59 protein-coding genes (1 of these 59 running past the window's edge) are annotated in these 57,671 nt (G+C 48.0%); 21 read left to right on the plus strand and 38 right to left on the minus strand.

Annotated features, from left to right (window positions below):
• A partial coding sequence (locus BLU57_RS09270) for an integrase core domain-containing protein (RefSeq protein WP_143026948.1) occupies nt 1-399 on the plus strand: 399 nt, incomplete at its 5' end.
• A 74-nt stretch (nt 400-473) separates the two neighbouring features.
• Here BLU57_RS09270 and BLU57_RS09275 read toward each other — a convergent pair.
• Together BLU57_RS09275 and BLU57_RS09280 are read right to left on the minus strand one after the other, a co-directional pair.
• A complete protein-coding gene (locus tag BLU57_RS09275) occupies nt 474-695 on the minus strand; it encodes a DUF2798 domain-containing protein (RefSeq protein ID WP_090319640.1) in 222 nt (73 codons plus the stop codon).
• Between the two features lie 86 nt (nt 696-781).
• Nucleotides 782-1,378, minus strand: a complete 597-nt coding sequence (locus BLU57_RS09280; RefSeq protein ID WP_090319644.1) for a nucleoside deaminase — start codon at nt 1,376-1,378, stop codon at nt 782-784.
• Nucleotides 1,379-1,628: 250 nt separating this feature from the next.
• Here BLU57_RS09280 and BLU57_RS09285 point away from each other — a divergent pair, with 250 nt between their 5' ends.
• The 3 genes from BLU57_RS09285 to BLU57_RS09295 all read left to right on the plus strand — a co-directional run bounded on the left by BLU57_RS09285 (nt 1,629) and on the right by BLU57_RS09295 (nt 5,611).
• Complete coding sequence (locus BLU57_RS09285; protein ID WP_256206224.1) at nt 1,629-3,512, plus strand: hypothetical protein; 1,884 nt, start codon at nt 1,629-1,631, stop codon at nt 3,510-3,512.
• A 20-nt stretch (nt 3,513-3,532) separates the two neighbouring features.
• Nucleotides 3,533-5,242: a cation:proton antiporter domain-containing protein gene (gene ybaL / locus BLU57_RS09290; protein WP_090319650.1), complete on the plus strand. Its 1,710-nt coding sequence runs from the start codon at nt 3,533-3,535 to the stop codon at nt 5,240-5,242.
• 66 nt (nt 5,243-5,308) lie between these two features.
• On the plus strand, nt 5,309-5,611 hold the full coding sequence (locus BLU57_RS09295) for a hypothetical protein (RefSeq protein WP_090319653.1): 303 nt from the start codon (nt 5,309-5,311) through the stop codon (nt 5,609-5,611).
• Here the strand turns inward: BLU57_RS09295 and BLU57_RS09300 are convergent.
• Nucleotides 5,608-6,012 carry a hypothetical protein gene (locus BLU57_RS09300; RefSeq protein WP_090319656.1) on the minus strand — a complete coding sequence of 135 codons (405 nt, stop codon included), beginning with the start codon at nt 6,010-6,012 and terminating at the stop codon, nt 5,608-5,610. The genes BLU57_RS09295 and BLU57_RS09300 overlap by 4 nt on opposite strands.
• A 182-nt stretch (nt 6,013-6,194) precedes the next feature.
• On the opposite strand from BLU57_RS09300, the gene BLU57_RS09305 reads away from it, so the two are divergent.
• The 4 genes from BLU57_RS09305 to BLU57_RS09320 all read left to right on the plus strand — a co-directional run bounded on the left by BLU57_RS09305 (nt 6,195) and on the right by BLU57_RS09320 (nt 10,828).
• On the plus strand, nt 6,195-8,009 hold the full coding sequence (locus tag BLU57_RS09305; protein WP_090319659.1) for an ABCB family ABC transporter ATP-binding protein/permease: 1,815 nt from the start codon (nt 6,195-6,197) through the stop codon (nt 8,007-8,009).
• 234 nt (nt 8,010-8,243) lie between these two features.
• Nucleotides 8,244-9,104, plus strand: coding sequence for a flagellar motor stator protein MotA (gene motA, locus BLU57_RS09310; RefSeq protein ID WP_090319663.1), 861 nt, complete (start codon nt 8,244-8,246; stop codon nt 9,102-9,104).
• Between the two features lie 41 nt (nt 9,105-9,145).
• The gene (gene motB, locus BLU57_RS09315; RefSeq protein ID WP_090319666.1) at nt 9,146-10,057 is read left to right on the plus strand and encodes a flagellar motor protein MotB; all 912 of its coding nucleotides are present in this window, start codon (nt 9,146-9,148) and stop codon (nt 10,055-10,057) included.
• Between the two features lie 18 nt (nt 10,058-10,075).
• Nucleotides 10,076-10,828 carry a class I SAM-dependent methyltransferase gene (locus BLU57_RS09320; RefSeq protein WP_090319669.1) on the plus strand — a complete coding sequence of 251 codons (753 nt, stop codon included), beginning with the start codon at nt 10,076-10,078 and terminating at the stop codon, nt 10,826-10,828.
• 19 nt (nt 10,829-10,847) lie between these two features.
• On the opposite strand, the gene cysS is transcribed toward BLU57_RS09320, so the two are convergent.
• Complete coding sequence (gene cysS, locus BLU57_RS09325) at nt 10,848-12,230, minus strand: cysteine--tRNA ligase (protein ID WP_090319672.1); 1,383 nt, start codon at nt 12,228-12,230, stop codon at nt 10,848-10,850.
• A 142-nt stretch (nt 12,231-12,372) separates the two neighbouring features.
• Here cysS and BLU57_RS09330 point away from each other — a divergent pair, with 142 nt between their 5' ends.
• Together BLU57_RS09330 and BLU57_RS09335 are read left to right on the plus strand one after the other, a co-directional pair.
• On the plus strand, nt 12,373-12,963 hold the full coding sequence (locus BLU57_RS09330; RefSeq protein ID WP_090319675.1) for a peptidylprolyl isomerase: 591 nt from the start codon (nt 12,373-12,375) through the stop codon (nt 12,961-12,963).
• A gap of 29 nt (nt 12,964-12,992) precedes the next feature.
• Nucleotides 12,993-13,484, plus strand: a complete 492-nt coding sequence (locus tag BLU57_RS09335; protein ID WP_090319678.1) for a peptidylprolyl isomerase — start codon at nt 12,993-12,995, stop codon at nt 13,482-13,484.
• A gap of 40 nt (nt 13,485-13,524) precedes the next feature.
• Here BLU57_RS09335 and BLU57_RS09340 read toward each other — a convergent pair whose 3' ends face one another.
• The 16 genes from BLU57_RS09340 to BLU57_RS09415 all read right to left on the minus strand — a co-directional run bounded on the left by BLU57_RS09340 (nt 13,525) and on the right by BLU57_RS09415 (nt 31,887).
• Nucleotides 13,525-14,700, minus strand: coding sequence for an O-succinylhomoserine sulfhydrylase (locus tag BLU57_RS09340; protein WP_090319681.1), 1,176 nt, complete (start codon nt 14,698-14,700; stop codon nt 13,525-13,527).
• Between the two features lie 126 nt (nt 14,701-14,826).
• The gene (purF, locus tag BLU57_RS09345) at nt 14,827-16,347 is read right to left on the minus strand and encodes an amidophosphoribosyltransferase (RefSeq protein WP_090319684.1); all 1,521 of its coding nucleotides are present in this window, start codon (nt 16,345-16,347) and stop codon (nt 14,827-14,829) included.
• 37 nt (nt 16,348-16,384) lie between these two features.
• Nucleotides 16,385-16,891: a CvpA family protein gene (locus tag BLU57_RS09350; protein WP_090319687.1), complete on the minus strand. Its 507-nt coding sequence runs from the start codon at nt 16,889-16,891 to the stop codon at nt 16,385-16,387.
• Between the two features lie 65 nt (nt 16,892-16,956).
• On the minus strand, nt 16,957-17,697 hold the full coding sequence (locus BLU57_RS09355; protein ID WP_090319690.1) for an SPOR domain-containing protein: 741 nt from the start codon (nt 17,695-17,697) through the stop codon (nt 16,957-16,959).
• Nucleotides 17,698-17,713: 16 nt separating this feature from the next.
• Entirely contained in the window at nt 17,714-19,003 is a 1,290-nt protein-coding gene (gene folC, locus BLU57_RS09360) for a bifunctional tetrahydrofolate synthase/dihydrofolate synthase (protein WP_090319693.1), read from the minus strand.
• A 45-nt stretch (nt 19,004-19,048) separates the two neighbouring features.
• On the minus strand, nt 19,049-19,918 hold the full coding sequence (accD, locus tag BLU57_RS09365) for an acetyl-CoA carboxylase, carboxyltransferase subunit beta (RefSeq protein ID WP_090319696.1): 870 nt from the start codon (nt 19,916-19,918) through the stop codon (nt 19,049-19,051).
• Between the two features lie 36 nt (nt 19,919-19,954).
• Entirely contained in the window at nt 19,955-20,755 is an 801-nt protein-coding gene (gene trpA, locus BLU57_RS09370; protein WP_090319818.1) for a tryptophan synthase subunit alpha, read from the minus strand.
• 113 nt (nt 20,756-20,868) lie between these two features.
• A complete protein-coding gene (gene trpB, locus BLU57_RS09375; protein WP_090319699.1) occupies nt 20,869-22,068 on the minus strand; it encodes a tryptophan synthase subunit beta in 1,200 nt (399 codons plus the stop codon).
• Complete coding sequence (locus tag BLU57_RS09380; RefSeq protein ID WP_090319702.1) at nt 22,065-22,682, minus strand: phosphoribosylanthranilate isomerase; 618 nt, start codon at nt 22,680-22,682, stop codon at nt 22,065-22,067. Before BLU57_RS09380 ends, trpB begins: the two co-directional genes overlap by 4 nt.
• Before the next feature lie 27 nt (nt 22,683-22,709).
• Nucleotides 22,710-23,507, minus strand: a complete 798-nt coding sequence (gene truA, locus BLU57_RS09385) for a tRNA pseudouridine(38-40) synthase TruA (RefSeq protein ID WP_090319705.1) — start codon at nt 23,505-23,507, stop codon at nt 22,710-22,712.
• A 52-nt stretch (nt 23,508-23,559) separates the two neighbouring features.
• Nucleotides 23,560-26,031 carry a FimV/HubP family polar landmark protein gene (locus BLU57_RS09390; RefSeq protein ID WP_256206225.1) on the minus strand — a complete coding sequence of 824 codons (2,472 nt, stop codon included), beginning with the start codon at nt 26,029-26,031 and terminating at the stop codon, nt 23,560-23,562.
• Between the two features lie 184 nt (nt 26,032-26,215).
• Entirely contained in the window at nt 26,216-27,328 is a 1,113-nt protein-coding gene (gene asd / locus BLU57_RS09395; protein ID WP_090319711.1) for an aspartate-semialdehyde dehydrogenase, read from the minus strand.
• A gap of 152 nt (nt 27,329-27,480) precedes the next feature.
• A complete protein-coding gene (leuB, locus tag BLU57_RS09400) occupies nt 27,481-28,542 on the minus strand; it encodes a 3-isopropylmalate dehydrogenase (protein WP_090319821.1) in 1,062 nt (353 codons plus the stop codon).
• Between the two features lie 26 nt (nt 28,543-28,568).
• Nucleotides 28,569-29,207 carry a 3-isopropylmalate dehydratase small subunit gene (leuD, locus tag BLU57_RS09405; protein ID WP_090319714.1) on the minus strand — a complete coding sequence of 213 codons (639 nt, stop codon included), beginning with the start codon at nt 29,205-29,207 and terminating at the stop codon, nt 28,569-28,571.
• A gap of 34 nt (nt 29,208-29,241) precedes the next feature.
• Nucleotides 29,242-30,654 (minus strand): 3-isopropylmalate dehydratase large subunit, encoded by a 1,413-nt coding sequence (leuC, locus tag BLU57_RS09410; protein ID WP_090319717.1) that lies wholly within the window; start codon nt 30,652-30,654, stop codon nt 29,242-29,244.
• An 87-nt stretch (nt 30,655-30,741) separates the two neighbouring features.
• Nucleotides 30,742-31,887 (minus strand): MFS transporter, encoded by a 1,146-nt coding sequence (locus BLU57_RS09415; RefSeq protein WP_090319720.1) that lies wholly within the window; start codon nt 31,885-31,887, stop codon nt 30,742-30,744.
• 425 nt (nt 31,888-32,312) lie between these two features.
• Between BLU57_RS09415 and BLU57_RS09420 the strand changes: the two genes are divergently transcribed.
• From BLU57_RS09420 to BLU57_RS09435, 4 genes are all read left to right on the plus strand, one after another.
• Nucleotides 32,313-32,732, plus strand: coding sequence for a rubrerythrin family protein (locus tag BLU57_RS09420; protein WP_090319722.1), 420 nt, complete (start codon nt 32,313-32,315; stop codon nt 32,730-32,732).
• A 118-nt stretch (nt 32,733-32,850) separates the two neighbouring features.
• Nucleotides 32,851-34,842 carry a DUF3501 family protein gene (locus BLU57_RS16840; RefSeq protein WP_090319724.1) on the plus strand — a complete coding sequence of 664 codons (1,992 nt, stop codon included), beginning with the start codon at nt 32,851-32,853 and terminating at the stop codon, nt 34,840-34,842.
• Nucleotides 34,839-35,351, plus strand: coding sequence for a CNP1-like family protein (locus tag BLU57_RS09430; protein WP_090319727.1), 513 nt, complete (start codon nt 34,839-34,841; stop codon nt 35,349-35,351). The genes BLU57_RS16840 and BLU57_RS09430 overlap by 4 nt, the downstream gene beginning before the upstream one ends.
• Before the next feature lie 225 nt (nt 35,352-35,576).
• Nucleotides 35,577-36,953 carry an ammonium transporter gene (locus BLU57_RS09435; RefSeq protein ID WP_090319730.1) on the plus strand — a complete coding sequence of 459 codons (1,377 nt, stop codon included), beginning with the start codon at nt 35,577-35,579 and terminating at the stop codon, nt 36,951-36,953.
• Between the two features lie 73 nt (nt 36,954-37,026).
• Here BLU57_RS09435 and BLU57_RS09440 read toward each other — a convergent pair whose 3' ends face one another.
• Nucleotides 37,027-37,416 carry a winged helix-turn-helix transcriptional regulator gene (locus tag BLU57_RS09440; protein WP_090319733.1) on the minus strand — a complete coding sequence of 130 codons (390 nt, stop codon included), beginning with the start codon at nt 37,414-37,416 and terminating at the stop codon, nt 37,027-37,029.
• 132 nt (nt 37,417-37,548) lie between these two features.
• On the opposite strand from BLU57_RS09440, the gene BLU57_RS09445 reads away from it, so the two are divergent.
• Nucleotides 37,549-38,259 (plus strand): glutathione S-transferase family protein, encoded by a 711-nt coding sequence (locus BLU57_RS09445; RefSeq protein ID WP_090319736.1) that lies wholly within the window; start codon nt 37,549-37,551, stop codon nt 38,257-38,259.
• Nucleotides 38,260-38,770: 511 nt separating this feature from the next.
• Nucleotides 38,771-39,166, plus strand: a complete 396-nt coding sequence (locus tag BLU57_RS09450; protein WP_090319740.1) for a hypothetical protein — start codon at nt 38,771-38,773, stop codon at nt 39,164-39,166.
• Nucleotides 39,167-39,268: 102 nt separating this feature from the next.
• On the opposite strand, the gene hrpA is transcribed toward BLU57_RS09450, so the two are convergent.
• On the minus strand, nt 39,269-43,024 hold the full coding sequence (gene hrpA, locus BLU57_RS09455; RefSeq protein ID WP_090319743.1) for an ATP-dependent RNA helicase HrpA: 3,756 nt from the start codon (nt 43,022-43,024) through the stop codon (nt 39,269-39,271).
• Nucleotides 43,025-43,339: 315 nt separating this feature from the next.
• Here hrpA and BLU57_RS09460 point away from each other — a divergent pair, with 315 nt between their 5' ends.
• Nucleotides 43,340-43,903, plus strand: a complete 564-nt coding sequence (locus BLU57_RS09460; protein ID WP_143026956.1) for a hypothetical protein — start codon at nt 43,340-43,342, stop codon at nt 43,901-43,903.
• A gap of 146 nt (nt 43,904-44,049) precedes the next feature.
• Nucleotides 44,050-44,394: a DUF3024 domain-containing protein gene (locus BLU57_RS09465; RefSeq protein ID WP_090319748.1), complete on the plus strand. Its 345-nt coding sequence runs from the start codon at nt 44,050-44,052 to the stop codon at nt 44,392-44,394.
• A gap of 425 nt (nt 44,395-44,819) precedes the next feature.
• On the opposite strand, the gene BLU57_RS09475 is transcribed toward BLU57_RS09465, so the two are convergent.
• Complete coding sequence (locus BLU57_RS09475) at nt 44,820-45,233, minus strand: transporter family protein (protein ID WP_176776405.1); 414 nt, start codon at nt 45,231-45,233, stop codon at nt 44,820-44,822.
• Nucleotides 45,234-45,396: 163 nt separating this feature from the next.
• Here BLU57_RS09475 and BLU57_RS09480 point away from each other — a divergent pair, with 163 nt between their 5' ends.
• Nucleotides 45,397-46,293, plus strand: a complete 897-nt coding sequence (locus tag BLU57_RS09480) for a universal stress protein (protein WP_090319754.1) — start codon at nt 45,397-45,399, stop codon at nt 46,291-46,293.
• A 32-nt stretch (nt 46,294-46,325) separates the two neighbouring features.
• On the opposite strand, the gene BLU57_RS16560 is transcribed toward BLU57_RS09480, so the two are convergent.
• From BLU57_RS16560 to BLU57_RS09490, 4 genes are all read right to left on the minus strand, one after another.
• On the minus strand, nt 46,326-46,637 hold the full coding sequence (locus tag BLU57_RS16560) for a cation transporting ATPase C-terminal domain-containing protein (RefSeq protein WP_371113159.1): 312 nt from the start codon (nt 46,635-46,637) through the stop codon (nt 46,326-46,328).
• A 2-nt stretch (nt 46,638-46,639) separates the two neighbouring features.
• On the minus strand, nt 46,640-47,029 hold the full coding sequence (locus BLU57_RS16565; RefSeq protein ID WP_256206227.1) for a cation transporting ATPase C-terminal domain-containing protein: 390 nt from the start codon (nt 47,027-47,029) through the stop codon (nt 46,640-46,642).
• A complete protein-coding gene (locus tag BLU57_RS09485) occupies nt 47,016-48,554 on the minus strand; it encodes a cation-translocating P-type ATPase (protein ID WP_256206228.1) in 1,539 nt (512 codons plus the stop codon). Before BLU57_RS09485 ends, BLU57_RS16565 begins: the two co-directional genes overlap by 14 nt.
• A 99-nt stretch (nt 48,555-48,653) precedes the next feature.
• The gene (locus BLU57_RS09490) at nt 48,654-49,088 is read right to left on the minus strand and encodes a universal stress protein (RefSeq protein ID WP_090319757.1); all 435 of its coding nucleotides are present in this window, start codon (nt 49,086-49,088) and stop codon (nt 48,654-48,656) included.
• A 360-nt stretch (nt 49,089-49,448) separates the two neighbouring features.
• On the opposite strand from BLU57_RS09490, the gene BLU57_RS09495 reads away from it, so the two are divergent.
• Nucleotides 49,449-49,646, plus strand: a complete 198-nt coding sequence (locus BLU57_RS09495; protein WP_090319760.1) for a hypothetical protein — start codon at nt 49,449-49,451, stop codon at nt 49,644-49,646.
• A gap of 71 nt (nt 49,647-49,717) precedes the next feature.
• Here BLU57_RS09495 and BLU57_RS09500 read toward each other — a convergent pair whose 3' ends face one another.
• From BLU57_RS09500 to BLU57_RS09545, 10 genes are all read right to left on the minus strand, one after another.
• Entirely contained in the window at nt 49,718-50,359 is a 642-nt protein-coding gene (locus BLU57_RS09500) for a glutathione S-transferase (RefSeq protein WP_090319762.1), read from the minus strand.
• Nucleotides 50,360-50,382: 23 nt separating this feature from the next.
• Complete coding sequence (djlA, locus tag BLU57_RS09505; RefSeq protein ID WP_090319824.1) at nt 50,383-51,171, minus strand: co-chaperone DjlA; 789 nt, start codon at nt 51,169-51,171, stop codon at nt 50,383-50,385.
• A 107-nt stretch (nt 51,172-51,278) separates the two neighbouring features.
• Nucleotides 51,279-51,521 carry a BolA family protein gene (locus BLU57_RS09510; protein WP_090319765.1) on the minus strand — a complete coding sequence of 81 codons (243 nt, stop codon included), beginning with the start codon at nt 51,519-51,521 and terminating at the stop codon, nt 51,279-51,281.
• Between the two features lie 52 nt (nt 51,522-51,573).
• Nucleotides 51,574-52,329: an ABC transporter permease gene (locus BLU57_RS09515; protein WP_090319768.1), complete on the minus strand. Its 756-nt coding sequence runs from the start codon at nt 52,327-52,329 to the stop codon at nt 51,574-51,576.
• Between the two features lie 5 nt (nt 52,330-52,334).
• Nucleotides 52,335-53,243, minus strand: coding sequence for an ABC transporter ATP-binding protein (locus BLU57_RS09520; RefSeq protein ID WP_090319770.1), 909 nt, complete (start codon nt 53,241-53,243; stop codon nt 52,335-52,337).
• Between the two features lie 61 nt (nt 53,244-53,304).
• Complete coding sequence (locus tag BLU57_RS09525; protein ID WP_256206229.1) at nt 53,305-53,634, minus strand: STAS domain-containing protein; 330 nt, start codon at nt 53,632-53,634, stop codon at nt 53,305-53,307.
• 17 nt (nt 53,635-53,651) lie between these two features.
• A complete protein-coding gene (locus BLU57_RS09530) occupies nt 53,652-54,275 on the minus strand; it encodes an MlaC/ttg2D family ABC transporter substrate-binding protein (RefSeq protein WP_371113160.1) in 624 nt (207 codons plus the stop codon).
• A gap of 74 nt (nt 54,276-54,349) precedes the next feature.
• Nucleotides 54,350-54,817, minus strand: a complete 468-nt coding sequence (mlaD, locus tag BLU57_RS09535) for an outer membrane lipid asymmetry maintenance protein MlaD (protein ID WP_090319776.1) — start codon at nt 54,815-54,817, stop codon at nt 54,350-54,352.
• Entirely contained in the window at nt 54,817-55,614 is a 798-nt protein-coding gene (gene mlaE / locus BLU57_RS09540; RefSeq protein ID WP_090319779.1) for a lipid asymmetry maintenance ABC transporter permease subunit MlaE, read from the minus strand. The genes mlaD and mlaE overlap by 1 nt, the downstream gene beginning before the upstream one ends.
• Nucleotides 55,607-56,419 (minus strand): ABC transporter ATP-binding protein, encoded by an 813-nt coding sequence (locus BLU57_RS09545; protein WP_090319782.1) that lies wholly within the window; start codon nt 56,417-56,419, stop codon nt 55,607-55,609. The genes mlaE and BLU57_RS09545 overlap by 8 nt, the downstream gene beginning before the upstream one ends.
• 316 nt (nt 56,420-56,735) lie before the next feature.
• Here BLU57_RS09545 and BLU57_RS09550 point away from each other — a divergent pair, with 316 nt between their 5' ends.
• The gene (locus tag BLU57_RS09550) at nt 56,736-57,569 is read left to right on the plus strand and encodes a thermonuclease family protein (RefSeq protein WP_090319785.1); all 834 of its coding nucleotides are present in this window, start codon (nt 56,736-56,738) and stop codon (nt 57,567-57,569) included.
• Nucleotides 57,570-57,585: 16 nt separating this feature from the next.
• Here the strand turns inward: BLU57_RS09550 and sdhA are convergent, their stop codons facing one another.
• On the minus strand, nt 57,586-57,671 hold the 3' end of the coding sequence (gene sdhA, locus BLU57_RS09555) for a succinate dehydrogenase flavoprotein subunit (RefSeq protein ID WP_090319788.1). Its footprint extends 1,678 nt past the window's final position; only the last 86 of its 1,764 coding nucleotides appear in the window; the start codon falls outside the window, past its right edge — the gene reads right to left on this strand; its stop codon occupies nt 57,586-57,588.

Consider the following 57,671-nt stretch of genomic DNA (forward strand, 5'->3'; position numbering starts at 1 on the left):
CTTCCCGATAAAACCCAGCATAGTGCAGCTTGCTTTCTCACAAGCACTGTTGCTCAATGTCCTTATCAGATCGACTATGCTTATTCTGACAACGGTAAAGAATTTAAAGGAACTGACAGCCATGCTTTCGTCAAAGCTTGCAGGCAGCACGGTATCGGTCAGAAGTTTACCCGCATCAATCGTCCGCAAACCAACGGTAAAGCTGAGCGGGTTATCCGCACCCTGATGGATATGTGGCACAGCAAGATTCACTTTAAAGACTGCGCCGATCGGCACATTCAGCTTCTCCGTTTCATTAACTTCTACAATACCGTTAAGCCTCATAAGAGTTTGAATAATGCCACCCCTTATGAAATACTCACCGCTTATTTCAATCAACCTATCTGTAAACAACTCTGAGGTTTCTTACAAATAAGGGAAACCTTTAGATCTTGATGCGGCAAAATATGATCACATTAATCATAATGCGAAGATCAATGCAGTATTGACTCCACTACACGCCGATACACAGGTGAAAGCAGCAACAAAAGCGCAAAGCCGATTGGAAAAGCAATACCCCATGAATACAGCCACTCTTCAACAAAAGCCCCGGAAAAACCAAGATTCACTGCGGTGACAGTAGCCGAAACACAGCCGGTCATTGTCGCCGACATAATGAAACAATACAAACAATGTGCAAGAAATTTTTGTTTCATGTCAGTTTTATCAATTCATACGGAATGCTCGGCGTTACGCTTTGCTGCAAAGCCTGGTCTGTAAAATCACGTAAAAATTTCATAATTTAATCGCTATGGTTCTGCCGGGCACGTAAATGACTGTTATAAATTTCCCCGCTGTAACTTTGTAACACTTCAATTGCCTCCGGCCGCATCACCTCCCGCGTCACGCGAATGCCATTTTGCCGCAATTCCGTTTCCCAGTTCGACGAGCGTGGTCCTTCGTTAAAACCGATCGCTTGCGCATCTTCGGAATGCGCGCCGCAGACAAGCGCAGCAACACCGCTCCATAACAACACACCTAAACACTGACAACACGGCTCCACGCTGGTTACCAGTTCAAACGAGCCTTGACCGGCTAACTCATAGCTACCCAGCAGTTGTTCCGCTAAAGCGAGGGCCATAACCTCCGCATGCAGCAATGAAGACTTTCCCGGAACAACCCAATTGACACCGGGCGCAATAAGTTCGTCCGTGCGTTGATCAAAAACAGCGGCAGCAAACGGCCCTCCACCATGCTGCACGTTGGTGCGCGCCAGATCAATAACCAGCGCCATTCGCTGGTTTATTTCAGGAAAAGTCTGCGGAATACCGGTAGCCCAAGTATTGAGCCAATCCGGTATTGGCAGTTCGATAGTAGTCCAGTGTTTCACAACGCGCATTCAATAAAAACGCCTAGACTAGCAGATACAATTTGTTAGTCCATAGTTCAAGCAAAATTTAACCGGCTTTTACTTAAAGCATGAAACTTTACAAAGCAACGAATCACAGCTTGACAGTCCCTGACCGGATCAAGTCTACTATCAACTAGCTATTAAATTTATTAATCCACCCTGCTGCGAAACATTTATCCCCAGTTGTCAATCATGAAGGAATCACGTGGTGTTCTCTGCACTTAAAAGCTTTAGTTTTGTGAGGTTTATCGGTTATCTGGCTTTTGCCGCAAGCTGGCTGGCATTTGCGCATTTCTTGGGCCGCTTGATCCCGGACCGGCAGCTGTGGTTCGCTTTATTAGTGACACTGTTTTTTGGTTTGCCGATTTACGTTGCGGCAATTTACGCGGTGACGATTGAAAGAATTTATTTGTCCAGTCAATTTAAAAAACTGGGCATCCTGCATTGGTTTTTTACCCGGCGGATTCTGTCGTATATCGGGTGGTTATTGTGGTCAGTTATCTTCTCCTTTTTACTGTTGTTTTATCTCGGCTCCGCTGAAAAACAGGAATGGGTTGTATTCTTTGCCGCCATTCCGGTTTTTGCCGTCATTTATGCGTTTTTCTATCCCATCGCAGCACGTGAGTACAAACCCTACATTGCTGTGCATAAATCGCTGGCTTGGGCGCGCTGGGCAGCTGCATTAACCATGGCGGTATTTTTTGTCCTATTTGCCGATCCTAGTGATGTGAACCGCCAATATGCATCGTTAACGGAAGCTATTGCACAGGAAAGCCAGCGGCTCGATGGCACCACAAACAGCATCTTGATTCTTGAAACCAACCGGCTGCTGGGTTTCATCGAAGGCTTGAAGCGTTACGCGCTGGGCAGTCTGCATTCATTGAACGACCCGCTTTATCTCGGCGCTGTTTTCCTCGGCAGTTTGCTGTTTTTTTATAATGTGGCGCTGGGGATTTCCAGTTTCATGGTGCCCCTATCGGAATACCGTCGTGTATTCGCACCGCTGCAGGATAGTGATGAACCGCCCGCCGTTTCACCGTGGGCTTGGGCAATCACCTCGGCATTTGCCACTTTCTTTGTTTTCTTTATCTATGTTCCGTCGACGGTTTATGTCGATGCCTGGTTGCGTTCCAACCCTGAGACTATCGAAGAGATTCACGCTTCAAGGCAAATTGTCGTGCAAAAAGTGGAAATGATCGGTGATGAATACTATAAGCCCGGAACCGCAGCGCAGATTGAACAAGCCTACCTCGATAGCCTCAGCAAGATGGAAGCATCACTGGGAAAACTGCGCGAAACCACCGGTACCGGTTTTCAGCAAATGACCGACAACGTCGATGCCTATCTCGATTGGTATTACAGCCTGCCGGGTGAATATGAGCGGATTGTGGCATTGGCAACCGGTGTGCTGGAAAATTGGATGGCTGAGAAACTGCAAAATTATCTGATGAAAGGCAATGTGTTCGGTCCGGTGCAACAATCCATCGAGGAAGTTTTGCAGAGTAATCAGCAGTTACGTACCGAGCACATGCAGAAAGTGGAGCAGATTCTGGCTGAGAATCGCGTTGAGCATCTCGATAATTCCCAGCTTGAAGTCGTCCGGCACGCTTCATTAAGCGCGCTCAAGGAACCACCGGCACATAGCGTGATCGTCAATCTGGAAAACCGCATGCTGATTTCCGGCGGTATTGGCACTGCCGGTGCGATTACTGGCGCCATCGCCGGTAAAATTACCGCCAAAGTGGCTGGAAAAGGCATTATCAAGCTCGGCGCGCAAGCCCTGATCAAAGTAACCGCCGGTAAAGCGGTCAGCGCTTTGGGCGGTGCTGCGGCGGGCGCTGCAACGGGAGCCGCATTGGGATCATTCATCCCCGGCATCGGCACAGCCATCGGCGCGGCTATCGGTGGTATCATTGGCGGTATTACCATTGGTTTGACCGTAGAGAAACTCCTGCTGATGCTGGAAGAAGCATTTTCACGCGAAGAATTTAAACTTCAAATCCTGGAAGCGATCGAAGAAGAACGCATCGAATTTGAAAAATTCTTGAACACACCGGCTTTGTCGGATAAAACTCCCGGCAACACCGTTACAATAGAAACACCCTCAAGTTCAAGCCAATAAACCATAACCTTGGGATTTGAATGGAACATAACGTTGCCCTGATCACGACGATTGCAGCCGGCTTTGGCTTAGCTTTGATTTTTGGTTTCATTGCCGAAAAGCTTAAAACGCCCGCATTGGTTGGTTACCTCCTGGCCGGGATTGCCATCAGTCCGACCACACCGGGATTTGTCGCGGATGTCGAGATTGCCTCGCAATTGTCGGAAATCGGTGTCATGTTATTGATGTTCGGCGTCGGATTACACTTCTCGCTGGATGACTTACTGTCGGTCAAGCGCATCGCAGTACCCGGTGCGATCGTGCAAATGGCCGTTGCAACCGGTCTGGGTATGGCTTTGGCGTCCTGGTGGGATTGGAGTCTGGGCGCCGGATTGGTGTTGGGTTTGTCGCTATCTTGTGCCAGCACGGTCGTGCTGCTCAAAGCACTCGAGTCGCGCGGTCTTTTGGAAACAATGAACGGCCGTATTGCCGTCGGCTGGCTGATCGTCGAAGATCTGGTTACCGTTATGATTCTGGTATTGTTACCGTCGTTTGCGACTATGCTGGGCGGCACGAATGAAAGCGGAAGCCCAGCCGATCCGCTATGGCGCACCATCGGCATCACATTATTGCTGGTTTCCGCGTTTATCGCTTTGATGCTGATCGTGGGCCGCCGCTTCCTGCCTTGGCTGCTATGGCAGGTCGCCCGCACCGGCTCACGTGAAATGTTCACCCTAGCCGTCGTCGCGGTCGCCATTTGTATCGCTTACGGTGCCGCAGCGCTATTTAATGTGTCGTTTGCGCTGGGCGCTTTCTTTGCCGGTATGGTCATGCGCGAATCCAAATTCAGTCAGCGTGCCGCCGAAGAATCCCTACCGTTGCGCGATGCGTTTGCCGTGCTGTTTTTTGTCTCCGTCGGCATGCTGTTTGATCCGGCTGTGCTGATCGAAGAACCGATACGGGTTTTAGCGGTAGTCGCCATTATTATCGTCGGCAAATCGATGGCAGCCATGCTGTTAGTTCTTATTTTGCGTTATCCGCTCAATACTTCGCTGACCGTTGCCGCCAGCCTGGGGCAAATTGGTGAATTCTCTTTTATTCTCGCCGGATTGGGCTTATCGCTTGGATTGATGCCAGCGGAAGGAATGAGCTTGGTGCTGGCTGGCGCGTTAATTTCCATCGCATTCAACCCGATTGCATTTGCCGCGGTTACGCCGTTCAGAAACTTGATATTGAAGCATTCCACTGTGGCACGAAAATACGAAAATCGCGACGATCCCTACGCGGAACTGCCGATGAGCACGGAACGTAAGTTTCTTAAGGGTCAAGTGGTACTGGTGGGTTACGGGCATGTCGGTCAAAGTATCGCCCTGGCGTTGAACGAAAAAAATATTCCCTATATTGTTGCGGAGCAAAATCGCGAGCTGGTGCAAGATTTGCGTAAAAAAGGCACTACCGCGGTATCCGGCGATGCCACGGAACCTTCCGTGCTGATCCAAGCGCATATCAAGGATGCTGCCATGCTGGTCATTGCCACGGCGGATCCGCTGAATGTGCGGCAAATGATTGATACCGCGCGTACGTTGAATCCGGATATCGAGATTGTGTTACGCAGCCGCAGCGAAGACGAGACCGCATTGCTGCGGAAAGATCAGATCGGCATGGTATTTTTTGCCGAGGAAGAGCTTGCCAACAGCATGTCGTATCACATCCTGAACCGGTTCAACAAAAAATCGGAACCGGCGTCGTAGCATCAGGTTCGATTATTAAGTATTAAACAGCTTCCCGTGAATTGAAATTTTTATGAGATTATTGCAATGACAAATCAGCGATATGCCGGTATCAATCAAGATGCAAATGAAGGACTCACGCACTTAGGCCGCATCGTGCGTGACGCCTGGGTGTTTGGTATTCTGCCGGAAACGGAAACCTGCGTGGGCTGGAGCGCTTCACAGATGCAGACTTTGTACGAAAAAGTCCATGCGGCATGGGAACCCTACGCACACTTACCCAGCCGCTTGCCGGATGACTTACGTGAGCGTCACATGCGGCTGTATTCCGAAGCGATAACAAGCGCCAAGGCGAAAGGCTGGGATGCCGAGTTGAAAGAAGACGATTAATGTCTCGCCGGGAAATGAATAATCCGCGCCGGACCTTCAAGCACGGTTTTATTGACCAGCATCTGCAACGCCGCGGGAAATTCACTTTGTAAGCGCTTCATCACAGCTGCCATGTTCTCGCGGTAATACACGGCATCGTACGCAACCGGTTGATCCAATGCATCACGCGCTTGCCGTTTAAAATTCCGCCACGCGATATCGACCCAGCATTTACGTTCGCCATCGATAAATACAAATTCTTCATGGTCGACGATTGCCATGTACTGCATGCTGCGGATGGGAACAAACAAATGCCGTGTCGGACAACGCGACAATAAGGTAATCGCCAGGTTGTAAGTACTTGCGGGCAAGTGACGCGCTTCCTGGTTGATTTCAAGATCTCGATAACAAGTAATTTCCATAATGAATGCGACACAACCTATTAAATTTCACCGAAATGATGCATTGTTCATACTCAACCCAATAGCGGAAAAGCAGAATAATCGTACTTATGTTACCTTAATGCCGTAGCGCAAAGAAACCCCATTTGCACAACTCCTTTATTTTCAATTATTTCCATACTTTACATCGTTGATCGCTTCTAATGCGCCCCACCCGTCTTGAAAAACCTGCCGCCACGCGCAATAACCTGAAAACCATCGCCGCACTATTACCCTATTTGTGGGAATTCAAAGTGCGGGTGATCCTGGCGCTCAGCTTGCTGGTATTGGCCAAACTGGCCAATGTCTCGGTACCGCTGGTTCTGAAGGAAATCGTCGATGCTCTGGATCAGCCGCGCGCGGAACTGGTGCTACCGGTTTTTTTGTTGATCGGATATGGCGTTCTGCGTTTGTGCAGCACTTTGTTTGGTGAGCTACGCGACGCAATTTTCGCCAAAGTGACGCAACGGGCGATCCGGCGAGTAGCGAACAGAGTATTCAGCCATCTGCATTCGCTGTCGCTGCGATTTCATCTGGAGCGCCAGACTGGCGGTGTTTCGCGCGACATTGAACGCGGCACGCGCGGCATTTCCTTTTTGCTAAATTTCATGCTGTTCAATATTCTGCCGACGCTACTGGAAATCGGTTTGGTACTGGCCATTCTGATCAAGCAATACGATATCCGGTTTTCCATTATCATTTCCCTCACGCTGCTGGCTTATATCGCACTGACCTTGATCGTCACCGAATGGCGCATGATTTTCCGCCGCACCATGAACAATATGGACTCCAAAGCCAATACCCAGGCGATCGACAGCTTATTGAATTACGAAACGGTAAAATATTTTGGCAACGAAGCCTGGGAAGCGCGACGCTACGATGAGCATTTGCAATCGTGGGAAAAAGCCGCTGTCCGCAATCAAACCTCACTGGCCACGCTGAACGCCGGACAAAGCGCAATCATCGCAGTCGGTGTTACCTTACTGATGCTGCTGGCGGCTGATCAAGTCATCGACGGCATCATGACATTGGGCGATTTGGTACTGATCAATGCTTTTATGCTGCAACTGTACATGCCACTGCATTTTCTCGGTTTTGTTTACCGCGAAATCAAGCATTCGCTGGCCGATATGGAACGCATGTTCACATTATTGGATGAAAACCGGGAAATCCAGGATCAACCGGATGCCAAAGTTCTCGCTGCCGATCAGGCAACCATCCGCTTTCATCATGTCGATTTCAGCTATGAAACTAACCGCCAGATACTGTTCGACGTCAGTTTCGATATCCCCGCCGGGCAAAACATTGCCGTCGTCGGTCACAGCGGTTCTGGTAAATCGACGCTGGCACGCTTGCTGTTCCGTTTTTATGATGTGCGATCAGGATGCATTCAAATCAATGACCAGGATATTCGCACGGTGACCCAGCAAAGCCTGCGCGCCGCGATGGGCATCGTGCCGCAGGACACCGTGCTGTTCAACGACAGTATTTATTACAACATCGCATACGGACGGCCGGAGGCCACGCAAGTGGAAGTGTATACTGCCGCTCGTGCTGCCCATATCCATGATTTCATTGAAAGCCTGCCGGAAAAATATGCCACGATTGTGGGCGAGCGCGGTTTGAAGCTATCCGGCGGTGAAAAACAACGCGTCGCCATCGCCCGTACCATTCTGAAGAATCCGGTTATTCTGATTTTTGATGAAGCAACATCGGCGCTCGATTCCAATTCCGAAAAGCGTATTCAGGCGGAATTGAAGCGCATCGCTCAAAACCGCACCACACTGACCATCGCGCACCGGCTGTCCACGATCGCCGATGCCGATCAGATTCTGGTGATGGATCATGGCCGTATCATCGAACGCGGCACGCATCAACAATTGCTGGCAAGCGGCGGCACGTATGCGCAGATGTGGGAATTACAACAGCAGGAAGAAATCGATCAACACCAGCAAGAAAGCACTATTTCCGCATCATAATCAATCGTTATTCATGCGAAAGTTATCTTTTTCATGAAGAAATCATAGCATCTTCTTGAACAATCTTACTTGTTGTTTCCATGAAATAAATTCTTAAGTAATACAAAAAATCCGGAAATACCGGGAAAAAACCAACTTTATCCCCAAGAATGAATTCCGGAGTGATGTGTTAACTTCCCACTCCAGAATTTGCCATCAAAAAATTGCGTAATTACATTCGAGGGAGTCATCGCAATGCTTGTATCCGTTGGTTATCTCATCATCATTATTTCTGTTTTTGGCGGTTTTGCACTGGCGGGCGGGCATCTCGCTTCGCTGTGGCAGCCGGTCGAATTGCTCATGATTGGCGGTGGCGCAGTGGGCGCTTTTGTCGTCGGTAACTCGAACAAAGCGCTCAAGGCCACGTTGAAAGCGTTACCGACTGTTTTCAAAGGCTCCAAATATACCAAAGCACTTTACATGGATTTGATGACGCTGCTGTATGAAGTGCTGGGAAAAATCCGCAAAGAGGGGTTGATGTCGATTGAAGGCGATGTCGATGATCCCGCCAGCAGCCCTATTTTCACCAAATACCCGGATATTCTGGCCGATCACCATATCACCGAATTTATCACCGATTATTTGCGCTTAATGGTCGGCGGCAACCTCAATTCGCTCGAAATCGAAAGCCTGATGGACAGTGAACTGGAAACGCACCATCAGGAAGGCGAAGTGCCGATTCATGTGGTCGCCAAACTCGGCGATGGGTTACCGGCTTTCGGCATTGTCGCTGCGGTGATGGGGGTGGTGCATACGATGGAATCCGTTCATCTTCCACCCTCCGAATTGGGTATTTTGATTGCTGCGGCACTGGTCGGGACATTCCTGGGAATTTTATTGGCGTATGGATTCGTCAGTCCCCTGTCGAGCAAACTCGAACATAATCTCCATGAGTCCAGCAAGATGTTTGAGTGCATCAAGATCACATTACTGGCCAATTTGAACGGCTATTCACCGGTTCTGGCCATTGAGTTTGGCCGCAAAGTGCTATTCACGACCGAAAGACCGTCTTTCCTGGAACTGGAAGAGCATGTCAAACAAAGTAAATCAAAATAACCGCTTCGGAATGATGTTCCATTTGAATTGCGAGAATAATTATGGCTGATGATCTTTCACAACGCCCGATAGTCATCAAGCGAATCAAGAAAGTTGCTGGTGGTCACCACGGCGGCGCTTGGAAAATTGCTTATGCTGACTTTGTCACCGCCATGATGGCATTCTTCTTACTCATGTGGCTGCTGGGATCATCCACTAAGAGTCAACTGGAAGGCATCTCGGAATATTTCAAAACACCGCTCAAGGTCGCCATGACAGGCGGATCGTCCATAGGCGAAACCAGCAGCATATTGAAAGGTGGCGGCACCGATCTGACCCGTCAGCACGGCGAAGTGAAAAAAGGTGAAATTAAAGACGACATCCAAGCCAAGAAAATTATCAAGGAACGTATTGAGCGCATTAAATTGGAAGGCTTGAAGAAAAAAATCGAGGAAGCGGTTGAAAACAATCCCACACTGAAAAAATTCGCCAATCAACTTTTGCTGGATATCACGTCCGATGGCTTAAGAATTCAGATCGTCGATGAGCAAAATCGCCCCATGTTTGCACTGGGAAAAGCCGATTTGCAGCCGTACACCAAAACCATTTTGCGCGAGATTGGCAAAATGCTCAATGACGTCGAGAATAAAATCAGTCTCTCCGGCCATACCGATGGCAAACCTTTCCCTACCGGGGACAAAGGTTACAGTAACTGGGAATTATCGGCGGATCGCGCGAATGCTTCGCGCCGCGAGCTGATTATTGGCGGTATGGATACCAACAAGGTTCTGCAAGTAATCGGTTTATCGTCTGCGGTGTTGTTTGACAAGGAAGACCCTGTCAATCCGATCAACCGCCGGATCAGTATCGTCGTCATGAACGAAAAAGCCGAGAAAGCCGTGACGATGGATGGCCAAACCATTGATGTTGATATGCAGGCCGAACCGAATAAAGAAATACTGCAAAATCCATAACTCATTCAATAGCCTATCATGTTAAAACGAATCCATCCCGGTATTGCCGCGTTAGTTGTTCAGATTGTGACCATTCTGACGGTTTATCTGATTATTCTGTCACAAGCTTTTCCCGGTTTGAGTGTATTTGAATGGAGTTTGACGCAAGGATTATTGGCGGGATTACTCAGTTACTTCATTCGCATGCCGGTATGGTGGGTTGCTATTCATCTGGGTTTCATACCGCTGGTTGTTGTTGCACTGGCATGGAATATTTCCTCGACATGGTTCCTAGTGTTTTTTCTCGGCCTATGGCTGGTCTATGGAAAAACCTATAAAACCCAAGTACCGCTGTATCTTTCCAGTCAACGTGCAAATCAAGCGTTGGAATCACTACTGCCAGGCAAAGAGCGATTTTCTTTTGTCGATCTGGGCAGCGGATGTGGCGGTCTGTTGAATAATCTAGCCAGAACACACAAGAATGGTCAGTTTCACGGCATTGAATCCGCTCCCTTACCGTTCTTGATCAGTAAATTAAGAAGCTTTCTGGGTGTTCCAAACTGCAAAATCGTGTGGGGAGATTTCTGGCAGCAGGATTTCTCCCAATACGATGTCGTTTATGCTTATCTGTCGCCGGTGCCGATGGCCGCGCTGTGGGAAAAGGCCGGTAAGGAAATGCGCCCGGGAAGTCTGTTGATTAGCAATACATTCACTATCCCGGGTGTGGTAGCGGATGAAAGTATCAAACTCGATGATTTCTCCAACTCCACGCTATATCTGTGGAAAATTTAGCTTGAGTGAAATAGGTGCGCTAAGTGCGGCGCCAAGTCGTTCCTTGCGCGCCGTCTTCGAGGATGATGCCTTGTTGTTGCAGATTTTTACGAATGGCGTCGGCATCGGAGTACCGCCCTTCTTTACGTGCGCTGATACGCTGTTGAATCAGCAGCTCAATGTCATCCGGCGTCAAAGCATCCGATGAGCCGGTAGCGATTGTATTCTGCAAATATTCTTGCGGATTCTGCTGCAAAAGACCGAGTAAAGCACCCAGCGTTTTCAGTAGCCCGGCATTTTCTTTTGAGCCCGATTTATTGATATCGCTCGCCAAATCAAACAAAACAGCAATTGCATCCGGCGTATTGAAATCATCATCCATGGCCATTTTGAATCGTTTCGCGTAGGCGTTATTCCAATCCAGCGCTATCGCATTGACCGGACCGGCATCTTTGAGTGCAATATACAAGCGATCCAACGCAAGCTTGGTATCTTTGAGATGCTGATCGGAATAATTCAGCGGACTGCGATAATGCGCGCGCAAAATAAAAAAGCGCACCACCTCGGGTTGATAGAATTTTAAAATCTCGCGGACAGTAAAGAAGTTACCCAATGATTTCGACATCTTTTCGTTGTCGACGCGGACGAATCCATTATGCATCCAGTAATTGACAAAAGGATGATCATGCGCGCCTTCACTTTGTGCGATTTCATTCTCATGATGCGGGAACTGCAAATCCTGTCCACCACCATGAATATCAAAGTGAATGCCTAATAACTGTTCGCTCATCGCGGAGCATTCGATGTGCCAGCCCGGACGCCCCCTGCCCCAAGGAGATTCCCAGAACGGCTCGCCCGGTTTTGCCGATTTCCACAACACAAAATCCAGCGGGTCTTTTTTATTTGAATCAATTTCCACTCGCTCGCCGGCGCGCAGGTCGTTCAGGGATTTACCGGAAAGTTTTCCGTAATTGGGAAAATCATGCACGGAATAATACACATCGCCATTTTTCGCATGATAAGCCAAGCGTTTTTCCACCAGCGTGCTGATCATTGCAATCATATGCTCAACAAAATCCGTCGCGCGCGGCTCGTGGCTCGGCGGCAAAACACCCAGCGCGGCCGAATCCTCATTCATTGCTTGAATGAAACGTTGTGTCAGCGTTTCGATCGATTCATTATTTTCCTGCGCACGCTTGATAATTTTGTCATCAATATCAGTCACATTCCGTACATAGCTGACTGCGAAATCATTAGCTGTGAGCCAGCGGCTAACCGTATCGAAAACCACCAAAACTCGCGCATGTCCCAAATGACAATAATCATAAACCGTCATACCGCATACATAAATTTTTACTTTTCCAGGCGTTATTGAAACAAAATCTTGTTTTTCCCGGGCGATTGAGTTATAAATTTTGAGCATAAGGTCAACAGATAAAATTGTAGAGTTAGCCATCTTCTTGATAGAATCTGGCCGTTCCAGCGCTTTTTGAAATAGCCTTCCAGTATAACATAACGTAGGCGCAAAGCCCTTACCCGCTACTTGCCAATGAGGATACTTAACTATGCATCGCTGTCAAATTCTGATTTTTTTATTGTTAATTGCACTGTGCTTACCTGTTCACGCCTCAGAGACACGGGTTGAAATGAAAACCAATTTGGGCAGTATCGTTCTCGAGCTTTATCCGGAAAAAGCACCGAAAACCGTCGAGAATTTCCTGCAATATGTTGACGATGGATTTTACAAAAATACCGTATTTCACCGTGTGATTGCTGGCTTCATGATTCAAGGCGGCGGATTCGATACCGCATTGAAACAAAAACCGGCACGATCGCCGATCCAAAACGAGGCCGATAACGGTTTAAAAAATGAACCCGGAACCATTGCGATGGCGCGTACTTCGGATCCACACTCGGCATCGGCGCAATTCTTTATTAATGTCGCCAATAATGCATTCCTGAATTACAAAGCGCCGACTCAGAATGGCTACGGATATGCAGTATTCGGCAAGGTGGTTTCCGGCATGGAAGTTGTCAACAAGATTGCATCGCTGCCGACCGGATCTGGCGGCCCTTTTGGCGGTGATGTACCCAAAAATAGCGTCGTTATTGAAGATGTGATAAAACTGCCCGCACTTGAGAAAAATACGCAATAACAAAAATCATCACTTTACATAGGATAGATATGGTCAGATTACAAACCAATTATGGTGTTATTACGCTTGAACTGGATAGCGAGAATGCGCCGGAAACCGTGCAGAATTTCTTAAATTACGTTACCAGCGGATTCTATGACAATACATTGTTTCATCGTGTTATTGACGACTTTATGATTCAAGGCGGCGGATTTGAGCCTGGAATGAAACAAAAAAAGACACAACCACCTATCCAGAATGAAGCTGCCAACGGGCTTAAAAATGATTCGTACACTATCGCAATGGCTCGTACCGCGGATGTTCATTCCGCAACGGCGCAATTCTTCATTAATGTCACTAATAACGGCTTTTTGAATTACAAATCTTCAACACCGCAGGGTTTTGGTTATTGCGTGTTCGGCAAAGTGATTGAAGGTCAGGATGTTGTGGATAAAATCAAGAAGATCAAAACGGGTGATCACGCAGGCCATCAGAATGTTCCACTTGAAAATGTCATCATCGAAAAAGCCGAAGTGATTTAACTGCAATTCGGCAGCCGCTCATCACGATGGCATCGTGCCATTATGTCAGTCCGCGGTGCAAATCAGCTTGCAGATCCTGCACCGCTTCCAGTCCAACTGCAATACGCAACAATCCATCGGTGATACCGGCAGCATCCCGTGCTTCTTGACTGATACGCGCATGGGTTGTTGTAGCCGGATGGGTCAGCGTGCTTTTCGCATCGCCCAGATTGGCGGTAATCGATATTAAACGTGTCGAATCAATGACACGCCAAGCGGCTTCTTTACCCCCCTTAACTTCAAATGTCACAATCCCGCCACCGGATTTTTGCTGACATTGTGCTAATGCATGCTGCGGATGCGAGGCTAAGCTGGGATAAAAGACACGCGTCACATTCGGTTGTGCTTCAAGCCATTGTGCCATTTGCAATGCATTTGACGAGTGCGCTTCTATGCGTAATTTAAGCGTTTCCAATCCCTTCAGTATCACCCAGGCATTGAAAGCACTGAGTGTCGGCCCAGCAGTACGCAAGAATCCATAGATTCCGCCATCCATCAACAATTCGCGCTTACCGAGTACAGCACCACCCAGCACTCTGCCTTGCCCGTCCAAATATTTAGTCGCGGAATGAATAACGATATCAGCGCCTAACTCAAGCGGCTTCTGCAGAATAGGGGTACAAAAACAATTATCGACCGCCAGCCAAATGCCTGCTTTCTTGGCAATTTTACTGAGTTCCGTTATATCTGAGATTTCCGTTAACGGATTAGACGGTGTTTCCAAAAAAAACAGCTTGGTATTGGGCTGTATCGCGGCTTGCCATGACTGTACATCGGTCGCCGACACAAAAGTTGTGTCGATATTGAAGCGTTTCAATATGTTATTGAATAAATTGACTGTTGCGCCGAACAAACTGCGCGATGCAACGATATGATCGCCTGCCGACAATAACCCCATTGTGCAGGCCAATATGGCCGACATGCCGGAGGAAGTGGCAATGCAGGCTTCGGCTCCTTCCAATGCAGCCAGCCGTTCTTCAAACGCAGTCACGGTGGGATTGGTAAATCTAGAATAGATGTTACCCGGTTCATTGCCGGAAAATCGCGCAGCTGCTTGAGCGGCACTCTCAAAAACGAAACTTGAAGTCAGATACATGGCTTCTGAGTGTTCGTTGAATTGACTGCGATGAACTCCGGTATGGAGCGCCAGCGTTTCAGGCTGTAAATGATCTGACATAGAATGAACCTTGAGCGAAAACGATATTTATAGAAATAAGGAAAAGTTTATTATGAACAGAGCAATGAGCGGCAAATAGCAAGACTCAAAATGACATGATGTTTATTGAACGCTCAGCTCAGTGTGTTATTCGGAAAAAACCAAGCTCAAATCCAATTGAGTATTGAGTTTAGTCTGTAATATTGAATGATTGGAATTGCGTTGTGATTCCAGGGTTTGTAAATATTCGGAAGTAATATCACCGGTTATATAATTACCGTTGAAACATGAAGTTTCAAAACTTTTAACCGCAGGCAATACTTTTGAGACAGCATGATTTAGTGCATCCAAATCTTGAAAAATCAAATAATCTGCGCCAATTTCATTACAAATTTCTTCTGTCGTGCGATCAGTTGCGATCAATTCCTGGCGCGTCGGCATGTCAATACCGTATACATTCGGATATCGCACCGGTGGGGCTGCGGAAGCAAAGTAAATTTTATTTGCGCCCGCCTCGCGTGCCATCTGAACAATTTCCCGGCTCGTTGTGCCGCGAACGATGGAATCATCCACCAACATAACATTCTTGCCGCGAAATTCGATACCCATGGCATTCAGTTTTTGCCGCACGGATTTACGCCGCTGCTGCTGACCCGGCATGATGAAGGTGCGGCCGACATAGCGATTCTTGACAAATCCTTCACGAAAATCAATGCCTAGGCTGTTGGCAAGTTGTAAGGCGCTGGGGCGGCTGGAATCGGGAATCGGGATGACCACATCAATATCCAAATGATGCATCGTACTTCTGATTTTCTCAGCCAGATGTTCTCCCATGTTTAATCGCGTTTCGTAAACTGAGATACCGTCAATGACGGAATCGGGCCGGGCCAAATAGACATATTCAAAAATACAGGGATTCAACGAAGCATCGGGGGCACACTGCTTATTGTAAAAATTGCCGTCTTCATCGATAAAAATGGCTTCCCCGGGTTGTATATCGCGTATCAATTTAAAACCCAGTGTATCCAGCGCCACACTTTCCGATGCGATCAAGTATTCATCGCCCAATTCACTTTCTGCAGTACCAAAAACCAACGGCCGTATGCCAAAGGGGTCGCGAAAGGCTAGCAATCCATAACCTGCGATCATCGCCACCACCGCATAAGCGCCTTTGCAGCGTTTATGAACACCCGCCACCGCAGTAAAAATAGTAGCGGGGTCGAGCTGGCCATTGCGCGTGCTTTCCTGCAATTCATGCGCCAGCACATTGAGCAAAACTTCTGAGTCGGAATTGGTGTTCACGTGCCGTAAATCGGTTCTGAACAATTCTTGATTCAGCTGTTCTGCGTTGGTTAAATTGCCGTTATGACTTAATACAATCCCAAATGGCGAGTTGACATAAAAAGGTTGTGCCTCGGCTGAAGAGTTAGCTGACCCGGCGGTAGGATAGCGCACATGACCGATACCGATATTACCTGCCAATGCACGCATGTTTCGGGTGCGAAATACGTCACGCACCAACCCTAAACCCTTATGCATGTGAAAAGTATTCCCTTGCGCTGTTACAATGCCGCTTGCATCCTGTCCGCGATGCTGCAACATGAGCAAACCATCATAAAGTAACTGATTGGCGGGTGATTTTGCAACAATGCCGAGAATTCCACACATAGAACTGCTCCGTTAGTTTTGTTGTCCTTGGTCCATCTTAAGAATTTTCTTTTCTTTCAAAACTAATACGTTTTGATAGATCGGTTGGAAGCCAAGGCAACACTTGCAGTGCAATCGCCTCCAAAGGGCGGCTCAGAACTGCCTGTTGCCAAAATACTTGATTGGGAATTGTCGTTAATCCGGCGATTAAAGTCAGTAACGTTACAATCGCCATCGCCCTCAAAAGACCAAAAATAGAACCAAACAATCGGTCGATGAATCCCAACCCGATACCTTTGATCAATGAAGTCAGCAACATAGTCCCCAGTGCAGTGATCAGCAGTACCGAAAGAAACGTTAAAACAAATGCAATCGAAATGCGCAGTGTCTCACCGACAATTTCAACCGGTAAAAACTGTTCAAAAAACGATCCGTACGCACTGGCTACTATAAAAGCAACTACCCAGCCGGCAATGGATAGCGTCTCCCGGACAAATCCCCGGAAAATACTTAAAAGTATTGAAACAAGAAAAATACCGGAAACGACATAATCAAACGCGGTCATCAGTTAAAATCAATCCAGTTCTCGTTGATTCATAACAGAAAAATAAAAACCATTCCATTATTACCTTATTTGGGAGCCACTACACCGTCAAGCCCAATCTTTTTTAGTTTTTTTAATTCAGCTTCTGCGGCGCTTCGTGTCGTGAAAGGACCGATCCGTACACGCGTCACCTCATTATGATCGACTTTCAGTGTTTCAGTGTAAGCTTTAAACCCGCTCGATAATAGATTGGCTTGCTGCTGCTTAGCTTTTGCTTGATCGGAAAATGCGCCCAGTTGCACGACAAATGCTTTAGCTGCATCCACCGGTACTGCTACAGATGCTGCTGCGGATGGACTGGCTGAAGTTGCCGCAGGTGCAGGTGCGGGTACGAGTGCAGGTGCAGCTGCTGGGGTATTCACTGCTGCGTTGTTTTTCACTTCAGGAACGACGGCTACCGGACGCCGGTCAAATTTTGGTTTAATACCTGGGATTGGAATGCGTTTCTGGTCATTTGACATTCCGGAGTATTCATCATGAGGTTGCAGACCTACTTTCGATTTTCCGGGTAACTCAGGCGATGCCTCATCGTCCATACCCGAAAATTCGCGGCTCACAGGCTCTTCTTTGAGCGCCAAATCATTCCTATTGTTCTTAACCGCCGGTAAGTTGATTGCAATTTCCTGTTTTTCACTTCCGCCTTTTGGCTCATCGAATATAGCCGGCAGTACAATTACAGCAGCAAGTACCAGCATAATAGCGCCAACCAGACGCCGCCTTGCGCGTTTCCTGAGTAATAATTCTTCTTCACTGATATTTTTATTCATTTGAAATAGCCGATTATTACCTGCTTTGTTGTGTGCCTAGATACTGCAACACCCCGCTTACCGTATAGAACGATCCGAATACGCAAATTCTATCATTTTTACCGGCTTGTTCACAGGCAAAAACAAAAGCCGCCGCACTGTCGGAAAACTGGTGAATGACATCCTTATCGCTTGAAATACCCGCTTGATGAATTTCATTAATCAAATAATCGGCCGATGCAGCGCGAGGAGATGGTATAGCCGAGACCAGCCAGAAATCGATAGCGTTTTTTAATGTTTGAATGACACCCTGGATATCTTTGTCTTGCAGCATGGAAAATACCGCATAAGTGCGGCCGGATGGCTTCGTCGCCGCTAAATTTTCCGCCAAAACGGCGGCTGCAGCGGGATTGTGAGCAACATCCAGGATAATCATCGGCTGTGTCGAAACCATTTGAAATCTGCCCGGTATGACCGCTTCGCCCAATCCTTGCCGAATGTCTTTCATACTGACCGGTAACAATTCGCACAGGGTATCCAATGCGACCAGGCAAGCGCTTGCATTCTGCAGTTGCTTGGCGCCCCGGAGCGCTGGGAATGGAAGAGAATGCCGCCCCCCTTTCGGTCCCCAGTAATCCCATTGTATGCCTTTATTTGAGAAACCGAATTCTTGGGTCAAACGGAAAAATTGGGCGCCGGACGTTTCAATTTGCTGATAAACAGAATCGGGTATGTCAGCTTCCGCACAAATAGCCGGTTTACCTTTTCTAAAAATCGCGGCTTTCTCAAAACCGATTTTTTCCCGCGTATCTCCCAGATAATCCATGTGATCAAGATCAATACTGGTTACGATTGCACAATCCGCATCGAATATGTTCACCGCATCCAGGCGTCCGCCGAGACCGACTTCTAAGATCGCTACATCAACACGCGCTTGAATAAATATATGCACCGCCGCCAATGTACCAAATTCAAAAAAAGTCAACGAAGTATCGCAGTCCTTTCTAGCAGCATCGATGTGTGCAAAAGCATCACATAGGCTTTTATCAGCCACTTCATTCTTATTGATGCGGACACGTTCGTTGTAGCGCAGCAAATGTGGCGAGGTATAACATCCCACTTTGTAGCCAGCGCAGAATAATATCGACTCCAACATTGCACAAACCGACCCCTTACCATTTGTACCCCCCACCATGATAATGGGAAATTGCGGTGTTAAAGCAAGTTTGGATCGAATCCGGTTGACACGCGCCAATCCCATTTCAATCGTCTTGGGATGAAGCGATTCCAGATATGTTAACCAATCAGCAAGCGAGTCAGCTTCCATTTGGCGTGCCTGTATTAAGCAGGAAATGAAATGATCAAACGGTGTTTAAGGAATGGGTGCAGGAATACGCATCAATTGCGTGCAGAGATTGACAATCTTGTCACGCATTTGCCGCCGGTCCACGATCATATCGATCGCACCATGCTGCAATAAAAATTCAGCGCGCTGGAAGCCATCGGGAAGTGTCTGACGCACCGTTTGCTCAATAACACGCGGACCGGCAAAACCGATCAGTGCACCGGGCTCGGCAATCACCACATCGCCAAGAAAAGCAAAACTGGCGGATACACCACCCATCGTCGGGTCGGTCAGAACCGATATGAACGGTAATTTGCGATGACTCAGTTTAGTCAGCACGGCCGTTGTTTTCGCCATTTGCATCAAGGAGAACAAACCTTCCTGCATGCGAGCGCCGCCACTGGCGCTGAAGCAAATAAAGGGCAAGTGATGATCAATACAGGTTTTAACACCACGTACGAATCGTTCGCCTACGACCGAACCCATCGAACCGCCCATAAAACCGAATTCAAATACCGCGACAACGACCGGCATCGTTTTAATGGTGCCTTGCAGCACCACTAAGGAATCTTGCTCGTCGGTGTTTTCTTTCGCCTGCGCCAGGCGATCCGTATAACGTTTGCTGTCTTTGAATTTCAGCGCATCAGTGGCAACTACTTCAGCACCGATCTCATAACGTCCTTCCGGATCAAGCAGTTGATCGAGACGATTTCTCGCCGAAATACGATTATGAAAATCACATTTAGGGCAGACATTCAAATTCTTGGCCAGGTCCGTGTAGTATAAAACCGCTTCACAGGTGCGGCATTTACTCCACAAGCCTTCCGGCACTATTTTCTTTTCACCCGCTTCTTTTCTCTTGATCTTTGGCGGGATAATGTTCTGAAACCAGCTCATCTGTGACGTTTCCTAAAACGTGTTTTAAACATTGTTTCAATTCTCATCAATAGCTTTACGCAAGGTACCGATCAGATTTCCGACGTTTCCGAGCAACTCGGCTTCTGGAGATTTTTCGATTTCCTCGATGATGCGGCTGCCAACCACCACGGCATCGGCCAGATCAGCAACTGCCTTGGCTGTTGCGCCATCGCGAATGCCAAATCCGACGCCGATCGGCAATGCGATATATTGGCGTAACCGTGCCAGCATCGCGCTAACATCCTGAAGATTGAGGTGGGATGCGCCGGTCACCCCTTTTAGGGAAACATAGTAAACGTAGCCTTTGGCCATTTTCGCCACTTGTTCAATGCGTGCCTGCGGTGTTGTCGGGGACAGCAAAAAGATCGCATCGATTTCCTGTTGCTCGAGGCATTGCACCCATTCGGCCGATTCTTCAGGCGGATAATCGACAATCAAGACACCATCGACACCGCAATCTTTCGCCTTGGTCGCAAAGGTTGCATAACCCAAGGCTTCAACCGGATTGGCATACCCCATTAAAACAACCGGTGTCGTGCTATCCGTTTTTCTGAATTCACCCACCATGTGCAAAACATCATGCAGACTGACGTGATGCTTTAATGCACGCTCCGATGATCTCTGAATTGTCGGTCCATCCGCCATGGGATCGGAAAAAGGCACGCCCAGCTCGATGATGTCAGCACCCGATTGAACCAGCTGATGCATCAGTTGAACAGTTATTTCCAGATTAGGATCACCGGCGGTAATAAATGGAATGAGTGCTTTCCGGTTTTGATTTTTTAGTGCAGCGAATTTCGTGGCAATACGATTTATCTTTTTAGCGTCATTCTGATCGCTGAAAATATTCATTAAACTCTTTATAAAGCTCATGTGCTCATCCGCTATCAATTCTTCTCAGAAAACTGCAAAATACTGCTACTCAATCATTACAACGTTAAACCGGACATTTGTGCAACCGTTGCCATATCCTTGTCACCTCGTCCGGATAAATTCACCAGCAGCAGTTTATCTTTGGGTAAAGTAGGCGCATATTTGGCAGCGTAAGCCAGCGCATGGCTTGACTCCAATGCCGGCATAATACCTTCATACCGGCACAGCGTATGAAATGCTTCCAATGCTTCATCATCAGTGATCGCGACATATTCAGCACGGCCGCAATCTTTAAGCCAGGCATGTTCCGGTCCCACACCGGGATAATCAAGGCCGGCAGAAATGGAATGAGTCTCAATGATCTGGCCATTTTCATCTTGGATCAGATAAGTACGGTTACCATGCAGTACGCCCGGTTTTCCCGTTGATAATGTTGCCGCATGCTGATGTGTATCAATACCTTTCCCCGCTGCTTCCACGCCAATCAAGCGCACATTGGTATCGCCAATATAAGGATAAAATAAACCGATCGCATTCGACCCACCACCGACGCAAGCAATCAGCGCATCCGGTTGACGGTTGAAATCCTCCTGCATTTGTACTTTGGCTTCGTTCCCGATCACGGCCTGGAAATCTCTCACCATCATTGGATAAGGATGCGGTCCTGCTACGGTACCGATAATGTAAAAAGTATCCTCAACATTGGTGACCCAATCGCGCATCGCTTCATTCAAGGCATCTTTTAAGGTTCGTGACCCGGATTCGACCGGCACGACTGTGGCGCCCAGCAATTTCATGCGATAAACATTGGTGGCCTGCCGTTTCACATCTTCAGAACCCATATAAACCACGCATTCCATACCGTAACGCGCGGCTACTGTGGCACTTGCCACACCATGCTGGCCCGCGCCGGTTTCTGCAATGACTCGCTTTTTACCCATGCGCCGCGCGAGCAAGGCCTGGCCGATGGTGTTGTTGATTTTGTGCGCACCGGTGTGGTTTAAATCTTCCCGTTTTAAAAGTATCTGTGCGCCACCTAAATGCTCCGACCACCTTTTGGCGTGATAAATAGGACTGGGACGTCCGACATAATGTTTTAATTCATAAGCAAATTCTGCTTTAAATTCGGGATCATCGCGATAAAATTCATATTGCTTGCGCAAATCTTCCAAAGCTGAAATTAACGTTTCAGCGACAAATATGCCGCCATAGGGACCAAAATGGCCTTCTTTATTCGGCAGGTCATAAGCACTCACAATTGTTTAACTCCTTGCATGAAAGCAATAATTTTTTTCTCGTCCTTAATACCCTTTGAGGCTTCCACACCACTTGAGACATCAACCGCCCAAGGTTGGGTTTGTTTGATCGCTCTTGCTACATTATCGGGATTTAAACCACCGGAAAGAATGAGCGGTAGAGACAATTGCTGTGGAATAAGTTGCCAATCAAAAGCGTGTCCAGTACCTCCGGGCATGTCCGCAGCATAAGTATCGAGTAACAATCCTTTTGCTGCCCCGTAACGTTGGGCGTATTGTAGCAAATCTGTATCCGGTTTGACTCGAATCGCTTTAATATAAGGCTGGGAAAATTGATTGCAGAATTCCGGCGATTCATCACCATGAAATTGCAGCAGATTGAGTTTAGCAGCACGAGCGGTTTCTTCGACCCAAGCCGCATCTGGATCGACATAGACACCGACCGTGCAGATGAAAGGGGGAATCACTTCGGCAATCCGGCGCACGGATTCCGGATCAATATAACGCGCGCTATGTGGCCAGAAAACAAAACCGATGGCATCAACACCGCACTGAATCGCTGCAATTGCGTCTTCACTACGGGTAATTCCGCATACTTTTACGCGCACTGACATGAAAATCTATATCGTATTGTGTGTCACTTAGTTATGTATCGATAGCCCCGGAATGACCGAGAGCTGGGAAAACTCCGGCATTCTCCAGTCAGCATCGTATTTCACACCTGCCAGATACAATCCTGCGGGAGAAAATGTCGGCGCCGCATATGTCCGGTTACAGCTATCCAGCAATGCATGCATCCATTCGACAGAATACTTGCCTTTCCCGATATAAACAAGGCAACCGATAATATTTCTCACCATGTGATGCAAAAATGCATTTGCACATAGTTCAAAAACAAATAAATTCTCTTGACGGGAAATAGTCAACCGGGTGATTGTCCGCACTGGAGATTTCGCTTGACACTCCGCCGCCCGGAATGCGGAGAAATCATGCTCACCCACCAGAATAGCGCCCGCGCTTTGCATTTGCTCTAATTGCAGCGGGTGATGGTACCATCCCACCTTGTTGTTATTGAGACCAGGACGAACCGGTTGATTTAATAACAAATAGATATAGCGCCGCTCTACAGCGCTATATCTTGCGTGGAATTTGCCGGATACTTCTGCTGCCCATAGAATGGCAATATCATTGGGCAAGAGCGCATTGACACCACGTATCCATGCACTGACCGGGCGCTGCGCTGATGTATCAAAGTGAACGACTTGATACAGCGCATGAACTCCGGTATCGGTGCGGCCTGCAGTGATGATGCGAATTTTTTCCTGTGCGATCTTGGATAGGGTTGCCTCAAGCGTATCTTGAATCGAGCAGCCTTGCGGTTGGCTTTGCCATCCGCAATAACGGCTGCCGTCATACTCTAAAACCAGCGCTATCCGCACAAACTAGAATTGCCATACAGGTTGATTGGGTGCAATGTGCGTTAAGAAGCCATTACAGGCTTTTCAGCATTTTCTTTGCAGCTTTCTTCTGCTTATCGTCGCCATCCCGGATGACTTCCTCAAGCATTTCTTTGGCGCCTTCCTTATCGTCCATTTCTTGATAAGCTTTTGCCAAGTCGAGTTTGGTTTCCACTTCCTGCCATTGTTCGCTCTTTTCACCCAAATCAGGATTCTCATCCTTTTCACTCTCTTGGGCGGAATCTCCAAGATTCAAATCAATGCCGGCTAAATCGGGAATGTTGGATTCCAATTCCGGTTCAATGGCTTCATGCGCAACATCCAGCGATGAATCAAATTCCAAGGGTTCATCTAATCCAGAGAATTTCTCACTGCTGTCAATCGCTATTGATTCGTCATCTAATGACGGCACTTCGATTTCATTCACTGTTTTATCTTCAGTGAAATCAATATCAGAATCGCCTAAATCAAAATCTATTTTTTCATCGTCATTTAGATTCACAGAGTCGAGAGATTTTTCCGAATCATCAAAATTAATTTCCAGTGCATAATCTGAAGTGCTCTCAGGCGCTCTCAAATCTTCTGCAGCGCTCGATAATCCAGCTTCATCTCCAATCGATGATTGATTTGCAGCCACTTGATGTTTAGCATCAGTAGCCTCGTCACTCAAATCGAAATCAATCTCATTGGCTGGAGTGGTCGAATCCTGATCGGAATCATCCGATTGACCATATTCTTCTGCAAAATTATCCTGCACATTTTCATCAATGGGTTGCTCATCCTGTTGCAACTCATTTGCCGATTGTTCATCGTCAACTGGCGATTCTGAAACAGAATCATATTTCGCGACATTGTCTTCGTAATATTGAGCATCCTTATCAAATTCTTCATCCTCGGAAGAAGCATTAATATTCTGATAAGTTAAATCATCTTCTTCATGCTCTGCGCCCGATACATCAGCCGCTGCATCCGTAGCTGCCTGAGCAGCAGTCATTGTCGCCATACGCGATCGCATGGCTGAGGAGAAATTCTCTTTCTTGTCTTCCTCATCCTCACCGGCTTCTTCCAATTGGTTGCGGCGTCTTTTCATCATGAGCAAAATCAGCGACAACCCTAGCACCGATGCAGCAGCAATATACTCAATGTAATTGAGTAACAGATCGACCCAGGACTGACCCTCAGCATCTTCTGGCGGCAAGGGTAATGGAGTCACTGGCGCAGTTTTTGCCACTGCTTCGGGTGCCGGTTGAGTAACTGGAATCTCTTGCACGGCAGTGGACTCCGATTCCTGCTTCGGACCTTTTTCAGCTACCGTATCTACTGCAGTTGCAGTTTGGATTTCCGGTTTAACAGTAGTTTTGGAAGCCGGTTCCGCTTTGAGTTGGGCTTGCGCCAGAACGGAATCCTTCAGTTCTAATAATTGCTTAAGATTATCAATGCTTTTTTCCAGCATCGCCACACGTTCATTGGCTTCCTTTAAAGCTAGGTTTCGTGCGATGGCATCCTCTTCCATCATACGCAGACGATCGACCAGATTTGCGTCAGGAGTCTTACCGTCCTTATCCGGCAATTGAGCACCACTGGATAGTTTCAGAACTTCTTTAGATGCACTTGGCGCTGCAGCGGATTTCTTATCCAGCGTGGTTGTAATCTGACCTTGATCCGATTGGCTGATCGTGCGGGATGCCGGTGATTCTCGGCTAATATCCGCCAGTTTCCCTCGATAGCTGCGCCAATCCGCAGTCTGCATTTTAATTTCTGCTTTTGCGGTAGTTGTATCAATCGATGCAATTTCGTTTTTCTCGGGTATTTTCAGAACTGCACCGGCTTTGAGCAGGTTCATGTTGTCTGCAATAAAGGCATCCCGGTTTGCATGATAGAGCGCCACCAGCATTTGATTAAGATCGACACCGGCTGGTGATACCTGGCGAGCGATAGATGATAGGGTATCTCCCCGTTTTACCGGTCCGTAGGATTTTTTCGTTTGCCCAGCAGCATTATTTTTTCGCTTGGGTGATGAATTTGCAGTTGGGTTATCTTTCTCAGCGCTAGACGTTCTTTCCTCATCCAGGCGGGTTGCTACTATCGCCGGAGTGGAACCGGTACTGGCTGCCGCAAGATTTTGCGTATTCGTCTCAACCGGATCAAGCAGAACCGTATATTCACGTAATATCCGGCCTGAAGACCAGCTGAGCTCCATCAATATCATCAAAAAAGGATCGTTGACAGCTTGCGGAGAGGTCAGCTTGATATAGGGATTGCCGTTCGACCGTAATTCTACCGACGCTTTGACAGCCGATAGCACCGACTCATAGTTGATACCGGCTTGCGCAAACGCTTCCCGAGTGGCGACACTGGCTTTTAGAGATGCCACATCATCGCTGCTGGTAGTGACAATTTCGATTTCAGCGGCAAGCGGTTGTCCCAAAGCGGAATTGAGTGTCAGCTTACCAAGTCCTGCGGCTTGAACAACAGCCCATGGCAACATCAGAACGATTACAAGCAAGCTTACTCTGAAAGATGTTTTATACACCGAAGTACCCTCTCTAGTTTTTTGAAAAAAGATATCGAAAGGCTAACATTGTGACGCAATCATGTAAGCTAAGATTATGCCTTAAATTACAGGCTAATTCATATAAAACAGACCTATAATTGTTAAAATGTACCTAAAGTGTGAAGAAATGAGAATTTCAATGCTGAATCAGTATGCGCAGCATTCTTCGCAGCGGTTCCGCTGCGCCCCATAATAATTGATCACCGACGGTAAAAACGGATAAATATTCTTTACCCATCGCCAACTTACGTAATCGTCCCACCGGTATGGATAAAGAGCCTGTTACGGCAGTCGGTGTTAATCTGGAAGTGGTTGCTTCTCTTTCGTTAGGAACAACCTGCACCCAATCATTGGATTGAGCGATAATTTCCTCGATTTCATCCAATGGCACATCTTGTTTTAGTTTGATGGTGAGCGCCTGGCTATGGCAGCGCATGGCACCGACACGCACGCAGATGCCATCGACCGGAATTTGCTGGTCGCTGCTTCCGAGAATCTTGTTGGTTTCCGCCTGTCCTTTCCATTCTTCCCGGCTCTGTCCATTGGCGACTTCTTTATCGATCCAAGGAATCAGACTGCCTGCCAGCGGCACACCGAAATTTTCTGTGGGGAATTTTTTATCGCGCAATGTGCCCGCAACTTCACGGTCAATTTCCAGAATGCTGGAAGCAGGATCATTCAACAAATCCTTGGCTACGCGATGCGCTTCACCCATTTGTTGCAATAATTCGCGCATATTTTTCGCACCAGCGCCCGATGCCGCCTGATAGGTCATAGCACTCATCCACTCCACCATGCCTTTCTCAAAAAGGCCGCCGACGGCCATGAGCATCAAGCTGACCGTGCAATTACCGCCGATATAGTTTTTCACGCCGTCATGAAGCGCTTGTTCAATGACCGGTTTATTGACCGGATCCAGTATGATCACGGCATCTTTTTCCATACGCAATGCGGAAGCGGCATCGATCCAATAACCTTGCCAGCCGGATTGGCGTAATTGCTTGAAAACCTGATTGGTATAATCTCCACCCTGGCAGGAAATGATGATATCCATTGCACTCAGTTGATCCAGATCGAAAGCATCTTTTAATGGCGGCGTTTCCTTACCAATTTCAGGGCCTGTACCGCCTTTTTGTGAAGTCGTGAAAAAAACAGGATCAATCAGAGAAAAATCTTCTTCTTCCCGCATTCTTTGCATCAAGACGGAACCTACCATGCCACGCCAACCAACAAAACCAACTTGTTTCATTGCTTATCTCTTACCTTAAAATTGACAACCAGTTAATCAAATAAAACACTGCTTAAATATTAGCTTACATTACAAATTGATAATCAGTGAGTAATGCGCCAATACACCGCCAATTCAATCATTCGTACATTAATCCGCTACCAGGGCCGCTTTTACATCGCGGACAACACCGCGTCACCCATCGCTTTAGTGCCAACCGTCTTCATTCCAGATTCATCGATATCTTTTGTGCGGTAGCCTGCAGCCAAAACTTTTTTGACGGCATTCTCGATGCGTTGTGCGGCTTCTTCCCGATTGAATGTATAACGTAACATCATGGCCGCCGATAATATCGTTGCCAGCGGGTTCGCCAGATCCTTTCCGGCAATATCCGGCGCCGAACCATGAATCGGTTCGTACAAACCTTTATTATTTTCATCCAGCGAAGCGGAAGGCAACATGCCGATCGATCCCGTTAGCATCGAAGCTTCATCGGACAAAATATCGCCGAACATGTTTCCGGTAACGATGACATCGAATTGCTTCGGAGTGCGCACCAGCTGCATCGCGGCATTATCGACCAGCATATGCGACAGCGTGACTTGCGGATATTCTTTTGCCACTTCGATAACCACGTCGCGCCATAATTGTGTGCATTCCAGCACATTCATTTTATCCACGGAGCACAATTTTCCCTGCCGTTTAGCCGCGGCTTGAAAAGCGACGTGGGCAATCCTCCGTATTTCGGATTCACTGTAAATCATCGTGTTAAATCCGACACGTTGTCCGTCTCGCGTCTCAATTCCGCGCGGCTCGCCAAAATAGATATCTCCCGTCAATTCGCGCACGATCATGATATCGAGTCCGGCAACCACGTCATACTTCAAACTGGAAGCATTGGCCAGCTCGGGATAGAGTATCGCCGGACGCAGATTGGCAAACAAATTCAATTCTTTGCGGATAGCCAACAAGCCTCTTTCAGGGCGCTGATGGCGTGGCAACGCATCGTATTTCGGCCCGCCAACGGCTCCGAGTAGAACCGCATCCGCTTGACTGGCCAATTGATGCGTCGCAGCCGGATAAGGTTCTCCGGTGGCGTCAACCGCACAGCCGCCGATCAAGCCGTATTCCAACTCGATAGCTAAGCCATCCGTTTTTAAAGTATCCAGCACACGTACGGCTTGCGCGATGATTTCAGGTCCAATTCCATCGCCTGCTAAAACAGCAATTTTCATCATATTTTAATTTTTAGTAATAATTTTTATATGAACAACCAGGGTTGCTCATTGCGCCGTTTCTGCTCAAATTGTTTAATCTTCTCGGCATGCTGCAAAGTGAGGCCGATTTCATCCAAGCCGTTCAGCAAGCAATATTTACGAAAAGCATCAACCTCAAATTTAAATTCTGTGTTTTGCGGCGTGATCACCACCTGTTTCTGGAGATTTACCGTCAAGCGATACCCCGCTGCCGATTTAACTTCTTCAAACAAATGATCCATTTGCGCTGCGTCAAGCACAACTGGCAGCAAGCCAATCTTAAAACAATTATTAAAAAAGATATCGGCAAAACTGGGAGCAATGATGACGCGAAAGCCATAATCCTGAAGCGACCAAGGCGCGTGTTCGCGACTCGATCCGCAACCAAAATTGGCTCGTGCCAGCAGTATCTGCGCCCCTAGATAGCGTGCCTGATTCAGCACAAACTCGGGATTCGGCTGGCGTTGCGTCGCGTCCATGCCCGGCTCCCCATGATCGAGATAGCGCCATTCATCGAATAAGTTCTGGCCAAAACCGGAACGTTTGATTGATTTAAGAAATTGTTTCGGAATAATGGCATCGGTATCCACATTGGCACGATCCAGCGGCGCCACCAAGCCGGTAAAAGTATGAAATTTTTCCATTTATCTGTATGAGCAGTTGCTTGCAGCCTGTAATCTATTGATTGAATTCGCGCACGTCGACGAAATGCCCGGCAATTGCGGCAGCAGCGGCCATCACCGGACTGACCAGATGCGTTCTGCCGCCGGGTCCTTGCCGCCCTTCGAAATTCCGATTTGAAGTTGAGGCACACCGTTCACCCGCCGTTAAACGGTCGTCATTCATCGCCAGACACATCGAACAACCGGGTTCACGCCATTCAAACCCAGCCGCGACAAAAACTTTATCCAGTCCTTCTTGCTCGGCTTGTTTCTTGACCAATCCGGAGCCTGGAACGACCAGCGCTTGTTTGATATTGGCAGCAATATGTTTACCTTTGACGATGTGCGCCGCCGCGCGCAGGTCTTCGATACGTGAATTCGTACACGAACCAATGAAAATTTTATCCAGTGTAATCTGCGTGATGGGTAAATTGGCCGGTAACCCCATGTAGTTCAGCGCTTGCTGCATGTCGTGGCGTTTGACTTCATCACCAATCAACGCAGGATCAGGCACGGCACCGTCAATCGTTGTCACCATTTCAGGCGAAGTCCCCCACGTCACTTGCGGTTTAATCCGCGCGGCATCCAAAGTCACGGTACGGTCAAAAACCGCGCCCTCGTCGCTAAAGAGTGTGCGCCAATAAGCAACCGCGCTATTCCACATCTCACCCTGCGGCGCAAAAGGCCGTCCTTTAATGTAATTAATCGTGGTATCGTCAACCGCGACCATCCCGGCGCGTGCACCGGCTTCAATGGCCATATTACACAGCGTCATGCGTCCTTCCATCGATAACGCGCGAATGGCGCTGCCCATAAATTCAATCGCGTAGCCGGTGCCACCTGCGGTACCTATTTCACCGATAATGGCCAATGCAATATCCTTGGCGGTGACGCCAAAACCTAATTGACCTTCGACCGCGATGCGCATGGTTTTTGATTTTTTCATCAACAAACACTGCGTCGCCAATACATGCTCGACTTCCGATGTGCCGATGCCAAACGCCAAACAGCCAAATGCGCCATGCGTGCTGGTGTGTGAATCACCGCAAACGACCGTCATACCGGGCAATGTAGCGCCCTGCTCCGGACCGATCACATGCACAATACCTTGCCGCAAGTCATTCATCTTGAACTCGGTAATTCCCAGCTCGGCACAATTCTGATCCAGCGTATCCACTTGCAAACGCGAGATAGGATCATGAATGCCGTGGCTGCGATCCGTAGTCGGCACATTATGATCCGCCACGGCAAGTATGGAGTTCAGGCGCCAGGGTTTTCTTCCCGCCAGCTTTAAGCTTTCGAATGCTTGCGGACTGGTTACTTCGTGTACGAGATGACGATCAATATAGATCAGCGCCATACTGCCCGGATCATCAGATTCAGTATGCACTACATGTTGATTCCAAAGTTTGTCGTATAGTGTTTGCATCGGATCGGGTAAAAAATTTAAAAATCGTTAACGCGCGATTATCCCATAAAGTTTACAGATACAACAAACCCAGCTCGCCATGCAGCATTAATGGTTAAACGATTTCATTTTCCACGCGATTAAAACCAAGCCGGCCAATGCTGCTGCTGCGTTGATGAAGAAAGTAATATCCGCGCCCAACCAATCCCAAGTATATCCGCTGAACACTGCACCTAATGCACCGCCTATGCCATATGCAGTACTGGTGTAAATTGCTTGACCTTTTGCTTGATGGCGCCCTTGAAAGAATTGATGAATAACCATCATGGCGGCTACATGATGCGTACCATAAGTCGCCGCATGCAGAATCTGTGCAAAAATAATCACGATCGGCCACTCCACACACTGCCCTATCAATACAAAACGAAGAACAGCACAGGCGAAACTAAAAATCAGAATATGTTTTAAACGAAAATGCCGCATCAACCAGGGCATAATGAAGAAAATACCGATCTCGCAAATCACGCCGGTCGCCCATAACCACCCGACGAATCCTTTGTCATAACCATGCTCCACCAGATAAATGGAGAAAAAAGTATAGTAGGCGCCATGCGCAAACAACATTAGCAGACTGGACAGCAAAAACGCCATGACTTCCGGGCGCAGGCAAATCTGCCGAACCGAATGCAGTCCGGTAGCGTGACGCATGATTTCTTTTTCAGGAATGTGATAAGAAAAAATGACGATCCCCAGCTTAAGCCCAAGCACAACCCATAACAGCCAGATAATTTCCACTTGCTCCAGCAAGTAACCAATACCAACCACCGCTAAAACAAAACCCACCGACCCCCAAGAACGAATCCGCCCATACTTATCGGTATAATTTTCCAGGTGAGAGAGCGTAATGGCTTCCATCAGTGGCAGCGAAGCGCTCCAGAAGAAACTCATCAACAACATGACAAAAAATATCCAGGCAAAGGATTCGCCTGCAAAGAAGCCGCAAAAACTCAATAAACCGCTGACCGCTGCCACCTGGACGACGCGCACGCGCTTACCGGTATGATCCGCCAACCATCCCCAAACCGCCGGTGAAAAAATCCGCGCAACCAGCAGCAATGACATCAACACGCCGATTTGCAGCGCGTTAAATGACAGGGATTGTAAATACAAGCTCCAATACGGTGAAAATGCACCAATGAAAGCAAAGTAAAAAAAATAAAAACCGGATAGACGCCAGTAAGGAAGTGATGGCATAGCGTGCGTAAATTGATGCAGTAATTAAACTCAGGAAGCCAACTCAAAGAAAGAAAACATAAAACGCACAGAACCGGGCCCAAACGGCGGCAATACATTTTGAGTAACCGGAATATGCTCATTCTACAAGAATTCACACTGCAAATCTTTTCTCCATCCACTGCAGAATTGCACTGTTTCTCACTCTCCCCATCGTAGATAGTTGACAATCCATAAGCCCTTCGATAGTCTCCACGCACGGATTGGATTTTGTATTTTTACGCACTCGCCATGCGCTGATTAAGCTGAAGGAAACGTTGGCAAGATGCACAACCATCACTTCACGTCCCCGTTTCTCAGCCAGTCTCAGCTTTACGCGATACAAAAATGCATTTTTTTCATCTCTATGAACTATAAAAACCCGTCAATCTAAAAAGGAGAGCATGATGGAACTGAAAGGATCAAAAACCGAAGGAAATTTGAAAGCCGCTTTTGCCGGTGAATCTCAAGCCAATCGCCGGTATTTATATTTTGCGGCAAAAGCTGACGTAGAAGGCCAAAACGACGTGGCTGCCGTATTCCGTTCTACTGCCGAAGGTGAAACGGGCCATGCGCACGGTCATCTGGAGTACCTGGAAAGCTGCGGAGATCCGGCTACCGGCTTGCCCTTCGGTGCTTCCCGCGACAACCTGAAAACCGCCATCGCCGGTGAAACACACGAATATACCGATATGTATCCAGGCATGGCAAAAACCGCGCGTGATGAAGGCTTTGACGAAATCGCCGATTGGTTTGAAACGCTCGCTAAAGCGGAACGCTCACACGCTAACCGTTTCCAGCGTGCACTGGATAGTCTGGCCGATTAATTTTATCGTGCCACGATTATTTCGCTGATTCCGAAATTTCTGCGGGGTTTTCCGGCTATCCGGTCAACCCCGCAGCCGCAAGTCTAAACTAAAACTTTGTATACGCTGATATCCCGCTATGGCTACTCGTGAAGGCAGTCTCGAAGCACCGAAACGTCATCCTATCGACTGGAAGAATCTCGACTTCTATAACGAAACCAGCTTAAATCAGGAGATGGAACGTGTTTTCGATATTTGCCACGGCTGCCGCCGCTGTGTCAATCTTTGCACGGCATTTCCACGTTTGTTCGACCTGATTGACGAAAGCACCAGCGGGGAATTGGATAGCGTTAATAAACAACAATTTTGGGAAGTTGTCGATCGTTGCTATCTGTGCGACATGTGTTTCATGACCAAATGCCCCTATGTGCCGCCGCATGAATGGAACATTGACTTTCCGCATTTGATGCTGCGCGCCAAAGCGGTCAAATATAAAAAACAAGGCGCCGGTTTTCGCGACGAGCTGCTCTCCAGCACCGATTTAATGGGCAAACTGGCGACGATTCCCGTGGTGGTGCAAGCCGTTAACGCCATGAATAACACACCAGCTGTACGCAAAATCATGGATAGCACGCTGAGCATCCATGCCGACCGTAAATTGCCTGAATATACGGCGGATAAATTTCGCGCAAACGCTAAACCAAACGATACCTTCCCCGTTAAAGACGGTGCGCGCACGCCCGGCAAAGTCGCTATTTACGCCACCTGCTATGTCAACTACAACGAACCCGGCATCGGCCACGATTTACTAAAAATACTGGAACATAACGAAATTCCAGCGCGTTTAGTAGAAAAAGAAGCTTGTTGCGGCATGCCGAAACTAGAACTGGGTGACCTGGATGCCGTGGAAAAGCTCAAAAATGAAAATATTCCACACTTGTTGAAACTGGCGCAAGACGGCTACGCCATTCTCTCGGCCGTGCCTTCCTGCACGTTGATGTACAAACAGGAATTACCGCTCATGTTTCCGCATGACGCAGCAGTGCAAGCTGTCGCTGCCGCCATGTTTGATCCGTTTGAATACTTGGCTCTGAGAAATCAGGAGAATTTGCTTAAGACGGATTTCAAGAAACCGCTGGGTAACGTGGCCTACCATATTCCTTGCCACCAACGCGTGCAAAACTTCGGAAAAAAAACCCGGGATATTCTGCAACTCATTCCGGACACCACCGTCAACACGGTGGAACGCTGCTCAGGTCATGACGGCACCTGGGGCGTTAAAAGTGAACACTTTGCTGACTCGATGAAAATTGGCCGTCCGGTTTTCAAGCAAATGGCCGCATCAAATCCGGATTACATCAGCTCGGATTGCGCAATTGCCGCGCGCCATATTGAGCAAGGTATCGGCGAAAGCAAAGCACAGAAACTGCATCCGCTTACGTTACTTCGTTTGGCTTATGACCCTGATACCCCCGATAAACCAGCGGTTAGCGACGATCAACCCGGCAGCCACACTCCTTCACCAGGTGAAAAACAGATGACGACCACACTCACCCGCGAAAACCTCTTGACGCTGGAAGCCTATGCCAAAATCCGCAAAGACTTCCGCGCACAAATGATGACGCATAAGAAAATACGCAAAGTCCCGCTGGGGGAAAATATCACGCTGATTTTTGAAGATGCTCTGACGATCCGCTATCAAATCCAGGAGATGCTGCACGTTGAGCGTATTTTCCAGGAAGCGGAAATCGTCCATGAACTGGAGACCTATACACCGCTGATTCCAGATGGTCATAATTGGAAAGCCACGATGATGATCGAATACGCCGATCCGGTTGTCAGAGCCGCCAAACTGGCGACCTTAGTCGGCATCGAAGACAAGGTGTGGGTAAAAGTTGCCGGACATGCGCCGGTTTATGCCATTGCCGACGAAGACCTGGAGCGGGAAAATAGCGAAAAAACATCGTCCGTCCATTTCCTGCGCTTTGAACTTACCCCGGCAATGATTCAAGCACTGCATCAAAACGCAACATTGAGCATGGGCGTTGATCATCCGGCTTATCAGGCCGCAATTGATCCTGTCGCTGCCGATGTTCGCGCTTCGTTATTGAATGATTTAGCCACGGCATGAAATCCATCTTCATTGCGCTGATCTGCGCTTTGCTGCTGCTCGCCTGTGCTAAACCGCCATTTAAGGATGAGTTCGAGAGTGACAAACCCTGGGTTGAGCAAATGACGCACCTCCCCGCTTACCCCGAATTGAAGAATCTGCTGGCGTTTGACGCCGGTGCCGTGACGAGCAACCAATATTTGGTCGACACCACTTCCATCCGGATCGGTCAAGACGAGGTTATCCGCTTCACGTTGGTGGTTAAGTCATCGGCAGGCGCCATGAATGTCAGCTATGAAGGCATCCGCTGCGCTACCAGCGAGAGAAAACTCTATGCGCTCGGACGCGATGATAAAACTTGGACGAAACCCCGGGTATCGGAATGGCAAAAACTCGATTATGTCCGGCAATTTTATGCACAGCGCGAACTCTCCAAAAACATCTTTTGCCCGCATCAGCAAATTGTCAGCACTACCGAAGATGCCATTCAAGCACTGAAAGCAGGCATGCATCGAAGCATTTTCCGCTGATAAAAAATAAACTGCAGCTGCCAAAACTCAGTGTTTCCTCCCGGACACTGCTGTCCTATCTTCATTCATAAATTCATATCCATTAGAAATCAGAAATTTATTTTCCCCTATTGTTTTTGGGGGAATTAAAGCTCACACTCTGTGTGGGGGCATTCTATATGTCACCCCTCCTCTGGATCTCGTCGAGGATTAACCCGAGAAATCACTAGAATAAGGAAGAATCACATGAAAAAAAGCTTTAGCTTGATATTGCCGGGCGCAATAAGTCTGTTTCTCCTCAGTTTCAGTAGTTGGGTCAGCGCAGAAGCCGCGCCAGCCTTAAGTGAAGCGCGCACAGTCGCACAATATAATTACATCATCCATATTCTTGCCATGCTGCTGATCGGTTTCGGCTTTTTAATGGTTTTTGTACGCCGCTATGGGTTCGGGGCTGTAACAGGCACTTATTTGGTTGTCGCTGTCGGCTTGCCTTTATATATATTATTTCGCGCCAATGGTATTTTCGGCCATCAGCTTTCACCGCATTCGCTCGATGCGCTCCTGTATGCGGAGCTATCGGTTGCCACTGCATTGATCGCAATGGGAGCGGTACTGGGACGTTTGCGCGTTTTTCAATACGCCTTGCTCGCTTTACTCGTGGTCCCACTCTATTTAATCAACGAATGGCTGGTGCTTGACGATGCCATCGGCTATACCACCGGTTTTCAGGATTCCGCTGGCTCGATCGTGATTCATGCCTTCGGTGCTTATTTCGGGTTGAGTATGTCGCTGGTACTAACTACAGCTTACCAACGCAGCCAACCGATTGAATCGGATCACACATCGGATCGTTTCGCGATGCTCGGCTCCATGGTACTTTGGTTGTTCTGGCCGAGCTTTGCCACCGCCCTGGTGCCGCTGGAAAACATGCCGCAAACCGTAGCCAATACATTGCTGGCACTATGCGGCGCGACCATTGCCACCTATTTCCTCAGCAGCAAACTGCACGGCGGCAAAACATCCATGGTGGATATGGCGAATGCCGCGCTGGCGGGTGGTGTTGCCATCGGCTCCGTGTGTAATATCGTTTCGCCTACCGGCGCCTTTGGCATCGGTTTGCTGGCCGGTATCGTCTCCGTTCTGGGTTACGTTTTTCTGCAACCCAGGCTCGAATCACGCTTTAAACTGGTCGACACCTGCGGCGTGCACAACCTACACGGTATGCCAGGGTTACTGGGCGGATTGAGTGCTTTCCTGGTCGTACCGGATGTCGCCATCGCACAATTCAATGGTATCGTCATCACATTGGTCATTGCAATTTCTGGCGGATTGCTTGCCGGTGCAATCATTAAAGCAACCGGAACCACACGCGAACCGTACGAAGACAGTGTCGAATTCACCCATCTGGCCGGACCTGAAACGGAGAATCTGCCAGAGCTGCTGGAAACCCGGGTAGAAGCTTTGGAAAGTCATGCCTTGGCCGCTAAGCCGCAAATTCCCGCCGAATCATCCGAAACAAAAATACTCGTCGCAAGACTGGAGTCCCGTCTTCAGATTCTGGAAAACAAAGTTGCAGCCGGGCAAGCTCAGAACACCGGGGATAAACCGGAGCCTCAGATTTGATCTGCTTTTATAAAAACCCCGCCGACTAGGGCGGGGTTTTTATCGATTAACACGATCGATAGAACCCAAGTTCCTATGCATCTTTCTCGGCATCAGCAGAGCGATGCACATATGATTTGAATACCCTTGTACCCGGATAATAGGTCATTCCCCATTTAACCAAAGCTTCCAATACCGGACGCAAGTCTTCCCCTTTTTGCGTCAGCGCGTATTCATGTCTTACCGGCTTTTGTTGATAGGCATGCTGCACAATGATTCCAGCGGCTTCCAATTTTTTTAACCGGTCTGCCAATATATTGGTAGCGATCTGTTCCGGCGATGTTAGAAATTCTTGATAGCGCTTTTTACCCAGCAGCAAATCCCGGACAAGCAGCAGCGTCCATTTATCGCCCAGATTATCGAGCGCACACGCAACCGGACAACACGATCGCTCAAAGTCTGTCTGGTTTAAATTGTCTGCCATAAATTACCTGCTCACTCTAAAAATGACTCCACCCTATTAATGTACTTTATTGACTTGCAATTAACAAGCTTATAATATAGATTAACTTGCAATAAACAAGTTACCATCATATAAATGACATAAGGATAAAAAATGTTGAAACTGTATCAATTTGAACGCACTTGGGGCATTCCAAATTTAAGTCCTTTCTGCTGCAAAATAGAAACTTACTTGCGCATGGCCGGAATTGAACATGAAATTAAGCCCGCGTTGCCAATGCGTGCCCCCAAGGGAAAACTGCCGTACATCGAAGATAATGGCAGAAAGCTTGGCGATTCCCGTTTCATCATCGAGCATCTCAAATCCGCTTATGCCGATTTGGATACCGCATTGACCGCTGAAGAATTGGCCATATCCACTGCCATGCAGCGCTTACTGGAAGAGCATTTATTTTGGGTAGCGTTGTATTCACGCTGGCAATTTACCGATGAAAATTGGCAAGTCAACAAACAAGCCATCTTCGGTGCATTACCGCCCATCATCCGGGATATCGCAGCAAGCCACACACGTAAAAAAATTCGACAGCAGATTCATGGGCATGGCATGGGAAGGCATCAAACGGAAGAAATATTCGCATTGGGCAAACAGGATATTGACGCATTGGCGGCATATCTCGGCCACAAACCGTATTTCTTTGGCGACCGGCCGACGACATTGGACGCATCGGCATTCGGATTATTGATCAATATCAGCGGCTGCCCCATTGAATCTCCGCTTAAAGAACATGCATTAACCAAAGAAAATCTTGTCGCTTATATCGAGCGAATTACGCACAGTTTTTATCCGGATCTACAGCATCCATAAAGTGACAATCTGATGGTTACAAAAAGATCGTAATCTTATTGTTACCCGCTATTGATTTTTATGACGAGAATTTTCATAGCTCATTTCATCGCCGATGCGACTGCCGCTTTAATCAGCGGCGATATTTGTTAAATGTATCCATTCCAAAATACTCGCAACAATTAGTTCAAACGGGAGCCTCGGCTCCCGTTTTTCATTTCATGTTTCGTAACATTCAAATTCTGAGTAACCGCTTGAGCAGCCGGTGTTTGGGCTGTTTTTCTGACATTGCCACACAAACAGCGTGCAGCGAATCCGCTACGCCACCTTGTCAATTCGTAGTTAAAAATTGCCATCATCATCGATCCTTTAAAAAATTAATTTCATTTTTATGGGAATAATTCCCACAAACCATTTACGCGGAAAATTTTCCCACGTATAATGCTTTTTGTGTGGGAAATTATCACACGAAAAACTCAATTCAATGAGTGAAAAACAAAACTTCATGAAACTTACTTAAGGAAGATTAACAATGAAAACAAAAATGTTAAAAATTTCAACACTATTAGGTGCAACTGCAATTTTTTTTGCAACGTCACTCGCTGCAGCTGATGCAAACGCTGCGGGCATTCGCATCAAATGCGAGAAAAAATCAAACCGCTCTTCAATTTCGGTGGATGGACGGAACCTGACACCAGGCAGTTACTCGGCAGTCGTCAAATCGGGTGACAATAAAGCCGTCGCTGAACTTAAATCGAGTACGGGCGACGAAGTTGAGTTTGATTTCGATAGTGATAAGGGTGATATCGTTGCGGGTGCTGTCGCTATCAGCCCTATTTTCATCCAAGGTGGCAAAGTAACCGGTCAGATCAAAGATGCTGACGGATTTATCATTATCGAAGGCACAAGCTCTTGCCGTGTGCGCTAGAAATAAACTAAGTAATCGACATCACTCGCAATGATCAAAACAGTTCCGTGCTACTTTTGCCCTCCGGTAGCTTCGGAACTGCCCTTCACCTGCCTTCGCAGATTATGCTTGCACACTTTCCCATAACTTCTGTAACCGTTTAACGGACACCGGAAACGGCGTTTTCAACTCCTGCGCAAACAGTGAAATGCGTAATTCCTCAATCTGCCAGCGGAATTCATCGAGATTGTCATTCTGATGGCTTATTTTCTGATGCTTCTCGCAATGTTGCAGATACTGCCGCCAGAGTGGCGTGATTTCGGCGCTATTGCGCTCGTCACGCTCGGGATTGCCCGTTAATTTTTCCAGACGTAACGCCATCCCTTTCAAATAACGTGGAAATTGCTGCAAGCGCTGCCACGCCGTTTTACTGAGAAATCCAGGATAAATCAGCTTTCCAAGCTGTTCATCCAATTCCGATTTGACGCGATCGTTTCGTGTTGACGCTAATCGTCCCAGCACGAGCTGATATTCACTACCAATTTGTTGCAACAAACGGGCAAGCGCTGCGGTGACTTCCGGTAGACGGCTTCTTGCCCGCTGGCCGTGCGCGGCAAATTCAGCCGCTGTGCGCGGTAGCGGATCATCATGCAGCAACGCGCGATCCACGATGGCATCGAGCATATCCTGCTTCAGATCGCCTGGATTGATCCGGGTTACCAGCTGCACGCTGGCTTGCTTTAATCCTGGCAAGTTCTTTTCTATCTGTTTGAGCTGGTCTTTCAGCGTCAAACACAATAACCGTCTGACACCCAAGCGCATCGCGCTGTCCGCAGCCTGCCGCGTATCAAACAGCCGGATAGCGGCATTGTCCGTTTTATCGATCAGCGCCGGATAACCGGTTAATGGTTGCCCGTTTCTTTTAAACGGCACCTCCACCGGCAAATCGCCAAAATCCCATTGCGTGATAGCATCGCGTTCAATACCAATGTCATCGGTCCCGGCATCGCGCTTTACAAAAGTCATCTGCGCCGCTTTGCCAAGCTGTGTTTGCAATTCGGCGAGATTACGGCTCATGGCCAGCTCTTGCCCGGCATCGTCCAGCACACGAATATTCATCAGCAAATGTGACGGCATATCGGTGATCTGCCAGGTTTCTGCCGGAACTGTCAATGAAGTCTTTTGCACAATAAATTTTTCCAACGCCTCCTGTAATGACATTTGCTGCCAGGGGCGGGTTTGAAGATCCAGGAATCCGGTAACCGATTCCGGCAATGGCACGAGAATACGGCGGATTTGCTTCGGCAGCGCTTTCAAATACCAGGTAATTTTTTCACGGATCAGACCGGGAACCAGATAATCCAGTTGTTTGGTATCCAAACGATTCAGCAGCGGCAACGGCACGGAAACCGTCACGCCATCGAGCACATGGCCGGGATCAAACCGGTATGTGAGCGGTAAAACACTGCCATCCGGCAGCGTCATCGTTTCCGGGAACTGCACTTCGGTGATATGACCGGCTTGATGGCGCATCAGCAATTCGCGCTGTAGATAGAGCAAATGCGCATCGCTTTGCTCGGCCTGCTTACGCCATTTTTCAAATCCCGCGCCGTTGGTTATATTTGCCGGAACGATGGCATCGTAAAAAGCGAAAATTTCCTGCTCATCGACCAATACATCCTGCCGCCGCGCTTTGTGTTCCAGCGCTTCGATTTCTTCAATCAGTGCTTGGTTATGCGCAAAAAAAGGCGCTTGCGTGACATATTCACCCGCCACCAGCGCCGAACGGATGAAAATCTCGCGTGATTCCTTGGGATTGATCGAGCCGTAGTGAACCGGCCGTTTCTGGACAATGACAAGACCATACAACGTCACGCGCTCGTAAACTATCACTTGCGCCTGTTTCTTTTCCCAATGCGGGTCAAAATAGTGTTTCTTGCACAAATTAGCGGCGATTCTCTCCAGCCACTGCGGCTCGATTTTGGCGGCGCAGCGTGCATACAGCTTGCTGGTTTCAACCAATTCGGCGGCGACTACCCATTTGGCTTTGCCTTTCTTTAACACCGAGCCGGGAAAAATCGCGAACTTGATACCGCGCGCGCCCAGATATTCTCCTTCCTTCTCGGTTTTAAAACCAATATTACCGAGCAAACCGGGTAATAATGCGCGATGGATTTCATCGTAACCCGCCGGTATTTCATTCGGTTTAAAACCCAGCTCGGTCATCAGCACATGCAACTGCCCATGAACCTCGCGCCATTCGCGCAAACGGCGGTACGACAGAAAATGCTCGCGGCATTGCGCCATCAGTTTCTTGCCGGATTTTTTGTGTTTCAGCAGATCATCGAAGAAATCCCACAATTTCAAATACGCCAGAAAATCCGAGCGTTCGTCCTGAAAACGGCGATGCGCATTATCGGCAGCCGCTTGCTGTTCAAATGGGCGGTCACGCGGATCTTGCAGACTCAATGCGGAAGCAATAATTAATATCTCATGCAGACAATTTTCCTGCTTTGCCGCCAGAATCATGCGGGCAATCTTGGGATCAATCGGAAACTTAGCCAACCGCCAGCCGATGTCGGTTAAATTGCGGCTGTCGTCAACCGCACCAAGTTCCGCCAACAACTGATAACCGTCGGCAATCATGCGCGGCGACGGCGGTTCGAGAAACGGAAAATCCTCGACATCGCCGATTTTCAGCGACTTCATACGCAGAATCACCGAAGCCAGCGACGAGCGTAGGATTTCCGGATCGGTAAACGCCGTTCGCCCCTGAAAATCCTGTTCGGAATACAGCCGGATGCACACCCCATTCGCCACCCGGCCGCAGCGTCCGGCGCGCTGATTGGCCGATGCCTGCGAGATTTTTTCCACCAGCAATTGCTCAACCTTGTTGCGGTAGCTGTAGCGGTTGATACGCGCCAATCCGGTATCGATCACATAATGAATCCCCGGCACGGTCAGCGACGTTTCCGCCACGTTGGTCGCCAATACGATGCGGCGCGCGCCGTCCGGTTGAAACACCCGCTCCTGCTCGGCCACCGACAACCGGGCGAATAGCGGCAAGATTTCGATACTCGAATGAAAACGGTGAAACGAATGCTTGCGCAAGGTTTCGGCGGTTTCGCGGATCTCGCGCTCGCCCGGCAGAAACACCAGAATATCGCCGGAACCCAGTGCCATCAACTCATCGGCTGCATGAATAATGGCGCGCTGCATATCGCCGTCTTCTTCATCGTCCACAAGCGGCGGGTGATAATAAATATCCACCGGATAAAGCCTGCCGCTCACCTCAATCACCGGCGCATCGTTGAAATGCCGGGAAAAACGCTGCGCATCGATAGTCGCGGAAGTCACGATCAGCTTCAGATCCGGCCGCTTCGGCAGCAATTGCTTGAGGTAACCGAGCAGGAAATCAATATTCAGACTGCGCTCGTGCGCTTCGTCGATGATCAGCGTATCGTAAGCCTGCAACAGCGGATCGCCCTGCGTCTCCGCCAACAGAATACCGTCGGTCATCAGTTTGATGTAACTATCCGCGCCGATCTTGTCGGTAAAGCGCACTTTGTAACCGACCGCCTGCCCCAACGGACTATTCAACTCCGCCGCAATCCGCCCCGCCACCGTCCGCGCCGCAATCCGCCGCGGCTGCGTATGCCCGATCAAACCATGCACTCCGCGCTTCAACTCCAGGCAGATTTTTGGGATTTGCGTAGTCTTACCCGACCCGGTTTCACCGCAAATGATCACGACTTGGTGATTTTCAATCGCTTGCTTGATTTCCTCGCGACGGGTGTTGACTGGCAGATCTTCCGCATACGTTGGATGGGGAAGATGAGCAAGCCGCTTAGCAATGACTTCGGGGGAGAGTTTTTTCATAGAAATATTCGGAATCAGATCAATATGATTAATTTTTATAAATGACCTGGAAGACTCGCGATAACTTTACAACGCTAATTCAAAACATGCCTTAAACTGTGCGGTTATATCTTATTTTCTCACGAACTTAATCGAGCAATTTTTTAACCGGTTGCATTGTCGTATTGACTTATAAAACTTGGCTTATTTAATTGACTAATTGATATTAAAATACATGATGATAATCCAACATAGCTTCAATTATACGACATCATCTACAGGATTATTGGACAGAATGTCCTATATATTACGTTAGGCAACGCAAAGGAATCTCTCATGGACCGAGGAATTCATCCGCACTACCGAATCTTCTATTCGTTGAGCATGGCGTTCTGCACGAAGTCTGCTGTTCGCTCCATCGAGGTCCTAAACGATGTATTTGAACACTTCGCCAACGCAGACACGCCAGACACTGAGAAAGACATTGACGTTCAATCAATGCTAGATGAGCTTCAGAACGTCGTTGTACAAGGCGCCGCAGTAGCGAGGTACTTCTGGCCAATACGCGATAGTCAACAAATCCATGTAAACCGTGCGGAAGCACTGCGCAAAGAATTTGGCATCACAGATGACAATCCATTACGCGTATGCAAGCCACTTCGCGATGCAATGGAGCACTTTGACGAGCGTCTGGATAAGTACTTAGCAAGAGGTGTAGTTGGTCACATTTTTCCCCATTACTTTGGTTACGACGGTAAGAGGAATGGGGTGCCGCTGCATTTTTTCCGTGCATACTTCATTGATTCGGGCGTCTTCGAAATGCTTGGCGAACGATTCGAAATTGAACCTCTTGCCAACGAACTCATCCGACTGAATGGCTTGCTAAGCGAAAAATCATGATACATACGCCGTGCGATCCTCGTCACCTAACTTGTCGGTCAAGCGGACACCAATACTTGTTGGCAAGTATTGGTGTCTTCCGTGCTGTGCACTCCGGTACAGCTCACCTTGGGCGTTATACGTCCCAACATCACGAGTCGCATTAAATGCCACTATCCGAATTTGAACGAGAAAGAATCGAGAAGCTCTTTGGCGAATATTGCCGGAGTAAGGTCCCGCCCCATGTTCGAAACCAGATCCGAATCGAATACAAAATTAGAGGAAGTGAAGTAAAACTGTTTGAGTGTCGTCCGCGCTATGACGACCCTTCAATCTGGACCGAAATGCCAGTCGCTCGGTTCAAGAAAGACGAGAAGAAAAATACATGGTTTTTATATTGCGCAGACCGTAATAGCAAATGGCATCTTTTCGAGTCCAACGCCGAGAACAAAGACATTGAAAAACTGCTGACCGAGGTCGAACGTGACACCACGGGAATATTCTGGGGTTGAAGTGCCGTATAACCCGTAAGGCAGAAACCAAAGGTATTCTGCCGCATGTAACGCTGCGCTTGTAGATTGCAGTAACGCCAGAAACTCCAACATTCACTGGAATTGAAATTGCTCCCTTTTATGCGGTCATATTTTGTTCTGTTTCAAAGAAGCGATCCCAAACGAAAACAATCAAATCGGCATCGAGAAAACAGATCACAAATTATTGTTACCCAAGGAATCCCTGAAGAATCGGGTTTACACTACCTCCAAAGACGACTCGCTACTACAGCACTCATTAAATTTCATCATGATCATTTTTCTCGTGCGCTTCAGCAATAAATTATTTGATTGATAGTAATTTCCTATTGTTACCGGTTTCAATCGGTATCGTTAGCGTAATCCAAGCATTCCAGCCTTCTGGTCTATTCTCGGCATCAAATTCCTTATAACCTCTGAGGTTCAAATGGTATTCCTGCCTGACCGCCAAGCACGGAATCGGAAAAGGTGTATGTTGGTGTGATAAATAGCAGATTGGTACGGGCACTTATACCTGTTTCGATTCTGCCGCCAATCTCGAAATTCTTGCCTGTGGCTGTACTCGTGGAAGCGTGGTGGTAAGTAAACGAAAGAGACCAGCCCGGCTTGGTCAGTGTAGCGGCGAGACTGCCAAATTGCCCTGGTAGCCAAAAACTCGCACCGCCCTCATCGGCTTGTGTATCTGGAGATGCGGTTGCACATGCAAATGCAAATGCAAATGCAAATGCAAATGCAAATGCAAATGCTATCATTGGTGCAAAAATGAACGATATGATTCTGTTTCGTCTCAAAGTATTAACAAAAATCGAAAACCGACCCATTTGTAAAAGTGCACACAATCTAAATTTGCCCTAACTGGTTAAACATGTTAGGCATATCAAATTGGAGGAATATTAAAAATGAAAATAGATAGTTAATTCTATTCTAGTCCCAACTACCTAGTGTGTCTTTTCAGGTTGAGTGGAATTATGTACCGCACTGTATATGACAATTTTTGAAAGAGATAACTTTATGATAGAAAATTCTGATATTTATAATTTACTACTAGCCACTGATCTCAGCAGTCGATGTGATCGCGCATCAGACCGTGCGGCGCAATTGGCCCAAGCCTGGAGCGCTAAATTACTAGTGCTACATGCAATAGATCCTACCTATGCTGTTCGCTATGCGAAGATGACGCAAGAGCTACCTTCGTGGCGACATCCAGAAGATTACCGGACAGTTGCGGCACGTCGATTGAGTATGGATTTGGCGTCCGATAATATAGACGCTGAAGTATGCGTGACTGAAGGCATTCCCTACGAAGTCGTGCTCGAGGCCGCACGCCGGGAAAATAGCAATCTAGTGGTCACTGGTCTGGGACGCGATGAATCTCTCGCTCGTACTCAATTCGGCAGCACCCTCGACAAACTACTGCAAGAACTACCGGTTCCACTAATGATCGTGCGTCGCCGGGTACGAGGCCCCTATCGGCATGTGGTAGTAGCGACAGATTTTTCGCCAGCATCGCAGCCAGCTTTAGAGACTGCAATACGTTGGTTTAGTGATGCACAACTAACGTTGTTCCACGCTTATGAGGGTGCCGGTTTGGGAGGAGATATACTGGCGAATGAAGCATGGAAGACCATTGCCAACGATCAGTGCGATAGCTTTCTTGCCGAAATGGCACTTGAACCATCAGTTTTGCATCGCCTTCATCGTGTAATTGACAGAGGCCATCCGGAAGTACTACTGTGCGATTACGTAAGTCACAAGGAGATCGACCTTGTAGTGCTCGGTACACATGGCCGAAGTGGATTTTTTAAAACGATGCTCGGAAGTACAGCCGAGAATCTATTGCATCTTCTGGAATGCGATACCATGGTCGTGCGGGGCAGGTAACTTGCTACAAGATAAGCTGGAGAATATTCATTTCATGATTTGATGGTGTTAAGACGCAGGCGGATCTGTTTCTCGGTTTCAAGGATGGCAAATAGCGCGACACCAATCCCGATGACCAGCAAGCCATCCAGAAACGGTATTGCTTCCGTGCCGAATATTGTCTGTAGAGGCGGCAGGTAGGTAATGGCCAATTGTGCTACGGTAACGACAATTACTGACATCCACACCATTTTGGTGCCGCGCACCGCTTTCCAGGTGAGCGATGTGCCGTATATATTGCGAATAAAGAACAAAGTGAATATTTCCATTGCCACCAGCGTATTCACCGCGAGGGTGCGGGCCAATTCTATGCTGTAGCCCCGGTCAGTCGCATAGGAATAAATGCCATATACACCGCAAAGACACAAGATGGATACCAACAGTATGTACCACACACCAGCTCACCACCCAGCAGCGGTTCTCCTCTTGGGCGCGGCGGATGGCGCATGGTGTTTTCCTCGGTCGGTTCGAAAGCGAGCGCAATACCTAATGTAATGGCGGTAATCAGATTAATCCATAAAATCTGAATCGGGGTTATCGGCAGCGTCATACCGAGCAATAACGCCACTATGATGATCATCGCTTCCCCAGCGTTGGTGGGCAATGTCCAACTGATGACTTTTTTGATGTTGTCATAGACCGTTCGCCCTTCGCGCACGGCGCTGGCAATGGAAGCGAAATTGTCATCCGCCAGCACGAGCTCGGCTGCTTCCTTGGCAGCTTCGCTGCCTTTCTTGCCAATAAGCTTTGTTCAATGGCTCCACATTCCCGTCCGCAACGCTTTGAGTTTCGCACATGGCAAGAATCTGCTCCGGCGCACCTTTGATGGACACAAATGCGCGGTGTTCATGGTCATGATTCAGCGTTGCCATGAAACGGTGTTTGGCATCAAAAGGAATGGCGTCGGTGCGCGTCCAGGCTGCCTGTTCCTTTCGAATTTCAATGCCTATTTTACTGGCAAAGGCTAGCAACGCACCCTCCACCGGATCGCCTTCCACCGTCCACACACCCTCATGATCATGCAGTGCTGCGTCATTACACAGGGTTGCAGCGCGTGCGAGCTCTTCCAGAACAGTATATTCGGCGGGAGAAATTTCGGTATTTTCCAGCAATAGTGTTCCCTGCGGCTCATAGCCTATGCCTTGCAATGTAAAGAGATGTTGATGCGTTAGCACCGAGGAAACCATCATCTCATTGCGGGTCAGTGTGCCGGTTTTATCGGTGCAAATCACCGAAACGGAACCGATGGTTTCAATCGCAGGCAATCGCCGTACAATGGCATTGCGTCGTGCCATCGACTGCACACCCACCGCCAGCGTGATAGTTAGTACCGCGGGTAAGCCTTCTGGAATCGCCGCAACCGAAAGTCCCACCACTGCCATAAACATCTCAGTAAACTCATGATGGCCGACAAAATAACCATAACCAAGCAAAAACGTGGCAATTAACAGAATGAAGATGGTCAGCCACTGAGCGAATGCCCCCATCTGTTTTACCAGTGGCGTGGTCAGTGTTTCCACTTCCGACAGCAAGCCGCTGATGCGCCCGATCTCGGTGGAAGTACCAGTGGCCACCACCACGCCTTTGCCTTGACCGGAGGTGATCAACGTACCGGAAAACGCAATACAGGAACGATCACCTAACGGCGCATCGAAGGGAACTGGCTCGGTATGCTTCTCTACCGGCACGGATTCGCCGGTAAGAATCGCCTCTTGAATCTGCAAACCGTGTGTTTTCAGCAGCCGCAGATCGGCGGGAACCTTATCACCTGCTTCAAGCAGCACAATATCACCGGGCACAAGTTTTTCTCCCTCAATACTATGACGCTCACCGCTACGAAGTACCGAGGCATGGGGCGCCAGCATTTGACGAATAGCATCCATCGCCTTTTCTGCTTTTCCCTCCTGAATGAAGCCGATGATTGCGTTGGCTAGCACCACCGCCAGAATGACGAAAGTATCTATCCAATGGTCCAGAACTGCCGTGATGACTGCGGAACCGAGCAGTACATAAATTAGGATATTGTGGAATTGCAGCAGGAAACGCATGATGTCGCTGCGTTTTGGCGGATCCAGCAGGCGGTTAGGTCCATGACTGTTCAAAAGCGCCTCGGCTTCGTGCCAAGTCAGTCCTGCTGACGTTGTGTCCAGTTTTTCTAATACCGAATCAATGCAGATGTTGTGCCAAGCTGGTTGTGTTCTTTTTGTTTTTATTTCCCGCATTATTGTCCACCATAGTCAATAATATAAAACATAAGATTATTCCCAGGCATAGATCACCCCTACCAAGCCTTACCATTGCTTAACCCGGTTTCGACGCGACTACTTGACGAGCAGCAACGGCTTTTCGGTGAGGTGAATAACCTTGCTCGCCACTGATCCGAGCAGCAGATTCTTTATCGTACCCATGCCGCGCGTACCCATCACGATCAAATCACAGTGATACTCACGCGACAAGTCAATAATGACTTCGGCCGGATTCCCTGTGCGCACATGCACATCAAACGGAATACCTGCACTCTCGAGGCGAGCTTTTGCGGGCGTCAGTAATGCCATCCCCGCTTCTTCACGCGCCTTCTTGATGCTCAGTATATCTAAAAGCGGATCTTCATTAAAAACCACTTCGTTCATTTGAACTGGCTCGCACACATTGAGTAGATGCACATGTAGCTTACTTGTATCCAGTGTATCCACTATCTCATCTATAGCACGCATCGCGTTTTCTGAGCCATCGAAAGCAATCAGAGTAATAGTCATGACGAGATCTCTCTAATAGTTGTGATCAAATAAATTGAAACTTTAACGCACATTTCTCGGCCATGCTATCAATTATTTATCTTAAGAATGCCTTTCATGACTATTGTTTAGTAGTCTTACGGACTGACTGTCATCTTTATTTGGACAGCAAAGAATCATTGCAATGGAATGCAAGAACCGCGAAGCGGCAATTTTCTAGACCTGACACTATTTTTTTACAAAAAAGAATTCATAAAATGCATTGATGAGTATTTGTAAATTTTATGTGAATAATTTGTGAATATATTGTGAACTTTTAATTAAGCTTGGACTCCGAATGAATTCAGAAGCTTTATTATTAATTTTTTTGGAGTGCTAAAAATGAGTAAGAATGATGTCAGTCATAACACAACGATTGCCCTTAGTTTGGCTTTGATATGTGTTTTAGCTTCAGTCAGTTTGATTGTATTTGAAGGGATGAGTACCAGTATCCTGTTTTTTACGGGGTATCTGGTAATAGCTGCGGTTAGCAGCGCTTTTAAAGATAAAAAATACTATTCGCGTAGAGCTTGGGGTTGAGTTATATCAACTAAGATTCGACCAATATTATTTTTTAATATTGGTCTTTTTTTTATTCATAAGTTTTAAAGTTAGTTTTTATTTTCCAGAACGTCTTCTTTAAGTGATTCAGCTTCTTTCTGCATGACATTTTGAAATAATTCGGAACCGATCAACCGATCCAGCCATGCGATCAAATGATGATAGCGAGAGGCATAAAACCAATCCCGATTGACATTGGAAAACTGCCGGATGAATGGGAAGACAGCCATATCGGCCAGTGTATAGCGGCCACATATTAGATAACCATCTTTGCTCAGGCGTATGTCCAGTTCCGCTAGAAACGGTTCGGCTTGTTCGCGGTAATAAGCCTCAGAGTGTTGTGGGAAGCGCACGGCATATTTATACAGGTCGAGCGCCGGTTTAAACGTTTCGTCATTTTGCTTGATCAGTGCTGCGATCTCAGCCGTAACTGCCTGATCGTCATCCAGCCAATGCTCGGGATCATGGATCGAAAGCGCCCACCGCATGATATCCAGGCTTTGCTCAAGCACGCTACCATCGGCGAATCTTAGAACCGGCACGGTGCCTTTCGGTGAACACTCCAGCATTTCTTTGGGTTTGGCGCGCAGACTGACTTCGTGTTGATCGACTTCAACGCCGCTGACCGTGATCGCCAACCGGGCGCGAATAGCAAAGGGACAACGGCGGAATGTATACAGCAACGGTTTCATTGTGCGTTCAATAACGTGCGCAGCTAAGCGGTAGCGCGATTTTGTTCCCGGTTCTTTTTGATCAGGTCATAGGCCGTCTGCACTTCCTTGGCCTGTTCGGTCGCGACGGCGATCATTTCCTCCGGCACGCCCTGCCCCATCAGTTTATCCGGATGATATTGACTCATCAATTTGCGGTAAGCGTGTTTGACTTCCTGATCCGTGCTGTCTTTGCTGACGCCCAATGCCTTATAGGCATCTTCCAGCGCATTGGCCGAGGTGCTTTGCCCTCCGGCAAAGTGCGCCTGATTCATGATCATGTCGAGCAACTGATCGAAAGCGGCCTGGTGATAACCCAGACGACCGGCAATATCTCTTAGTAGTTCTTCCTCAGCGGAATTCAAATGGCCGTCGGATAATCCCATGATGATGAGATAAACCAGCAGCATTTGCCGCAAATTGGGGGAATAACCACATGTTTTCAGGAATACATCGAGTTGCGGGCGAATATCGTAATCGGCCGAAGCGCCTTGCTTGAACAGCGTGATGGCTTTCAACCGGTGATCGCGCGTCATGCGTAATTTCTGCATGAATTGCTCGACATGCGACACTTCTGTTTCGGATACCCTTCCGTCCGCTTTGGCCAGCTTGCCCATCAGAATAAAAACGGTTTCCAGGAAAACCGATTGACGCCGCGCGGCATTGAATGGATTCATTCCGCCCGGACCAAAAGCTCTGAACCGGTCGATAAAGCTCCCGATAAAATAACCCAGGAAAATGCCCCAAAAACCGAGAAGGAAAAAACCCGCTAAAGCGCCTAGTAATCTAAACAATGAAATTCCAGATAAATCGATAGCAAAAGGCAATTATCGTGAATTGCCGGTTGATAAAATGACTTGAAATCTTGAATGCCCGGTCAAAGCCTAATTTCTTGGAACGATCAGGATTTATTCGTCCATTGCTCAGGCGTTAACGTTTTCATCGACAACGCATGAATATCCTGTTTCATTTTTTCGCCCAGCGATTTGTAAACCAGCTGATGCTGCTGAACTATATTTTTGCCAGTAAATTCCGCGCTGACAATCAGTGCATGAAAATGACGCCCATCGTCGCCTTCCACTTGCACGTGCTGACAAGGTAATGCCGATTCAATATAAGTTTTTACGTTTTCTGCAGTAAGCATTTCTATTCTCCTTCGCGCATGATGAACATGCAAAATCAAATAATTGTTATTTTTAATGCCGCAATTTATATCCGGTTTTGAGCATGCGGATGGTCAGCATGGATATGGCCACCAAGCATATTGCCACAATCAGGAGACTAATATAAGGCGAAATATCCGATACGCCGAAGAAGCCGTAGCGGAATCCATCAATCATGTAAAAAAACGGATTCAGGTGAGAAAAATACTGCCAGCCTGCCGGTAGCGAATGAATGGTGTAAAACACACCGGACAAAAAAGTCAGCGGTAAAATAATGAAATTCTGGAAAGCCGCTAATTGATCGAATTTGTCCGCCCAGATACCTGCTATCAACCCCAACGCACTCAGTATCGCGCTGCCAAGCACGACAAAAAGTATCGACCAGACCGGTTGCGCGAGGGGAATATCGAAGAAAAACAGCGTGACCCAATAAACCCCGAGTCCGACCAGCAATCCGCGCACGATGGAAGCGATAATGTAGGCAAAGAATATGGCGTGATAAGACAATGGCGAGAGCAGGATAAAGACGATATTGCCGCTGATTTTCGATTGAATCATGCTAGACGATGCATTGGCAAAAGCATTCTGAATGACCGCCATCATCACCAATCCAGGGATCAAAAATGCGGTGTACGCCACGCCCGGATAAGCTTCCACGTGCGCTTCCAGCACATGAAAGAAAATCAGCAAATACAGTAGCGTTGAAACCATCGGCGCGACAATCGTCTGAAAACCGACTTTCCAGAAACGCAGCAATTCTTTATAGAGCAATGTGAAGAATCCGGTCATGTCACTTAATTTCCGCTGTTTCTCATCATGTTGACGAACACATCCTCCAGATCCGGTTGCTGCAAATGCATTTCCAGTATCTCAATGTGCGCGGATCGCAAAGCCGACAATATCAATTCCACTTGCGCATAGGTATCGATCCGCAATTCAACCATTCCGCCGGTATGACTGAGTTGTAATGTATGCAGGGCGGCTGGCAGGGTATCAGGCAACAATCTGAGCCGCACCGATTTTCCGGCAGGCAGTTTTCCGATCATATTCTGCGTGCTATCCAGCGCGACAATTTTTCCATCTTTCAGCATCGCCACCCGGTTACACAACGTTTCCGCTTCATCCAGGTAGTGTGTCGTCAACACAATCGTGTGTCCATTCTGATTGAGCTGGCGGATAAAATCCCATAGCGATTGGCGCAGCTCCACGTCTACACCGGCTGTCGGCTCATCCAGAATAATCACCGGCGGTTTGTGCACCAGCGCTTGCGCAACCAAAACACGGCGTTTCATACCACCGGACAACGCACGCATATTGGCGTTGGCTTTGCTGGTCAAATCCAGGCGTTCAATAATTTCATCCACCCAATCGCCATTGTGTTTAATACCGTAATAACCGGACTGGATTAACAAAATTTCACGCACCGTGAAAAAAGGGTCAAAAACCAATTCTTGCGGCACCACGCCTAAACTCTGCCGCGCTTGCCGGTATTGCGTGATGACATTATGTCCCATCACGCTGACCGTACCGCTATCAGCCAGTGTCAAACCGGCGATGATGCTGATCAGCGTGGTTTTACCGGCGCCATTCGGACCCAGCAGCGCAAAAAACTCTCCCGCGCGAATCTCAAGATCAATACCGGATAGTGCACACACATCGCCAAAGCATTTGGAGACGTGCTTAACTTCAATAGCAGGTTGCATCGAATAAAGAAATCAAAAGGAGAGCAATTCGGAATTTCAGAAATGGCAAAACAGCATCCGGTCAGGAAGCGTTTTGCACGGGAACTGGATTGACAGCGAGCGGAATTAACTCCGCAACCCCATATAATTGGATTAGGCTTTTAAGGCTCTCGGGCATATTGATAAATTGCAGCGCATAGCTGTTTTTACGCGTCGCACGCTGCCATTCCAGCAAGATACTGACGATCGTTGAATCCACTTCGGTCACTTGATCGAGATCGATCGTCAGCGGCTGATCGTCGAACAACGCAATACCGCTTTTCGTCAGCATCACCGCATGATCGATCGTGACAGCACCCTGCACGATCACGGTGTTGCCCTCACGAAAAATCATCGGAATCGAAGGACTCAATTGATTTCCCGCCGTTACTATTTCTTACCTTCCAGGGATTTGTTTTTATCCGTTAAGACTTTCAACAATCCCTCGACACCGCCTTTACGCACCTGACTGTTAAAACTTCCGCGGTAATTGGTCACCAGACTGACACCGGCGACTGTCACATCATAGACTTTCCATCCATCCGGTTTTTTCTCCATGCTATAGTCAATCGGCAATGGCTCTTTTCCATTCCCCTGAATGACTACAGTCCGGATTGTGGTTTCTGTTTTATCACCCAGTTGCTTGACCGGATTGACTTTAATCGTTTCGTGACTATGGCTGTTCAACGCATTGGAATAGGTACGCACTAACAATGTGCGGAATTCATTCACCAGTTTTTGTTGTTGTTCCGGCGCTGCTGTTGACCAGTGTTGTCCCATCGCGAGCTGAGTCATACGGCTAAAATTGAAGTGCGGCAGAATTTTGGTCTCGATCAGATCGAGCATTTTTTCTTTATTGCCATTTTTCAATTCTTCATCTTTCTGAATAATTTCCATCACTTCCTTGACCGTTTTGTCAACCAGCCGGTCAGGCGACAGTTCCGCTGACCATGCCGGGAACGCCAATAAGCTCGCGAGTGTTAATATCATTATTCCAAGAAATTTCTTCATCATGCCCTCACCAAAATTTTTAGTCATAGTTACAATACTAAACCAACAACTGCAAAATTAACAAATATCCATCCAGATCACAAAGAGTCGTCTTCCGTCGCTTTATTGAATAAAAAACGTCCGATCAATTCTTCCAGCACCATGGCTGAGTTAGTTTTTATGATCTTATCGCCATCTTTCAGCATGGCCTCGTCCCCGCCCGCAGCTAATCCAATATACTGCTCACCCAGCAAACCCGAAGTCAAAATACTGGCAAATGTATCTTTAGGAAATAGAAACCGGCTGTCCATGCTCATGGTAACCACCGCATCGTATGTTTGCGTGCTGAATTGAATATCCGTGACGCGTCCGACCACAACGCCCGCGCTCTTCACTGGCGCACGCACTTTGAGGCCACCGATATTTTCAAAATTTCCACTAATGACATAGCTTTGAGAAGGATTATACACATTGAGATTGCCCACTTTCAGGCTCAGGATCATGAGCGCGATGACGCCCATGACCACAAACAATCCCACCCACAAATCCATCGTTGTCCGCTGCATTAACTCACTCCTCTAAACATGAAAGCGGTCAAAATAAAATCCAATCCCAAAATCACCAATGACGACGTAACCACGGTACGCGTTGTCGCGCCCGATACGCCCTCCGCCGTCGGCGGTGCATCGTAACCTTCAAAAACCGCAATGGCCGTCACTGCCACACCAAAAAAACAACTCTTAATAAAACCGTTCATGATATCAAAGCGGAAATCCACTGCACTTTGCATTTGCGACCAATAAGAACCTTCATCCACACCGATGAAGACCACGGTCACGAGATAACCGCCAAAAACACCCATGACGGAAAAAATGGCCGCCAGAAACGGCATCGAAATCACGCCTGACCAGAAGCGCGGCGCCACCACACGGGCAATCGGATCAACCGCCATCATGCCCATCGCCGCCAGCTGTTCGGTTGCTTTCATCAAACCGATTTCTGCGGTGATCGCCGAGCCCGCGCGGCTTGCAAACAACAATGCAGCGACGACCGGACCCAATTCGCGCACCAACGACAATGCCACCAACGTGCCGACTGCGGATTCCGAACCGTATTTTTGCAACGTTTCGTAACCTTGCAACCCAAGCACCATACCGACAAAGAGTCCTGACACGACAATAATGATCAGCGATAACACGCCGGTGAAATAGAGTTCCCGTATGACGAGATTAAAACGGCGCAAGCTGGTGCCGGATTTTAACAGTACCAGGATGAAAAAGCGGCTGGCGATGCCCAATCGCCAGACGCTTTCAATCACGCGATGCCCGATATGTTGAATACCGGATACGATACGTCTAGGCAAGAGCATTCTCCAGATTCAAATCCTTACGGTAGGATTGCGCCGGATAATGGAACGGCACCGGTCCATCCTCTTCACCATGCACAAACTGATGCACAAACGGCGCAATGGATTCGCGCACTTCTTTCGGTGTGCCTTCTGCGGCAATCACACCATCCGCAATAAAGTACACATAATCAACAATCTTCAGTGATTCCTGCACATCATGTGTAACCACGATCGAAGTCATACCAAGCGCATCCGTCAAACGTCGGATCAGATTGCCGATCACGCTTAGTGAAATCGGATCCAATCCGGTGAACGGCTCATCGTACATAATCAACATCGGATCCAGCGCAATCGAACGCGCCAGCGCGACGCGGCGCGCCATACCGCCGGACAATGCATTAGGCATCAAATGTTGCGCGCCGCGCAAACCCACGGCGTGCAGTTTCATCAGCACCAGGTCACGGATCATCGATTCCGGCAAATTGGTATGCTCGCGCATCTGAAACGCCACATTGTCAAACACCGATAAGTCGGTAAATAACGCGCCGAACTGGAACAACATGCCCATTTTGCGGCGCAGTTTGAACAACGCATCGCGATCCAACTCATGCACCACTTTTCCGGCAAATTTCACATAGCCCGAAGTCGGCTGAATTGTGCCGCCAATCAATCTGAGCAGCGTGGTTTTTCCCGATCCGCTACCCCCCATGATGGCGATCACCTTTCCGCGCTGCATCGTCATGTCGATACCTTTCAGAATCGCGCGCGTATCGTAGGAAAAATTCAATCCGCTGATTTCAATTAAATTTTCAGATGTCATGCTGCACAGTTAAATAAACAAGGGGAAATCCGGAAATGGTCGTTATTGGAATGATTGAATCTATTGTTGGCGCTGAAAAAATCCGGCTTGCATTGGTTAAATTTTCACTTAATTTTGTCAGGGGCAATTTTAATCCACTTTCCTCAAGAATATTGCGCTATATTAGATTTTGCCGGGCGATTTTTATGTTTTTTGAAATTCTGCCCGTTAGTAGATTGCTTGGATTACAAAATTCCTGTTACTGAGATAGAGTAAATACAATACAGTTTTTACCTGATGATCCAGATACTTAAATCGTATTGAACCTAAACGACCCATGTTCCGCAGCAAACCGATCCGCCTGCTTTTTCTGCTTTTCAGTCTCGCTGCAACCACAGCACCGGCAAGCGAAATTTACCGCAGTATCGATGCACAAGGGCGTGTCACTTATTCCGATACTCCATCGGCCAATGCCCAACCGGTCAAAATTATCGGCCAACCCAGCCGCCAACTGTATCAAGTCACCCGGGTGTACGATGGCGACACGATCATTCTGGAAGACAGGAAACAAGTCCGTCTATTGGGAGTCAACACACCGGAAATCGAAAGCCGTCATCGCAGCGAAGAACCGGGCGGAATCGCCGCAAAAAAATGGCTGCAGAATCAGTTGCGGGAAGGTCAGGTTTATCTGGAATTTGATGAAGTCAGGCGAGATAAGTACAAGCGTCTATTGGCGCATGTATTTTTGCCGAATGGCAAACACGTGAATCTGGCTTTATTGGAAAACGGCTTGGCTGCGATCAGCATTATCCCGCCTAACGGCCGTTATAGCGACAAGCTGATCCAAGCACAGCAGTATGCCGAAAAACAAAAGCTGGGCATATGGTCAATGCCGGAGTACCAATCCCGCTCCATCACCGAAATCGCCAATCACACCAAAGGCTGGCAGCGATTTGCCGGAACCCCGGTGGCGATCAGAAAAAGCCGTAAATTTACCCGCTTGCTCTTTAACGACAAAATCGACATCCGCGTCGCCAACAGTAATCTCAAGTTATTTCCTGAGCTTGCAACGTACGTGGGAAAACCGCTGGAAGTCCGCGGCTGGGTGTCACGCAACAAAGATCATTACACCCTGCTGATTCAGCATCCGAGCGCGCTGATCGCGCGGTAGCGCCATGCGTTTAAACTCAATAAGTTCTAGCCTTCGGCGGAAAAGACTCAACCGTCAACGGTTTCAGCCTTACCGGCTTGTAATCCAACCGGTTATCTTCGC

Origin of the sequence: Nitrosomonas oligotropha, assembly GCF_900106555.1 — a bacterium.
In the GTDB taxonomy this organism is placed as follows: domain Bacteria; phylum Pseudomonadota; class Gammaproteobacteria; order Burkholderiales; family Nitrosomonadaceae; genus Nitrosomonas; species Nitrosomonas oligotropha_A.

Bases quoted from the DNA above. Each gene is read 5' to 3' on its own strand.
- BLU57_RS09275 (WP_090319640.1), bottom strand. From the start codon at position 695: ATGAAACAAAAATTTCTTGCACATTGTTTGTATTGTTTCATTATGTCG.
- BLU57_RS09280 (WP_090319644.1), bottom strand. From the start codon at position 1,378: ATGCGCGTTGTGAAACACTGGACTACTATCGAACTGCCAATACCGGAT.
- ybaL (WP_090319650.1), top strand. From the start codon at position 3,533: ATGGAACATAACGTTGCCCTGATCACGACGATTGCAGCCGGCTTTGGC.
- BLU57_RS09295 (WP_090319653.1), top strand. From the start codon at position 5,309: ATGACAAATCAGCGATATGCCGGTATCAATCAAGATGCAAATGAAGGA.
- BLU57_RS09300 (WP_090319656.1), bottom strand. From the start codon at position 6,012: ATGGAAATTACTTGTTATCGAGATCTTGAAATCAACCAGGAAGCGCGT.
- BLU57_RS09305 (WP_090319659.1), top strand. From the start codon at position 6,195: ATGCGCCCCACCCGTCTTGAAAAACCTGCCGCCACGCGCAATAACCTG.
- motA (WP_090319663.1), top strand. From the start codon at position 8,244: ATGCTTGTATCCGTTGGTTATCTCATCATCATTATTTCTGTTTTTGGC.
- motB (WP_090319666.1), top strand. From the start codon at position 9,146: ATGGCTGATGATCTTTCACAACGCCCGATAGTCATCAAGCGAATCAAG.
- BLU57_RS09320 (WP_090319669.1), top strand. From the start codon at position 10,076: ATGTTAAAACGAATCCATCCCGGTATTGCCGCGTTAGTTGTTCAGATT.
- cysS (WP_090319672.1), bottom strand. From the start codon at position 12,230: ATGCTCAAAATTTATAACTCAATCGCCCGGGAAAAACAAGATTTTGTT.
- BLU57_RS09330 (WP_090319675.1), top strand. From the start codon at position 12,373: ATGCATCGCTGTCAAATTCTGATTTTTTTATTGTTAATTGCACTGTGC.
- BLU57_RS09335 (WP_090319678.1), top strand. From the start codon at position 12,993: ATGGTCAGATTACAAACCAATTATGGTGTTATTACGCTTGAACTGGAT.
- BLU57_RS09340 (WP_090319681.1), bottom strand. From the start codon at position 14,700: ATGTCAGATCATTTACAGCCTGAAACGCTGGCGCTCCATACCGGAGTT.
- purF (WP_090319684.1), bottom strand. From the start codon at position 16,347: ATGTGTGGAATTCTCGGCATTGTTGCAAAATCACCCGCCAATCAGTTA.
- BLU57_RS09350 (WP_090319687.1), bottom strand. From the start codon at position 16,891: ATGACCGCGTTTGATTATGTCGTTTCCGGTATTTTTCTTGTTTCAATA.
- BLU57_RS09355 (WP_090319690.1), bottom strand. From the start codon at position 17,697: ATGAATAAAAATATCAGTGAAGAAGAATTATTACTCAGGAAACGCGCA.
- folC (WP_090319693.1), bottom strand. From the start codon at position 19,003: ATGGAAGCTGACTCGCTTGCTGATTGGTTAACATATCTGGAATCGCTT.
- accD (WP_090319696.1), bottom strand. From the start codon at position 19,918: ATGAGCTGGTTTCAGAACATTATCCCGCCAAAGATCAAGAGAAAAGAA.
- BLU57_RS09380 (WP_090319702.1), bottom strand. From the start codon at position 22,682: ATGTCAGTGCGCGTAAAAGTATGCGGAATTACCCGTAGTGAAGACGCA.
- asd (WP_090319711.1), bottom strand. From the start codon at position 27,328: ATGAAACAAGTTGGTTTTGTTGGTTGGCGTGGCATGGTAGGTTCCGTC.
- leuB (WP_090319821.1), bottom strand. From the start codon at position 28,542: ATGAAAATTGCTGTTTTAGCAGGCGATGGAATTGGACCTGAAATCATC.
- leuD (WP_090319714.1), bottom strand. From the start codon at position 29,207: ATGGAAAAATTTCATACTTTTACCGGCTTGGTGGCGCCGCTGGATCGT.
- leuC (WP_090319717.1), bottom strand. From the start codon at position 30,654: ATGCAAACACTATACGACAAACTTTGGAATCAACATGTAGTGCATACT.
- BLU57_RS09415 (WP_090319720.1), bottom strand. From the start codon at position 31,887: ATGCCATCACTTCCTTACTGGCGTCTATCCGGTTTTTATTTTTTTTAC.
- BLU57_RS09420 (WP_090319722.1), top strand. From the start codon at position 32,313: ATGGAACTGAAAGGATCAAAAACCGAAGGAAATTTGAAAGCCGCTTTT.
- BLU57_RS16840 (WP_090319724.1), top strand. From the start codon at position 32,851: ATGGCTACTCGTGAAGGCAGTCTCGAAGCACCGAAACGTCATCCTATC.
- BLU57_RS09430 (WP_090319727.1), top strand. From the start codon at position 34,839: ATGAAATCCATCTTCATTGCGCTGATCTGCGCTTTGCTGCTGCTCGCC.
- BLU57_RS09435 (WP_090319730.1), top strand. From the start codon at position 35,577: ATGAAAAAAAGCTTTAGCTTGATATTGCCGGGCGCAATAAGTCTGTTT.
- BLU57_RS09440 (WP_090319733.1), bottom strand. From the start codon at position 37,416: ATGGCAGACAATTTAAACCAGACAGACTTTGAGCGATCGTGTTGTCCG.
- BLU57_RS09445 (WP_090319736.1), top strand. From the start codon at position 37,549: ATGTTGAAACTGTATCAATTTGAACGCACTTGGGGCATTCCAAATTTA.
- BLU57_RS09450 (WP_090319740.1), top strand. From the start codon at position 38,771: ATGAAAACAAAAATGTTAAAAATTTCAACACTATTAGGTGCAACTGCA.
- hrpA (WP_090319743.1), bottom strand. From the start codon at position 43,024: ATGAAAAAACTCTCCCCCGAAGTCATTGCTAAGCGGCTTGCTCATCTT.
- BLU57_RS09460 (WP_143026956.1), top strand. From the start codon at position 43,340: ATGGACCGAGGAATTCATCCGCACTACCGAATCTTCTATTCGTTGAGC.
- BLU57_RS09465 (WP_090319748.1), top strand. From the start codon at position 44,050: ATGCCACTATCCGAATTTGAACGAGAAAGAATCGAGAAGCTCTTTGGC.
- BLU57_RS09475 (WP_176776405.1), bottom strand. From the start codon at position 45,233: ATGGGTCGGTTTTCGATTTTTGTTAATACTTTGAGACGAAACAGAATC.
- BLU57_RS09480 (WP_090319754.1), top strand. From the start codon at position 45,397: ATGACAATTTTTGAAAGAGATAACTTTATGATAGAAAATTCTGATATT.
- BLU57_RS09485 (WP_256206228.1), bottom strand. From the start codon at position 48,554: ATGCGGGAAATAAAAACAAAAAGAACACAACCAGCTTGGCACAACATC.
- BLU57_RS09490 (WP_090319757.1), bottom strand. From the start codon at position 49,088: ATGACTATTACTCTGATTGCTTTCGATGGCTCAGAAAACGCGATGCGT.
- BLU57_RS09495 (WP_090319760.1), top strand. From the start codon at position 49,449: ATGAGTAAGAATGATGTCAGTCATAACACAACGATTGCCCTTAGTTTG.
- BLU57_RS09500 (WP_090319762.1), bottom strand. From the start codon at position 50,359: ATGAAACCGTTGCTGTATACATTCCGCCGTTGTCCCTTTGCTATTCGC.
- BLU57_RS09510 (WP_090319765.1), bottom strand. From the start codon at position 51,521: ATGCTTACTGCAGAAAACGTAAAAACTTATATTGAATCGGCATTACCT.
- BLU57_RS09515 (WP_090319768.1), bottom strand. From the start codon at position 52,329: ATGACCGGATTCTTCACATTGCTCTATAAAGAATTGCTGCGTTTCTGG.
- BLU57_RS09520 (WP_090319770.1), bottom strand. From the start codon at position 53,243: ATGCAACCTGCTATTGAAGTTAAGCACGTCTCCAAATGCTTTGGCGAT.
- BLU57_RS09530 (WP_371113160.1), bottom strand. From the start codon at position 54,275: ATGATGAAGAAATTTCTTGGAATAATGATATTAACACTCGCGAGCTTA.
- mlaD (WP_090319776.1), bottom strand. From the start codon at position 54,817: ATGCAGCGGACAACGATGGATTTGTGGGTGGGATTGTTTGTGGTCATG.
- BLU57_RS09545 (WP_090319782.1), bottom strand. From the start codon at position 56,419: ATGACATCTGAAAATTTAATTGAAATCAGCGGATTGAATTTTTCCTAC.
- BLU57_RS09550 (WP_090319785.1), top strand. From the start codon at position 56,736: ATGTTCCGCAGCAAACCGATCCGCCTGCTTTTTCTGCTTTTCAGTCTC.